51 protein-coding genes (2 of these 51 cut by a window edge) are annotated in these 56,353 nt (G+C 62.4%); 27 read left to right on the forward strand and 24 right to left on the reverse strand.

Features of this window, described 5'->3' with window-relative positions; all coding sequences use genetic code 11:
* Positions 1 to 396 carry the 3' portion of a helix-turn-helix transcriptional regulator gene (locus J4E63_RS19035; RefSeq protein WP_207282971.1) on the forward strand. The gene continues 360 nt to the left of window position 1, outside the view, so the window shows 396 of its 756 coding nt (coding positions 361-756); the start codon falls outside the window, past its left edge; the stop codon is at positions 394 to 396.
* 78 nt (positions 397 to 474) lie between these two features.
* On the opposite strand, the gene J4E63_RS19040 is transcribed toward J4E63_RS19035, so the two are convergent.
* On the reverse strand, positions 475 to 1,266 hold the full coding sequence (locus tag J4E63_RS19040) for a helix-turn-helix domain-containing protein (RefSeq protein ID WP_207282972.1): 792 nt from the start codon (positions 1,264 to 1,266) through the stop codon (positions 475 to 477).
* A gap of 109 nt (positions 1,267 to 1,375) precedes the next feature.
* Between J4E63_RS19040 and J4E63_RS19045 the strand changes: the two genes are divergently transcribed.
* Complete coding sequence (locus J4E63_RS19045) at positions 1,376 to 2,305, forward strand: DMT family transporter (protein WP_207282973.1); 930 nt, start codon at positions 1,376 to 1,378, stop codon at positions 2,303 to 2,305.
* A gap of 83 nt (positions 2,306 to 2,388) precedes the next feature.
* Here the strand turns inward: J4E63_RS19045 and J4E63_RS19050 are convergent, their stop codons facing one another.
* The 5 genes from J4E63_RS19050 to J4E63_RS19070 form a co-directional block, all read right to left on the reverse strand.
* Positions 2,389 to 3,408, reverse strand: a complete 1,020-nt coding sequence (locus tag J4E63_RS19050; protein ID WP_207282974.1) for a branched-chain amino acid aminotransferase — start codon at positions 3,406 to 3,408, stop codon at positions 2,389 to 2,391.
* 257 nt (positions 3,409 to 3,665) lie between these two features.
* A complete protein-coding gene (gene lpdA, locus J4E63_RS19055; RefSeq protein WP_207282975.1) occupies positions 3,666 to 5,051 on the reverse strand; it encodes a dihydrolipoyl dehydrogenase in 1,386 nt (461 codons plus the stop codon).
* Between the two features lie 3 nt (positions 5,052 to 5,054).
* Complete coding sequence (locus tag J4E63_RS19060; protein ID WP_207282976.1) at positions 5,055 to 6,323, reverse strand: dihydrolipoamide acetyltransferase family protein; 1,269 nt, start codon at positions 6,321 to 6,323, stop codon at positions 5,055 to 5,057.
* The gene (locus J4E63_RS19065; RefSeq protein ID WP_060741703.1) at positions 6,324 to 7,382 is read right to left on the reverse strand and encodes an alpha-ketoacid dehydrogenase subunit beta; all 1,059 of its coding nucleotides are present in this window, start codon (positions 7,380 to 7,382) and stop codon (positions 6,324 to 6,326) included.
* Position 7,383: 1 nt separating this feature from the next.
* Positions 7,384 to 8,619, reverse strand: a complete 1,236-nt coding sequence (locus J4E63_RS19070) for a 3-methyl-2-oxobutanoate dehydrogenase (2-methylpropanoyl-transferring) subunit alpha (RefSeq protein WP_207282977.1) — start codon at positions 8,617 to 8,619, stop codon at positions 7,384 to 7,386.
* A gap of 192 nt (positions 8,620 to 8,811) precedes the next feature.
* Here J4E63_RS19070 and bkdR point away from each other — a divergent pair, with 192 nt between their 5' ends.
* Positions 8,812 to 9,300: a Bkd operon transcriptional regulator BkdR gene (bkdR, locus tag J4E63_RS19075; protein WP_003202929.1), complete on the forward strand. Its 489-nt coding sequence runs from the start codon at positions 8,812 to 8,814 to the stop codon at positions 9,298 to 9,300.
* Between the two features lie 127 nt (positions 9,301 to 9,427).
* Here the strand turns inward: bkdR and J4E63_RS19080 are convergent, their stop codons facing one another.
* Positions 9,428 to 10,291: an MBL fold metallo-hydrolase gene (locus tag J4E63_RS19080; RefSeq protein ID WP_207282978.1), complete on the reverse strand. Its 864-nt coding sequence runs from the start codon at positions 10,289 to 10,291 to the stop codon at positions 9,428 to 9,430.
* A 207-nt stretch (positions 10,292 to 10,498) separates the two neighbouring features.
* Here J4E63_RS19080 and J4E63_RS19085 point away from each other — a divergent pair, with 207 nt between their 5' ends.
* On the forward strand, positions 10,499 to 11,299 hold the full coding sequence (locus J4E63_RS19085; RefSeq protein WP_207282979.1) for a sulfite exporter TauE/SafE family protein: 801 nt from the start codon (positions 10,499 to 10,501) through the stop codon (positions 11,297 to 11,299).
* Between the two features lie 128 nt (positions 11,300 to 11,427).
* Here J4E63_RS19085 and J4E63_RS19090 read toward each other — a convergent pair whose 3' ends face one another.
* The 7 genes from J4E63_RS19090 to J4E63_RS19120 form a co-directional block, all read right to left on the reverse strand.
* Positions 11,428 to 12,297: an aldose 1-epimerase gene (locus tag J4E63_RS19090; RefSeq protein WP_207282980.1), complete on the reverse strand. Its 870-nt coding sequence runs from the start codon at positions 12,295 to 12,297 to the stop codon at positions 11,428 to 11,430.
* Positions 12,298 to 12,495: 198 nt separating this feature from the next.
* Positions 12,496 to 13,776: a TRAP transporter large permease gene (locus J4E63_RS19095; protein WP_060741712.1), complete on the reverse strand. Its 1,281-nt coding sequence runs from the start codon at positions 13,774 to 13,776 to the stop codon at positions 12,496 to 12,498.
* Complete coding sequence (locus tag J4E63_RS19100) at positions 13,776 to 14,303, reverse strand: TRAP transporter small permease (RefSeq protein WP_060741713.1); 528 nt, start codon at positions 14,301 to 14,303, stop codon at positions 13,776 to 13,778. Before J4E63_RS19100 ends, J4E63_RS19095 begins: the two co-directional genes overlap by 1 nt.
* 75 nt (positions 14,304 to 14,378) lie before the next feature.
* On the reverse strand, positions 14,379 to 15,347 hold the full coding sequence (locus J4E63_RS19105; protein ID WP_060741714.1) for a TRAP transporter substrate-binding protein: 969 nt from the start codon (positions 15,345 to 15,347) through the stop codon (positions 14,379 to 14,381).
* 56 nt (positions 15,348 to 15,403) lie between these two features.
* The gene (locus J4E63_RS19110) at positions 15,404 to 16,309 is read right to left on the reverse strand and encodes an SMP-30/gluconolactonase/LRE family protein (protein WP_207282981.1); all 906 of its coding nucleotides are present in this window, start codon (positions 16,307 to 16,309) and stop codon (positions 15,404 to 15,406) included.
* Between the two features lie 42 nt (positions 16,310 to 16,351).
* Positions 16,352 to 17,173: an NAD(P)-dependent oxidoreductase gene (locus J4E63_RS19115; protein WP_207282982.1), complete on the reverse strand. Its 822-nt coding sequence runs from the start codon at positions 17,171 to 17,173 to the stop codon at positions 16,352 to 16,354.
* Between the two features lie 145 nt (positions 17,174 to 17,318).
* Complete coding sequence (locus J4E63_RS19120; protein ID WP_219738752.1) at positions 17,319 to 18,548, reverse strand: OprD family porin; 1,230 nt, start codon at positions 18,546 to 18,548, stop codon at positions 17,319 to 17,321.
* A 512-nt stretch (positions 18,549 to 19,060) separates the two neighbouring features.
* Here J4E63_RS19120 and J4E63_RS19125 point away from each other — a divergent pair.
* Positions 19,061 to 19,681: a TetR/AcrR family transcriptional regulator gene (locus J4E63_RS19125; protein WP_207282984.1), complete on the forward strand. Its 621-nt coding sequence runs from the start codon at positions 19,061 to 19,063 to the stop codon at positions 19,679 to 19,681.
* A gap of 143 nt (positions 19,682 to 19,824) precedes the next feature.
* Here the strand turns inward: J4E63_RS19125 and preA are convergent, their stop codons facing one another.
* The 3 genes from preA to hydA all read right to left on the reverse strand — a co-directional run bounded on the left by preA (position 19,825) and on the right by hydA (position 24,089).
* On the reverse strand, positions 19,825 to 21,099 hold the full coding sequence (preA, locus tag J4E63_RS19130; RefSeq protein WP_123415676.1) for an NAD-dependent dihydropyrimidine dehydrogenase subunit PreA: 1,275 nt from the start codon (positions 21,097 to 21,099) through the stop codon (positions 19,825 to 19,827).
* Positions 21,100 to 22,467 (reverse strand): NAD(P)-dependent oxidoreductase, encoded by a 1,368-nt coding sequence (locus J4E63_RS19135; protein WP_207282985.1) that lies wholly within the window; start codon positions 22,465 to 22,467, stop codon positions 21,100 to 21,102.
* Between the two features lie 182 nt (positions 22,468 to 22,649).
* Positions 22,650 to 24,089 (reverse strand): dihydropyrimidinase, encoded by a 1,440-nt coding sequence (hydA, locus tag J4E63_RS19140; RefSeq protein ID WP_207282986.1) that lies wholly within the window; start codon positions 24,087 to 24,089, stop codon positions 22,650 to 22,652.
* Between the two features lie 608 nt (positions 24,090 to 24,697).
* On the opposite strand from hydA, the gene J4E63_RS19145 reads away from it, so the two are divergent.
* The 4 genes from J4E63_RS19145 (at position 24,698) to J4E63_RS19160 (ending at position 29,699) form a co-directional block, all read left to right on the forward strand.
* Positions 24,698 to 26,176 (forward strand): NCS1 family nucleobase:cation symporter-1, encoded by a 1,479-nt coding sequence (locus J4E63_RS19145; RefSeq protein WP_060741722.1) that lies wholly within the window; start codon positions 24,698 to 24,700, stop codon positions 26,174 to 26,176.
* A 150-nt stretch (positions 26,177 to 26,326) separates the two neighbouring features.
* Entirely contained in the window at positions 26,327 to 27,610 is a 1,284-nt protein-coding gene (locus J4E63_RS19150; protein WP_207282987.1) for a Zn-dependent hydrolase, read from the forward strand.
* Positions 27,611 to 27,728: 118 nt separating this feature from the next.
* On the forward strand, positions 27,729 to 29,213 hold the full coding sequence (locus J4E63_RS19155) for a PAS domain S-box protein (RefSeq protein WP_207282988.1): 1,485 nt from the start codon (positions 27,729 to 27,731) through the stop codon (positions 29,211 to 29,213).
* A gap of 240 nt (positions 29,214 to 29,453) precedes the next feature.
* Positions 29,454 to 29,699, forward strand: coding sequence for a DUF1652 domain-containing protein (locus J4E63_RS19160; protein WP_092204834.1), 246 nt, complete (start codon positions 29,454 to 29,456; stop codon positions 29,697 to 29,699).
* A 29-nt stretch (positions 29,700 to 29,728) separates the two neighbouring features.
* On the opposite strand, the gene J4E63_RS19165 is transcribed toward J4E63_RS19160, so the two are convergent.
* Together J4E63_RS19165 and J4E63_RS19170 are read right to left on the reverse strand one after the other, a co-directional pair.
* On the reverse strand, positions 29,729 to 31,114 hold the full coding sequence (locus J4E63_RS19165; protein WP_192261078.1) for a HAMP domain-containing sensor histidine kinase: 1,386 nt from the start codon (positions 31,112 to 31,114) through the stop codon (positions 29,729 to 29,731).
* Positions 31,092 to 31,775, reverse strand: coding sequence for a response regulator transcription factor (locus J4E63_RS19170; RefSeq protein WP_053122824.1), 684 nt, complete (start codon positions 31,773 to 31,775; stop codon positions 31,092 to 31,094). Before J4E63_RS19170 ends, J4E63_RS19165 begins: the two co-directional genes overlap by 23 nt.
* 274 nt (positions 31,776 to 32,049) lie before the next feature.
* Here J4E63_RS19170 and hcnA point away from each other — a divergent pair, with 274 nt between their 5' ends.
* From hcnA to hcnC, 3 genes are read left to right on the forward strand one after another with little or no spacing between them, the layout of a single operon-like run.
* Positions 32,050 to 32,373 carry a cyanide-forming glycine dehydrogenase subunit HcnA gene (gene hcnA, locus J4E63_RS19175; protein WP_072404983.1) on the forward strand — a complete coding sequence of 108 codons (324 nt, stop codon included), beginning with the start codon at positions 32,050 to 32,052 and terminating at the stop codon, positions 32,371 to 32,373.
* A complete protein-coding gene (gene hcnB, locus J4E63_RS19180) occupies positions 32,370 to 33,779 on the forward strand; it encodes an NAD(P)/FAD-dependent oxidoreductase (protein ID WP_207282989.1) in 1,410 nt (469 codons plus the stop codon). Before hcnA ends, hcnB begins: the two co-directional genes overlap by 4 nt.
* Positions 33,772 to 35,031 (forward strand): FAD-binding oxidoreductase, encoded by a 1,260-nt coding sequence (gene hcnC, locus J4E63_RS19185; protein ID WP_207282990.1) that lies wholly within the window; start codon positions 33,772 to 33,774, stop codon positions 35,029 to 35,031. Before hcnB ends, hcnC begins: the two co-directional genes overlap by 8 nt.
* Before the next feature lie 177 nt (positions 35,032 to 35,208).
* Here hcnC and J4E63_RS19190 read toward each other — a convergent pair whose 3' ends face one another.
* Entirely contained in the window at positions 35,209 to 35,820 is a 612-nt protein-coding gene (locus J4E63_RS19190; RefSeq protein ID WP_207282991.1) for a glutathione S-transferase, read from the reverse strand.
* A gap of 29 nt (positions 35,821 to 35,849) precedes the next feature.
* A complete protein-coding gene (locus tag J4E63_RS19195) occupies positions 35,850 to 36,773 on the reverse strand; it encodes a MurR/RpiR family transcriptional regulator (RefSeq protein WP_003202885.1) in 924 nt (307 codons plus the stop codon).
* Between the two features lie 313 nt (positions 36,774 to 37,086).
* Here J4E63_RS19195 and iolC point away from each other — a divergent pair, with 313 nt between their 5' ends.
* The 14 genes from iolC to J4E63_RS19265 all read left to right on the forward strand — a co-directional run bounded on the left by iolC (position 37,087) and on the right by J4E63_RS19265 (position 54,316).
* Positions 37,087 to 39,024: a 5-dehydro-2-deoxygluconokinase gene (gene iolC, locus J4E63_RS19200; protein WP_207282992.1), complete on the forward strand. Its 1,938-nt coding sequence runs from the start codon at positions 37,087 to 37,089 to the stop codon at positions 39,022 to 39,024.
* 159 nt (positions 39,025 to 39,183) lie between these two features.
* Positions 39,184 to 40,074 carry a myo-inosose-2 dehydratase gene (gene iolE, locus J4E63_RS19205; RefSeq protein ID WP_207282993.1) on the forward strand — a complete coding sequence of 297 codons (891 nt, stop codon included), beginning with the start codon at positions 39,184 to 39,186 and terminating at the stop codon, positions 40,072 to 40,074.
* On the forward strand, positions 40,071 to 40,880 hold the full coding sequence (iolB, locus tag J4E63_RS19210; RefSeq protein WP_207282994.1) for a 5-deoxy-glucuronate isomerase: 810 nt from the start codon (positions 40,071 to 40,073) through the stop codon (positions 40,878 to 40,880). The genes iolE and iolB overlap by 4 nt, the downstream gene beginning before the upstream one ends.
* A gap of 30 nt (positions 40,881 to 40,910) precedes the next feature.
* On the forward strand, positions 40,911 to 42,413 hold the full coding sequence (locus tag J4E63_RS19215) for a CoA-acylating methylmalonate-semialdehyde dehydrogenase (protein ID WP_207282995.1): 1,503 nt from the start codon (positions 40,911 to 40,913) through the stop codon (positions 42,411 to 42,413).
* Positions 42,414 to 42,447: 34 nt separating this feature from the next.
* The gene (locus J4E63_RS19220; RefSeq protein ID WP_060741735.1) at positions 42,448 to 43,269 is read left to right on the forward strand and encodes a TIM barrel protein; all 822 of its coding nucleotides are present in this window, start codon (positions 42,448 to 42,450) and stop codon (positions 43,267 to 43,269) included.
* Between the two features lie 166 nt (positions 43,270 to 43,435).
* Positions 43,436 to 45,367, forward strand: coding sequence for a 3D-(3,5/4)-trihydroxycyclohexane-1,2-dione acylhydrolase (decyclizing) (iolD, locus tag J4E63_RS19225; protein WP_207282996.1), 1,932 nt, complete (start codon positions 43,436 to 43,438; stop codon positions 45,365 to 45,367).
* A 29-nt stretch (positions 45,368 to 45,396) separates the two neighbouring features.
* Positions 45,397 to 46,407 (forward strand): Gfo/Idh/MocA family protein, encoded by a 1,011-nt coding sequence (locus J4E63_RS19230; RefSeq protein WP_207282997.1) that lies wholly within the window; start codon positions 45,397 to 45,399, stop codon positions 46,405 to 46,407.
* A 266-nt stretch (positions 46,408 to 46,673) separates the two neighbouring features.
* On the forward strand, positions 46,674 to 47,726 hold the full coding sequence (locus J4E63_RS19235; protein ID WP_207282998.1) for a Gfo/Idh/MocA family oxidoreductase: 1,053 nt from the start codon (positions 46,674 to 46,676) through the stop codon (positions 47,724 to 47,726).
* 142 nt (positions 47,727 to 47,868) lie between these two features.
* Positions 47,869 to 48,021, forward strand: a complete 153-nt coding sequence (locus J4E63_RS19240; protein ID WP_207282999.1) for a hypothetical protein — start codon at positions 47,869 to 47,871, stop codon at positions 48,019 to 48,021.
* Positions 48,022 to 48,072: 51 nt separating this feature from the next.
* Complete coding sequence (locus tag J4E63_RS19245; protein WP_207283000.1) at positions 48,073 to 48,999, forward strand: sugar ABC transporter substrate-binding protein; 927 nt, start codon at positions 48,073 to 48,075, stop codon at positions 48,997 to 48,999.
* A gap of 74 nt (positions 49,000 to 49,073) precedes the next feature.
* Positions 49,074 to 50,627, forward strand: coding sequence for a sugar ABC transporter ATP-binding protein (locus tag J4E63_RS19250; RefSeq protein WP_092204849.1), 1,554 nt, complete (start codon positions 49,074 to 49,076; stop codon positions 50,625 to 50,627).
* A gap of 149 nt (positions 50,628 to 50,776) precedes the next feature.
* Positions 50,777 to 51,799, forward strand: coding sequence for an ABC transporter permease (locus J4E63_RS19255; RefSeq protein WP_207283001.1), 1,023 nt, complete (start codon positions 50,777 to 50,779; stop codon positions 51,797 to 51,799).
* A gap of 328 nt (positions 51,800 to 52,127) precedes the next feature.
* Positions 52,128 to 52,532, forward strand: coding sequence for a TraR/DksA C4-type zinc finger protein (locus J4E63_RS19260; protein ID WP_003202859.1), 405 nt, complete (start codon positions 52,128 to 52,130; stop codon positions 52,530 to 52,532).
* Positions 52,533 to 52,711: 179 nt separating this feature from the next.
* A complete protein-coding gene (locus tag J4E63_RS19265) occupies positions 52,712 to 54,316 on the forward strand; it encodes a methyl-accepting chemotaxis protein (RefSeq protein ID WP_207283002.1) in 1,605 nt (534 codons plus the stop codon).
* A gap of 245 nt (positions 54,317 to 54,561) precedes the next feature.
* On the opposite strand, the gene J4E63_RS19270 is transcribed toward J4E63_RS19265, so the two are convergent.
* From J4E63_RS19270 to J4E63_RS19280, 3 genes are all read right to left on the reverse strand, one after another.
* Entirely contained in the window at positions 54,562 to 54,798 is a 237-nt protein-coding gene (locus J4E63_RS19270; protein ID WP_060741743.1) for a DUF2789 family protein, read from the reverse strand.
* Between the two features lie 88 nt (positions 54,799 to 54,886).
* Positions 54,887 to 55,117 carry a hypothetical protein gene (locus J4E63_RS19275; protein WP_060741744.1) on the reverse strand — a complete coding sequence of 77 codons (231 nt, stop codon included), beginning with the start codon at positions 55,115 to 55,117 and terminating at the stop codon, positions 54,887 to 54,889.
* A 130-nt stretch (positions 55,118 to 55,247) separates the two neighbouring features.
* On the reverse strand, positions 55,248 to 55,484 hold the full coding sequence (locus J4E63_RS19280; RefSeq protein WP_207283003.1) for a hypothetical protein: 237 nt from the start codon (positions 55,482 to 55,484) through the stop codon (positions 55,248 to 55,250).
* Positions 55,485 to 55,912: 428 nt separating this feature from the next.
* On the opposite strand from J4E63_RS19280, the gene J4E63_RS19285 reads away from it, so the two are divergent.
* Positions 55,913 to 56,353 carry the 5' portion of a hypothetical protein gene (locus J4E63_RS19285; RefSeq protein ID WP_053122788.1) on the forward strand. 9 nt of this gene lie beyond the right edge of the window, so the window shows 441 of its 450 coding nt (coding positions 1-441); it begins with the start codon at positions 55,913 to 55,915; its stop codon lies off the right edge, out of view.

Raw genomic sequence — 56,353 nt, forward strand, 5'->3', positions numbered from 1 at the left:
ACCCTGGCGGTGCGGCTGCATGATCGCCTGATCGAGGCCGGATGGTTGGAGGCGGTGCAAGGCCAGGACTATCGCCTGAGTGAGTCCGGCGAGGCGCTGTTCGAGGGCTTTGGCATCGATGTCCAATCACTCGCCACGCGACGGCGCCGATTCGCCTGCCCTTGCCTGGACTGGAGCATGCGTCGCCCGCACCTGGGTGGCGCACTGGGGGCGGCGTTGCTGCAGTTGGCGATCAAGCGCAAATGGCTGATCCAGGACCTGGATAGCCGGGCCCTGGGGTTGACGGCCAGTGGGCGCCGGGAGCTGGCGCGGCGGTTTGGGGTCAGTGCCGAAATCGACGGCAGACCCACTGGCGCTATGGCGAGCAAGCTCGCTCCCACAGTGGGCCTGCGTTGAACACAAGGTTGATACCCACCGACAAACCCTGTGGGAGCGAGCTTGCTCGCGATAGCCATTCCAGCGCCACCCTCATCCTCAAGCCATATGCCTGCGTCGATACTCATCCGGCGTGGTGCCCATCATTTTGCGAAACATGCTGATGAACGCCGAGGCGCTGCTGTAGCCCAGGTCCAGGCCAATGGTTTCCACGCTCTGGCCACGTTCGAGCAGGGCCAGGGCCTCGATGACTTTCAGGCGCTGGCGCCATTCCACCAGGGACATGCCCAGGTCCCGTTGGGCCCGGCGCATCAGCGTGCGTTCGGTGGTGTTGGCGGCACGGGCCAGTTGCGGCAAGGAGCGCGGGTCGCTGGGGTTCGCCTCCAGGGCCCGCAATACGGGGCCCAGCAGTGGATCATCCGAGGAGGGCAGGTAGCTACCGGCATGGGGCGCCTGAGCCAGCTTGTCCACCAGCACCTGCAACAAGCGCTGCTGCTCGGGTGTCTGCGGTTGGCTCGGCGGTTCGTTGTGCAGCTCTTCCAGCAACGCGCGGATCAGTGGGCTCAAGGTCAGCGCGCAGGGGACGGCCGGCAGCGCAGCGCACAGTTCGGCCGCCAAGTACAACGAACAATGACAGGCCTCATGCCGATTGAACCCAACGTGTTCCATGTCCGGCGGCAGCCAGATGCCGTACTGCGGTGGCGCCAGGTAATGGTGCTGGGCGATCTCGATTTCCATCACTCCACTGTAGGAGTAGACGAACTCACCCCAGGCATGTCGATGCCGGGGGTAAGTGGCGTGGGCCGGCATGCAGGCGCTGCGAAAGAAAATCGGCGAGGGCAGGGCCGCGTCGAACGGAGGCATTTTCAGATGTTGGGCTGGAGGCTGCATATCGACCGCAATGGCGGATTACCGGGATGGCTTGTCGGGTAATCACTATATCCAGCAAAGGTGTCAGGCAGACAATCCTTTCATCCATTTCTGCCCAAGGACCTTTTCCATGACCACCCGCCGCACCCTGGATGGCCAGGTCAGTGCCCTGATGACTGGACTCTGTGCCATCTGGGGTTTCCAGCAAGTCGCGATCAAGGCCAGCGCCGCCGACATGGCGCCAATGCTGCAACTGGGCGTGCGCTCGGCCATTGCCGCGGTACTGGTCTGGTTGTTGGTGCTGGCGCGGGGTGAACGCCTGTCCCTGGCCGATGGCAGTTGGCGTCCGGGCCTGTTGGTGGGGTTGTTGTTTGCCCTGGAGTTCGTGATGGTGGGCGAAGGCCTGCGTCATACGACGGCTTCGCACATGGTGATTTTCCTGTACACCGCCCCGATGTTCGCCGCCCTCGGTTTGCACTGGAAACTGCCGAGCGAACGCCTCAAGCCGGCGCAATGGCTGGGCATCGCGGTTGCCTTCGGCGGGATCGTGGTGGCCTTCAGTGGCGGCTCGGAGGCGGCGAACGGCAGCTCGTTGCTCGGTGACGGCATGGGTTTGCTGGCCGGCGCGCTGTGGGGCGCAACCACGGTGACGGTACGCTGTTCGCGGCTGACCGACGTGCCGGCCAGCCAGACACTGCTGTATCAACTGGTGGGCGCCGGGGTGCTGCTGATCGCAATGTCCGTGGCGTTGGCGCAAACGACGATCAACCCCACGCCGCAACTCATTGCCAGCCTGGCGTTCCAGGTGTTGCTGGTGTCCTTCGCCAGTTTCCTGATCTGGTTCTCGCTGCTGCGCCACTACCTGGCTTCGCAGTTGGGCGTGCTGTCGTTCATGACGCCGCTGTTTGGCATCGGTTTTGGTGTCTGGTTGCTGGACGAGCCGCTGGAGCCGAACTTTATCGTTGGCGCGGTCCTGGTGCTGGGCGGGATCTTGCTGGTCAGCGGTTACGGATGGTTTTGCCAGCGTTGGGGGCGGTGGTTGGTATTGCGTCGGGGGTAGCCGAAGCAGCCAGTAAAAAGCCCACCCTTGCCGAGGCAGGGGTGGGCTTTTTTATGCATGCACTGAGCAGGCGGTTGCCTAGGTCAAACCTTGACGATCCAACCCGCCGGCGCTTCCACGTCGCCGGTCTGCACGCCGGTCAGCTCCTTGTAGAGCTTCTGGGTGATCGGGCCGACTTCGGTTTCGCTGTGGAACACGTGCAGCTTGTCCTTGTAGCTGATGCCGCCAATCGGGGTGATCACCGCAGCGGTACCGCAAGCACCGGCTTCCTTGAAGTCCGACAGCTTGTCGATGAACACGTCGCCTTCGATCACTTCCAGGCCCAGGCGCGATTTGGCCAGTTCGATCAACGACAGGCGAGTGATGCCCGGCAGGACCGAAGGGGATCTTGGGGTGACGAATTTGTTGTCGTGGGTGATGCCGAAGAAGTTGGCCGAGCCGACTTCCTCGATTTTCGAATGGGTCATCGGGTCCAGGTAGATGCAGTCGGCGAAACTGGCCTTCTTGGCCTGGGAGCCGGGCATCAGGCTGGCGGCGTAGTTGCCACCGACCTTGGCCGCACCGGTGCCTTGCGGCGCGGCGCGGTCGAAGCTGGAGATCAGGAAGTTGTGCGGGGTCAGGCCGCCCTTGAAGTAGGCGCCGACCGGGATGCAGAAAATCGAGAAGATGAACTCGGGTGCGGTGCGCACGCCGATGTTGTCACCCACGCCGATCACGAACGGACGCAGGTACAGCGCGCCGCCAGTGCCGTACGGCGGGATGAAGCGCTCGTTGGCGCGGACCACTTGCTTGCAGGCTTCGACGAACTGCTCGGTCTCGACCTGCGGCATCAGCAGGCGGGCACAGCTGCGCTGCATGCGGGCGGCGTTCTGGTCCGGGCGGAACAGGTTGATCGAACCGTCCTTGCAACGATAGGCCTTCAGGCCTTCGAAGCACTGCTGACCATAGTGCAGGGCCGTGGAGCCCTCGCTGATGTGCAGCACGTTGTCGTCGGTCAGGGTGCCCGCGTCCCAGGCGCCATCGCGCCAGTGCGACAGGTAGCGCTTGTCGGTCTTGATGTAGTCAAAGCCCAGTTTGTCCCAATTGATGCTCTCGTTACCCATGACACCCTCTATTTCTTAACAACCGTCGAAACGGTTCAAGGCTTCTGACGTTTTTTGGATGGGGACAACAATACTTCATTCCAGGGCTGTTTCGCAGCCCGCACGACAAGGTGCAGACAGATAAATGATGGTGTTCTTGAAAATCGCGAGCAAGCTCGCTCCCACAGGTGATAACGGTCGTTCATGGGAACGTAATCCCATGTGGGAGCGAGCTTGCTCGCGATAGGGCCCTTACTCACACCATCAATTCCCCTGAATCACAGATGCAACGCATGCCCCAACGCCCGCAACGCCGCTTCCTGCACGGCCTCGCCCAGCGTTGGATGGGCGTGGATGGTGCCGGCGATATCCTCCAGGCGCGCGCCCATTTCCAGGGACTGACCAAACGCCGTGGACAGCTCCGACACGCCGACGCCGACCGCTTGCCAGCCCACGATCAAGTGATTGTCCCGGCGCGCCACGACCCGGACGAAACCGCTTTTCGATTCCAGGGTCATGGCCCGGCCGTTGGCGGCGAACGGGAAGCTCGAAACCAGGCAGTCCAGCCCGGCAGCCTTGGCCTCGTCCGGCGTCTTGCCGACCACCACCAGTTCCGGGTCGGTGAAGCACACCGCGGCGATGGCGGTCGGGTTGAATTCCCGATGCTGGCCGGCGATCAGCTCGGCGACCATTTCGCCTTGGGCCATGGCCCGGTGGGCGAGCATCGGTTCGCCGCTCAGGTCGCCGATGGCCCAGACGTTGCGCATGCTGGTCTGGCAACGACTGTCGATGTTCACCGCCGAACCGTTCATCGCCAGGTCCAGCGCTTCAAGGTTCCAGCCCTGGGTGTTGGGTTTGCGCCCGACTGCCACCAGCACCCGGTCGGTGTCCAGGTTCAGCGTGTCGCCATTGGGATCGCGCACTTGCAAGGTGCTGGCCTGGGCATTGAACCCTTCGACGCTGTGCTTGAGGTACAGCTTCACGCCCAGTTGCTTGAGCGCCTCGTGCACCGGTTGCGTCAGCTCGCCGTCGTAAGCTGGCAGGATCCGCTCCTGGGCCTCGACCACGCTGACCTCGGCGCCGAGCTTGCGATAGGCGATGCCCAGCTCCAGGCCGATGTAGCCACCACCGACCACCACCAGGTGCTTGGGCACCGAGGTGGGGGCGAGGGCTTCGGTGGAAGAAATGATTGGCCCGCCCAGTGGCAGCATCGGCAGGTTGACGCTTTTCGAACCGGTGGCCAGCAGCAGGTGTTCGCATTGGATGCGGGTATCGCCGACCTCGACCGTCTTGCCATCGATCACCTTGGCCCAGCCATGAATGACCTGGACCTTGTGCTTTTTCAGCAATGCCGCGACGCCGGTGGTCAGGCGATCGACGATGCCGTCCTTCCATTCCACGCTCTTGCCGATGTCCAGCGTTGGCGCCGCCACCGTGATGCCCAGGGCCGAGCCCTGGCTGTGATGTCGGGTCTGGTGGAACTGCTCGGCCACATGGATCAACGCCTTGGACGGGATGCAACCGATGTTCAGGCAGGTGCCGCCCAACGCTTGGCCTTCCACCAGGATGGTCGAGATGCCCAATTGCCCGGCGCGGATCGCCGCCACATAGCCGCCGGGGCCGCCGCCGATGATCAGCAGCGTGGTGTTCAAAGTCTGTTGCATACCTTACTCCACGAACAGGGTGGCGGGTTGTTCGAGCAAGCCGCGCAGGGCCTGGATGAATTGCGCCGCGTCCATGCCGTCGACCACCCGGTGATCGAAGGAGCTGGAGAGGTTCATCATCTTGCGGATCACGATCTGACCCTTGATCACCATGGGCCGCTCGACGATTTTGTTCACGCCGACAATCGCCACTTCCGGCAGGTTCAGCACCGGCGTGCTGACGATGCCGCCGAGGGTACCGAGGCTGGTCAGGGTGATGGTCGAGCCGGACAGTTCATCGCGACTGGCCTTGCCCGTGCGGGCCGCCGTGGCCAGGCGGGCGATTTCCGCCGCGCTGTCCCACAGGGTACGGGCTTCGGCGTGACGGACCACCGGCACCATCAGGCCAACGTCGCTCTGGGTGGCGACGCCCACATGCACCGCGCCTGAGCGATTGATGACCTGGGCTTCGTCGTCGTAGCGCGCATTCATCTGCGGAAAGTCCCGCAGGGCCACGACCAGGGCGCGGACCAGGAACGGCAGCAAGGTCAGCTTGCCGCGACTGGCGCCGTGTTTTTCATTCAAGTGAACCCGCAGCTCTTCCAGGGCCGTGACGTCGATTTCCTCGACGTAGCTGAAATGAGCCGCGCGTTGGGTCGCTTCCTGCATGCGCTGGGCGATCTTGCGGCGCATGCCGATCACCGGGATCTGCTGCTCGTCGTGGCGTTCGGCATAACCCGAACCGCCCTTGGCCTGGGACGACGGACCCTGGGCCAGGTAGGCTTCGAGGTCTTCGTGCAGGACCCGTCCGGCCGGGCCGCTGCCCTGGACCAGGCGCAATTGAATGCCCAGGTCCAGCGCGTGTTTGCGCACGGCCGGCGAGGCCAGAGGACGCTCGTCGGGATCGCGGGCCACCGGGGCTTGCGCCGCCGGGCGAGGGGCGGCGGTCTTTTCCAGCACCGGTTCAGGCGTTGCCACTGGCGCCGGCTTCGGCGCCTGCGCAGCCGCCGCGGCGGGAGCCGGTTGTGCCGATTCTTTCAAGTTACCCGCACCTTCGACTTCAATGCGGATCAGTTCGCTGCCCACCGCCATGACTTCACCCGGCTCGCCGCCCAGGGCGATGACCCGGCCATGCACCGGCGAAGGGATATCCACCATCGCCTTGTCGGTCATGACATCGGCGAGTACCTGGTCTTCGACCACCATGTCGCCGACCTTGACGTGCCACACCGACAATTCAACTTCGGCGATGCCTTCGCCAATGTCCGGCATCTTGATAACGTGCGTGCCCATTCAGACCTCCATGACCCGTTTCAACGCCGCGCCCACTCGGGACGGCCCAGGGAAATACGCCCACTCCTGCGCATGCGGGTAGGGGGTGTCCCAACCGGTGACACGCTCGATGGGCGCTTCCAGGTGGTGGAAGCAGTGTTCTTGCACCAACGACACCAGTTCGGCGCCGAAACCGCAGGTGCGGGTGGCTTCGTGGACGACCACGCAACGGCCGGTCTTCTTCACGGATTTGACGATGGTCTCAAGGTCCAGCGGCCAGAGGCTGCGCAGGTCGATGACTTCGGCGTCGATGCCGGTTTCTTCAGCCGCCACTTGGGAAACGTAGACCGTGGTGCCGTAGGTGAGAATTGTCACGTCCTTGCCCGGACGGGTGATGGCGGCGACGTCCAGCGGCACGGTGTAGTAACCGTCCGGCACCTGGGCCGAGGGGTGTTTCGACCACGGGGTTACCGGTCGGTCGTGGTGGCCGTCGAACGGGCCGTTATACAGGCGCTTGGGTTCGAGGAAGATCACCGGGTCATCGTTTTCGATGGAGGCGATCAGCAAGCCCTTGGCGTCGTAGGGGTTGGATGGCATCACGGTGCGCAGGCCGCAGACCTGGGTGAACATCGCCTCGATGCTCTGGCTGTGGGTCTGGCCGCCGTAGATGCCGCCGCCGCAGGGCATGCGCAGGGTCATCGGCGCGGTGAACTCGCCGGCCGAGCGATAGCGCAGGCGCGCCGCCTCGGAAATGATCTGGTCCGACGCCGGGTAGACGTAGTCGGCGAACTGGATCTCGGCCACCGGCCGCAGCCCGTAGGCGCCCATGCCCACCGCCACGCCGACGATGCCGCTTTCGGAAATCGGTGCGTCGAACACCCGCGAGGTGCCGTATTTGTTCTGCAGGCCTTCGGTGCAGCGGAACACGCCGCCGAAGTAGCCCACGTCCTGGCCGAACACCACGACGTTGTCGTCGCGCTCGAGCATCACGTCCATGGCCGAGCGCAGGGCCTGGATCATGGTCATGGTGGTAGTGGTCATGGCGGTGTCCAACGCAATATTGTTGTTGTGATCGTTCATGTCAGATCCCCAACTGCTGACGCTGGCGCTTCAAGTGCTCCGGCATCTCTTTGTAGACGTCTTCGAACATGGTCGCGGCGCTGGGAGTCTGCCCGCCGGCGAGGGTGCCGTACTGTTCGGCTTCCTTCTGCGCGGCGATCACCTCGGCTTCGAGTTCGGCGCTGACCGCCGCATGTTCCTCTTCGGACCACTGGCCGATCTTGACCATGTGCTGTTTGAGGCGGGCAATTGGATCGCCCAGCGGGAAGTGGCTCCAGTCGTCGGCGGGGCGGTATTTGGAGGGATCGTCCGAGGTGGAGTGCGGGCCGGCGCGGTAGGTGACCCATTCGATCAGCGCCGGGCCGAGGTTGCGGCGGGCACGTTCGGCGGCCCAGCGCGAGGCGGCGTAGACCGCCATGAAATCGTTGCCATCGACACGCAGGGAGGCGATGCCGCAACCGACGCCGCGTCCGGCGAACGTCGTGGCTTCACCGCCGGCAATGGCCTGGAAGGTGGAGATCGCCCACTGGTTGTTGACCACGTTGAGGATCACCGGCGCCCGGTAGACGTGAGCGAAGGTGAGGGCGGTGTGGAAGTCCGATTCGGCGGTGGCGCCGTCACCGATCCAGGCCGAGGCGATCTTGGTGTCGCCCTTGATCGCCGAGGCCATGCCCCAGCCCACGCCCTGGATGAATTGCGTGGCGAGGTTGCCGGAAATGGTGAAGAAACCGGCGTCCTTGACCGAGTACATGATCGGCAATTGCCGGCCCTTGAGCGGATCGCGCTCGTTGGACAGCAGTTGGCAGATCAGGTCCACCAGCGGCACCTCGCGGGCCATCAGAATGCTTTGCTGGCGGTAGGTGGGGAAGCACATGTCGTCGATGTTCAACGCCAGGGCCTGGGCGCTGCCGATGGCTTCTTCGCCAAGGCTTTGCATGTAGAACGACATCTTTTTCTGGCGCTGGGCGACCACCATGCGGTTGTCGTAGATGCGCGTCTTGAGCATGGCGCGCATGCCTTTGCGCAGGATATCGACGGGAATGTCCGCCGCCCAGTCGCCCAAGGCATTGCCCTGGTCATCGAGCACGCGGATCAGGCTGCGGGCCAGGTCGGCGGTGTCGGCGGGTTCGACGTCGATGGGAGGTTTGCGCACCGTGCCGGCATCGGACAGATGCAGGTAGGAAAAGTCGGTCTTGCAGCCGGGACGGCCCGAGGGTTCGGGGACGTGCAGGCGTAGCGGTTCGTACGCTGGGTTCATGGCTTTCTACGCTCGATCTTGTGAATTTCTTGTAGTGGGCGCGCTAGCTGACGAATGTCCCCGGGTAGGGGAAATTGTCCTACAACAATCATAGGCTCGACGAAGAAGAATATTTTTCTCTGTTAGCTTGCTGTTCAGATCATTTGCAGATAAAAAATCTGCACAACGATAAAAAGCAGGATTATTTGTCTCATGCGTAAATTGGATCGCACCGACATCGGCATTCTGAACAGCCTTCAGGAAAACGCCCGCATCACCAACGCCGATCTCGCCCGTTCGGTGAATCTGTCGCCGACGCCGTGCTTCAACCGGGTACGGGCGATGGAGGAGTTGGGGGTGATCCGCGAGCAGGTCACGCTGCTGGATGCCGACCTGCTGGGGTTGCACGTCAACGTGTTCATTCATGTGAGCCTGGAGAAGCAGGTGGAGGAGGCGTTGCAGCACTTCGAGGAGGCGATTTCCGACCGGCCGGAGGTGATGGAGTGCTACCTGATGGCCGGCGATCCGGACTACCTGATCCGCGTGCTGGTGCCGACCATCCAGTCGCTGGAGCGGTTCATGATGGACTTCCTGACCAAGGTCCCGGGCGTGGCGAACATCCGTTCGAGCTTTGCCCTCAAGCAGGTGCGCTACAAGACCGCGCTGCCGTTGCCGGCCAATGGGCTGACCTTGGGAACCTGAGGCTCATTGTTGCCTGACCCACTGCCATCGCGAGCAAGCTCGCTCCCACACTGGATTGGTGGTGTTAATCAATCTCCTGTGGGAGCGAGCTTGCTCGCGATGAGGCCATTACATTCAGTACAAGCTTCTAAAGCTGATTGATCGGAATCTTCAGGTACGTCACGCCATTGTCCTCGGCCGGCGGCAGATGGCCGGCCCGCACATTCACCTGGATCGCCGGCAACAGCAGCGTCGGCATGCCCAGCGTCTTGTCGCGCTGGGTACGCATGGCCACGAACGAAGCTTCATCGATGCCATCGCGGACATGAATGTTGTGCTGGCGCTGCTCGCCCACGGTGCTCATGCAGTGGGGCTCGCGTTCCTCCGGTGGATAGTCGTGGCACACATACAGCCGTACCCCGGCGGGGAAGGCCAGCAGCTTGCGGATCGAGGCGTAGAGCTGATGGGCATTGCCGCCAGGGAAGTCGCAACGGGCGGTGCCTACGTCGGGCATGAACAGCGTGTCGCCCACCAGGATCACGTCGCCATCGATCAGGTAGGCCATGTCCGCCGGGGTGTGGCCGGGCACGTGCAGGGCGGTGGCCTTGAGGTTGCCAATGAAGAAGGACTCGTCGGCGGCGAACAGGTGATCGAACTGCGAGCCATCCGCCGCGAATTGCGGTTCGAGGTTGAACAGCGCCTTGAAGACGCTCTGGACCTGGTTGATGGACTGGCCGATGGCAATCTTGCCGCCCAGTTTCTGGCGCAGGTAGGGCGCGGCCGACAAGTGGTCGGCGTGGGCATGGGTTTCCAGTAGCCATTGCACGTTCAATCGGTGTTCGCCCACGAAGGCGATCACCCGGTCGGCCTGTTCGGTGGCGGTGCGTCCCGAAGTCGGGTCGTAGTCGAGCACTGGATCGACCACCGCGCATTGCCCACCGTCGTGCTCGAAAATGACGTGGGTATAGGTCTTTGAGGCGGGGTCGAGAAAGCTTTGGATCTGCGCGGGCATGACAGCGAACCTGTGCGGGAAGAGCTCATGAAAGGGGGCTGCTCCGCAGCCCAGCGGGAGCAAGCTCCCTCGCCACATACCAATCTAAAATAGCTTGTTGCAACGCTTGGGACTTACAACATATGGTCCGCAGCTTAGTGAGGGCCAAGGCGTCCTGCAAATGCGATCGCACCTGCCAACAGGTGTGCGCGGCTTGAGAGAACCTGAATGTTACTGGCAAGTTTTTTTGGTGTGGTCATGGGCTTGCTCCTTGGCCTGACGGGGGCGGGCGGCGGCATCCTGGCGGTGCCGGCGTTGGTGTTGGGCCTGGGCTGGAGCATGATCCAGGCCGCGCCGGTGGCGTTGTTCGCGGTGGGTAGCGCGGCGGCGGTGGGGGCCATCGACGGGTTGCGCCATGGCCTGGTGCGCTACCGTGCGGCCCTGCTGATCGCACTGCTGGGCGCGGTGTTTTCGCCGCTGGGCATCTACCTCGCCCACCAGCTCTCGGAAAAAATCCTGATGATGCTGTTCAGCCTGCTGATGGTGCTGGTGGCGGCGCGCATGTTGCGTCGCGAAACGCCGCAAGTGGGGCCCAGCGATCATGGCGCCGCCAGTTGGGGCCAGAAAAACTGCATGCTCGACCGCCAGACCGGCCGCCTGGCCTGGACGCCTCGTTGCACCGCCACGCTGTCGGCATTGGGCGCGGTGACTGGCCTGGTCTCGGGGTTGCTCGGCGTGGGGGGCGGCTTCCTGATCGTGCCGGCGTTCAAGCAACTGACCGATGTGCAGATGCGCGGGATCGTCGCGACTTCCTTGATGGTCATCAGCCTGATTTCGTTGATTGGCGTGGTGGGCGCGTTTCATGCCGGGGTGAGCATCGACCGGGTAGGGATGGCGTTCATTGCGGCGAGCATCGTCGGGATGGTGCTCGGGCGGCGAGTGGCGGCCAAGGTTCCGGCCCGGGCGCTGCAAGTGGGGTTCGCCGGGGTGTGCCTGGGGGTGGCAGTGTTCATGTGGGTGCGGGCGTAGTCCCGGCTGGACACAATCTGTGGTGAGGGAGCTTGCTCCCGCTGGACTGCGCAGCAGGCCCCTACGGTTCCCCAGGGCGTCTGCTTCGCAGCCGAGCGGGAGCAAGCTCCCTCGCCACGGGTGTGTGTCTACAGCAACCGGCACTGCATCGAAAACCCCAGCGCCACCGATTGCCCTTGCTCCAGCAGGCGCAACCCCGGTCGTCCCGGCAGGTGGTGGGCGTTGACCGGGTGGCTGACCGGTTCGATGCAAAAGAAATCCAGGCCCACGGGGCAGTAGAGCAGGAAGTAATCGCAGCCGCTGGCCTGGCACGCCAGCTCGTAGCCCAGGTCCAGCTGTTGGATCAGGCAATGTCCGTCCCAGCCACCGAAGCCGTTGTCCACGAGAGTGTCCGGCAATAAGCGGGACTCCTGGAAGTTCCAGTGTTCGGGGAGGTCGATCCGTTCCGTCGGCAGTTTCGTGGCGTCGCACAGCCAGGTTTCGCTCGCTCGGGTTCGCAGGCGCGTGCCGGCGGTGCGCGGGAAGTATGGGTGCAGGCCGAGCCCATGCCACGCCGGCTGTTTCGCCGTGTGGGTGACGAGCATCGCGATTTGCAACTGGCCGCCGCGCAAGCGGACACGCAAACTGGCGCAATAACCGAACGGGTGCTGACTGTCGAGTTGCAGCAGCGCTTCCTGGGCATTCTGTTCGGTCACTTGCCACGGTTGCTGCCAGGCGCTGCCATGGATGGGGAACGGGTCGTTGGGGCTGTTGGCGTCCAGGGCCAGCCAGCCGCCGGGACAGTCGAAGCCGCCGTGGGCGATCCGGTTCGACCAGGGGATCAATGGGAAGCCACCGAGCTTGCCGGGCAGGCCGTTTTCCAGGGCTTGCGGCGCGGGCGGGCGTAGCAGCGGGGCGCCGCTGCTGCGCAAGGTCCAGTCGACCAGGCTGGCACCCAGATGCGGGGCCAGCGTGAGGCGGGTCAGTTCGTCTTCGAGATGGAGAAGGGGTGGGGTCATGGTGGTTGTCTGCTGGATTGAAAAGCAGTGAGGAAATGCAGATTTTGTGTGGACGCTGTTGTGGCGAGGGAGCTTGCTCCCGCTGGGTGGCGAAGCCGCCCCAAAAATTTGTGCTGAAACAAATAACTTGGGCCTGCTTCGCAGTCCAGCGGGAGCAAGCTCCCTCGCCACAAGGGGGCTTGCTTGCTGATGGAATGGTTACAACACCAGGTGCGGCAACCACAGCGACAGGGCTGGCACGTAGGTCACCAGCATCAGCACCAGGAACAGCACGGCGTAGAACGGCAGCAGTGCCTTGACCGTGCTTTCGATACTGACCTTGCCGATGGCGGAGCCGACGAACAGCACCGCCCCCACGGGTGGCGTTATCAGCCCGATGCCCAGGTTCACCAGCATGATCATGCCGAACTGCACCGGGTCCACGCCGATGCCGACGATAACCGGCATCAGGATCGGCGTGAGGATCAGGATCAGCGGCGCCATGTCCATCACGGTGCCCAACAGCAGCAACATCACGTTGATGCACATCAGGATCACGTAGCGGTTGTCCGACAGGGTCAGGAACATCGTGGTGATCTTCGCCGGGATCTGCATCAGCGTCATGATGTAGCCGAAACTGGCGGCGAAGCCGATCAGGATCATCACGATGGAGATGGTGCGCACGGTGCGGTGCATCAGCTTCGGCAGTTCACGCCACTTGTAGTCGCGATAGATGAACATGGTCACGAAGAACGACCACAGCACCGCGATGGCCGCCGATTCGGTGGCGGTGAAGATGCCCGACAGGATGCCGCCGAGGATGATCACCATCGCCATCAGGCCCCACAGGGCTTCGCCGACGATTTTCAACGCCTGGCGCATCGGGATCACTTCGCCCTTGGGGTAGTTGCGCTTTTTCGCGAAGATCAGGCACAACACCATCAGGCACGCGCTCATCAGCAAGCCTGGCACGATGCCCGCCATGAACAGCGAGGCAATCGAGACCGTACCGCCGGCGGCCAGGGAGTAGAGCACCGAGTTATGGCTTGGCGGGGTGAGCAGGGCTTGCACCGAACCGCTGACGGTCACGGCGGTGGAAAAGTCCCGTGGATAGCCCTTGCGTTCCATTTCCGGAATCAGCACCGAGCCCACCGACGCGGTGTCGGCCACTGACGAACCGGAGATCGCGCCGAAGAAGGTCGAGGCGACGATGTTGACCAGTGACAGGCCACCACGCACAAAACCCACCAGCACCCCGGCACATGCCACCAAGCGGCGGGACATGCCGCCCTCGGCCATGATCGCACCGGCCAGCACGAAGAACGGAATGGCCAACAGGGAGAACTTGTTCACCCCACCCGCCACCTGGATCATCACGGCCTGGAACGGGATGTCGATCCACCACGCACCGATCAGGGCGGCGGCGCCCAAGGCGTAGGCGACCGGCATGCCGATCAGGATCAACACGATAAAACTGCCCAGCAGAATCAGAGCGTCCATTAAGCGGCACCTTCACTTTCTTCAACCAGGTCGAACTGCACGACCCGCCGTTTGCTCTGGTCACCGAGCAAGAGTTTTTCCAGGACAAAAACCAGCGTCAGCAAGCCGCCCAGGGGAATCGGCAAATAGGTCACGCCAACTCGCAGGCCGGGCAGGGAAGCCATGAACTGGTTCCAGGTGGACATGCACAGCTTGAAGCCCCAGACCGTCATGAAGATGCAGATCAGGGCCATGAGCAATTGGGAAAAGATCGACGCGGCGGATTTCAGGTGCGGTGGCATGCGGTCGGTGAGCATGGCCACGGCCATGTGCGCACCGGCGCGGTAACTGGCGGCGGCACCAATGAAGGTGAACACCATCATCAGCAGGATCGCCGTGGGCTCGGGCCAGCTCGAGCCGGAGCCCAGCACGTAGCGGGCGAACACGCCCCAGGGAATCATCAGGGAAATCGCCAGGACGGAAAGGCCGGCAACCCAGATGCACGTCATGTAGATCTTATCGTTGATACGCAGCAGCAAATTCTTCATCGGGTTCCACCGTAACCGGGCACGCCTTGGGCATCAGGCGTGCCGGGCCTTTTCATGAGTACAGAACGGGAGGCGTTACTGAACGGCTTCGATACGCTTGATCAGGTCGGCATAGGGCGCGCCGTACTTGGCCCGTACCGGTGCGGTGGCGTCGTAGAAGGGTTTTTTGTCGACCGTGATGAACTCGACACCCGCAGCCTTGAGTTTTTCTTCGCTGGCGGTGGACTTCTGGTCCCACAGCGCACGCTCTTCGGCCTGGGCAGCCTTGGCGGCTTTCCTGACCATCGTCTGTTGATCCGGGGTCAGTTTTTCCCAAGTGATTTTCGACATCACGATCGGCTCTGGCAGGATCAGGTGTCCGGTGAGGCTGTAGTACTTGGCGTTTTGGTAGTGGTTGTGTTCGAGCAGGGTCGGCGGGTTGTTTTCCGCGCCGTCGATCACGCCGGTCTGCAGGGCGCTGAAGATTTCACCGGTGTCCATCGCAATACCGTTGGCGCCCATGGCGTTCATCATCTCGATGAACATCGGGTTGCCTTGCACGCGGATCTTCATGCCCTTGAGGTCTTCGAGCTTGCGCACCGGCTTCTTGGTGTAGATGTTGCGCGTGCCGCCGTCCATCCAGGCCAGGGCCACCAGGCCGAACTCGGAGTTGGTGATCCGGTCGAGGATCGCATCGCCCACATCACCGTCGATGACGGCGCGCATGTGGGCCTGGTCGCGGAAGATGAACGGCATGTTGAACACGTTCACATCCGGCACCACAGGACCGACGATACCCAGGCTGACCCGGGACATCTGTATCGCGCCGACTTGCATCTGCTCGATGACTTCCTTCTCGGAACCCAATACACCGCCTGGGAAGTATTTGAAGGTCAGCTCGCCGTTGGTCTCTTTGGTCAGGGTCTTGCCCATGCTTTCTTCGGCCATCACGGTGGGGTAGCCCTTGGGATGGATGTCGGCGATCTTGAGTTCAAGGGCATGGGCCGCCTGGGCCAGGAAGGCCAGGGGCAGGGCTGCGATCAAAAGCGTGCGTTTGAAATTCATGGTCCATCTCCAGTTTTGTTGTTTTTATGGCTCATCCAATGAAGCGGCACAGCAGGTCAGTTCGCGGAGTGCTTCGACCCTCCAAAAGCGGGTTCGGCCAGGCCCTTGACGCCGGGCTTGAGGGCGAACACGCCACCGGCCAGGGACTGTGGGTCGTTGTCGTCGCCGGGGCGGATCGAGGTGACGAAGAGGGTGTCCAGGCGGCTGCCGCCAAAGGCGCACATGGTGGGTTTTTTCACCGGCACCTCCAGCGAACGGTCGAGACGTCCATCGGGGGTGAAACGGTGAATCAGCCCGGCGTCGTTGGCGCAGATCCAGTAGCAACCATCGGCGTCGACTGCCGCGCCGTCCGGGCGACCGGCCAGGGGCAGCATGTCGACGAACAGCCGCCGGTTGGATGGGGTGCCGCTGTCGATGTCGTAATCGAAAGCCCAGATCTGCTGGCTCAACGGGTGCGAGTCGGAGAGGTACATCGTCCGCCCGTCCGGGCTGAAGCCCAGGCCATTGGGCACGATGAAACCGCTCAGTTGCGCCTCGACCGGGCTGCGTTGCCCGGCTTCATACCGGTACATCCGGCCTTCGTCGACGTTGGCGGCCATGTTCAGCACCATGCTGCCGGCCCAGAAGCGACCCTGGCGGTCGCAACGGCCATCGTTGAGGCGCATGTCGATGCGGCTGTGCTCGACGCTCCCACAGAGTTCGCTGTCGAGGCTGCCGTCGTCATGGGGGTGCAGGCGGAAGAAACCGCTTTCCATGCCCGCGACCCAGCCGCCGTCCTGGTGACGGGCAATGCAGGCAAGCATTTCGGGGGCTTCCCAGCCCTGGATTTTTCCGCTGCTGGCATTCCAGCGTTGCAGGCCACCGTTGGGGATGTTCACCCAATACAGGGCGTTTTCCTCGGGGACCCACACCGGGCTCTCCCCGACGGCGTTGCGTGCATCGACAATCAATTCGGCTTGCATGGTGATTCCTTTGTACGTTCGTATCCCATGGAAACAGGCCAATCAGTCGTCGAACGGGCCGGCTGCGACGAAGGCACCGCCCTGGTAGATCCTGGCCGGGTCGTCGGCGGCCGGCATTGGCTGGGCCTCGATCTTGTCGCGGAAAATCTCGGAAGTGTCCTTGGGTTGGTAACCCAGGTGCGCGGCGTGGCTGTTGTCCCACCAGACGTCGCGGTTGGCGGACACGCCGTAGACCACGGTGTGGCCGACCTTGGGCGTGTAGAGCGAGCATTCGAGCAGTTGGGTGAGGTCGTCGAAGCTCAGCCAGGTGCTCATCATCCGGCGGTTCTGTGGCTCGGCGAACGACGAGCCAATGCGGATGCTCACGGTCTCGATGCCGTAGCGATCGAAGTAGAAACTGGCGACGTCTTCGCCGTAGGACTTGGACAGGCCGTAGTAGCCATCCGGGCGGCGCGGGGAGAGGGCATCGAGGGCTTCGTCCTGCTTGTAGAAGCCGATGACGTGGTTGGAACTGGCGAAGATCACGCGCTTGACGCCATGCTTGCGGGCGGCTTCGTAGATGTGGAACACGCCACTGATGTTGGCGCCGAGGATCTCTTCGAACGGGCGCTCCACCGAAACACCCCCGAAATGCAGGATGGCGTCGACGCCTTCCACCAATCGGTGCACGGCCTGTTTATCGGACAGGTCGCACGGCACCACTTCTTCGCTTTCATCGATGGCCGGGGCCATGTTGGCGATATCCGACAGCCGGATGTGGCGGGCGAAAGGCTTGAGGCGCTCGCGCAGGACTTTGCCCAGGCCGCCGGCGGCGCCGGTCAGCAGCAGGCGATTGAGGGGTTGGCGAATCGGTGTCGTCGTCATGGCATTACCTGAGCAAACAGTGAGTGATATCCGTTGTATAGGCCATATGACCGCGGGCAAAGGGTGACCTTTCCTTGTGGGAGCGAGCCTGCTCGCGAAGGCACCAGCCCAGCCGCCCCCTCACTAGCAGACCCACCCAACCGCCTTACAACAAACTGATCGGATAGCTGATGAAAATACGGTTCTCATCGAATTCGTTGGTGCTGTAATCCCGGCGCATCGTCGAGTTACGCCATTTCACGTTGAGGCTCTTCAACGCGCCGCTCTGCACGGTGTAGGCCAGTTCGGTTTCGCGGCCCCATTCCTTGCCGTCGTCGACCGTGGCGGTGTGCACGTTGTCACCGCTGATGTAGCGGTTCATCAAGGTCAGGCCCGGCACGCCGACGGCGGCGAAGTTGAAGTCGTGGCGCAGTTGCCAGGATTTTTCCTTGGCGTTGTCATAGCTGGAGTTGTAGCTGTCGTTGGCCAGGGTGCCGCCGCTGGTGCCGTTGACGCGCATCCAGGCGTCATCGCCGCCGACTTTCTGCAGGCCGACGTAGAAGGTGTTGCCGCCGTATTTGGCCGAGAGCATGGCGAATGCGGTTTTGTTGTCCAGGTCGCCGGCCAGGGCGCTGCCGTCTTCCTTGCCGATGAAGTAGCCAAGGTTGGCGCCCAGGGTCCAGTCGCCGATGGGCTGGCTGTGGGTCAGGTTGAAATATTGCTGCTGGTAGATGTCGGACAGTTCCGCGTACCACACGCCGACCTGGGTGCGTTTTTCGTTGAAGGTGTATTCGCCACCGCCGAAGTTGAAACGATCGGAGGTGAACGCACCGCGGCCGTTCATGGACATGTCTTCCATGCTCGCGTCGTTGCGCGGGCTGTTGCCACGGAACTGGCCGCCGTAGAGGCTCAGGCCGTTGATTTCGGTGGAGGTCACCTGGCCGCCACGGAAGGTTTGCGGCAGGGAGCGGCCGTCGTCGGAACGCAGGATCGGCAGCACTGGCATCCACTCGCCGACCTTCAGCTCGGTCTTCGACACCTTGGCCTTCAGGGCCACGCCCAAACGGCCGAAGTCGTCGGCCGGGCGACCGTCGTCATGCACCGGCAGCAATTGCGTACCCGCCGTGCCACGGCCGCCGTCGAGCTTGACCGAGTACAGGCCCAGCACGTCCACGCCGAAACCGACCGTGCCCTGGGTGAAGCCGGACTTCGCGTCGAGGATGAAGTTCTGGGTCCATTCCTCGGCCTTGCCCTGGGCGTTGTTCGGGTTGGTGAAGTTGCGGTTGAAGTAGGCGTTGCGCAGGGTCAGCGTGGCCTTGGCGTCATCGACGAAGCCTTCGGCGCTGGCGGTCGTTGGTAGAAATGCGGCAAGACCGCTACAACCGAGCAGGATCAGGGCGGGGCTGGTGTTGAGAAGGGTACGGCGGTCTGGACGTTGGTCGGGCGAAAAACGGACACGTGTGCTCACTATGACGCTCCCTACTTTTTTGTTGTTTTTATTTTTGTCATACGTCGTCGTACAACATTAGAGGGATTATTTGGAAGCGGTTGCTCGTTGTCAACTGGCCATTATCGGAATTATCCAACTCGGCCTTGCTTCAAAATGAGGTGTTTCAATGGCTGTTGCTGGACGAGGTCAAGATCGCAGGCCGTGGCGCCGGGCAGATCTGTGGTTTGAGGATAGCGGGGAGGGTGCTTGGTTGTGCGATGACTGGTCTAAGACATTAGTCGAATGCCCACGCGCTCATGGACGGTGAGGTCTCTTGTGGCGAGGGAGCAAGCTCCCTCGCCACAAGAGCATTGTGTACATCCGCCTGAACATGCACGGTCAAATGGGGAGCGAGCCCCCAGTGTTTTCGAAAGTGGGCGGATGCTAGTCTTGAGCAACGCTGTTGCCAGGGAGCCCTCATGGGCAATCACAAGATCGAGATTCGTCGCAGTAACGTCGAGAAAATCCTGTTGGCCGCGGAGAAGGTCTTTGCCGAGAAAGGCTTCGGCAGCACCGCCATGGCCGACATCGCCGCTGAAGTGCAATTGCCTCGTTCCAACCTGCATTACTACTTCAGCACCAAGAGCGAACTGTACAGCGCCGTGCTGTTCGATCTGCTGGAGGTATGGAAACAGGATGCCTTGTGCTTCGAAATGTTCGACGACCCGCGTGTGGTGCTCAGCAGCTATATCCGCGCCAAGATGAACCACTCCCGCAGCCGGCCCTACGGCTCCAAGGTCTGGGCCAACGAAATCATCCACGGTGCCCCGACCCTGGGCCAGGCGCTGGATGCTAGCCTCTATGACTGGGCCAAGATGAAGGAAGCGAAAATCCGCCAGTGGGTCGAGGACAAACGCATCCTCCCGGTGGAGCCCTCAAGCCTGCTCTACATGATCTGGGCCTCGACCCAGCACTACGCCGACTTCGACCACCAGATCAATATTCTCAACGACCACCAGTCGCTGTCCGACATGCAATTCGAACGGGCGGTGCAGACGGTGACCGGGGTGATTTTGCGGGGGATCGGGTTGGAGCCTTGAGGTTTTGTGGTGAAGCTGATGGCCTCATCGCGAGCAAGCTCGCTCCCACACTGGATCTCTGCTGTACACAACATCTGTGAACGACACGATCCACTGTGGGAGCGAGCTTGCTCGCGATGGCGCCAGTCCAGACACGCCTACCTTCAAGCTGTTACATGATAGGGATTGCGCGGGTCATGGTTCCAATCCAGAAACGGCTTGCCGGTATCCACCGTCACCATCTCGATGCAGTCCTGCACCGGGCAGGTGATCTGGCACAGGTTGCAGCCCACGCACTCTTCATCGATCACTTCATATTTACGCGTGCCGTCCGCCTGCTTGAGACTGGCGATGGCCTGGTGTGAAGTGTCTTCACAGGCGATGTGGCAGCGCCCGCAACCGATGCACGCCTCCTGGTCGATCTTGGCGATGACCTGGTAGTTGATGTCCAGGTACTTCCAGTCAGTGGTGTTGCCCACCGCGCGACCGGAGAACGCCTGGAGGTTGGCGTGGCCGTGCTCATCCATCCACCGCGACAAGCCATCCTTCATCTCGTCGACGATGCGAAACCCATGCAGCATCGCCGCCGTGCAGACCTGCACCGCGCCGCTGCCCAGGGCGATGAATTCCGCTGCGTCGCGCCAACTGCCGATGCCGCCGATGCCGCAGATCGGCAAGCCTTGGGTCTGCGGGTCGCGGGCGATTTCGGCGACCATGTTCAAGGCGATGGGCTTGACCGCCGAACCGCAGTAACCGCCATGGGTGCTCTGGCTGCCGACGCTGGGCAGGGCGACCATGCGGTCCAGGTCGACGCTGGTGATGGAGTTGATGGTGTTGATCAACGACACCGCGTCCGCGCCACCCCGATGGGCCGCCCGGGCGGCGACGCGGATGTCGGTGATGTTCGGCGTGAGCTTGACGATCACCGGCAGCGAGCAATAGGTCTTGCACCAGCGGGTCACTTGTTCGACGTACTCCGGCACCTGGCCGACCGCCGCGCCCATGCCCCGTTCCGGCATGCCGTGGGGGCAGCCGAAGTTCAACTCGATGCCGTCGGCGCCGGTGGCTTCCACCAGGGGCAGGATGCGTTTCCAGGATTCTTCGACGCAGGGCACCATCAGCGACACGATCAACGCCCGGTCCGGCCAGTCCTTTTTCACCTGGGTGATTTCCCTCAGGTTGATCTCCAGGGAACGGTCGGTGATCAGCTCGATGTTGTTGATGCCCAAGACCTCGCGATTGGCACCGTAGTGGGCCGAATAACGCGAGGACACATTCACGGCCGCTGGATCCTCACCGAGGGTTTTCCAGACCACGCCACCCCAGCCGGCCTCGAAGGCGCGGACCACGTTGTAGGCCTTGTCGGTGGGTGGTGCGGAGGCCAGCCAGAACGGGTTGGGGGCTTTGATGCCGGCGAAGACAATCGACAGATCGGCCATTTACGCAGCCTCCACGTTAAGCATCAGTTGAGCGTTGATCGCCTCGGCGGCGAGCTTGCCGTGCTGCACCGCCTGCACGGTGAGGTCCTGGTCCAGGCTGGTGCAATCGCCGCCGGCGTAGACACCGGGAACGCTGGTGCGCAGGTGTTCGTCCACCAGAATTCGCCCGTCCTGGCGCTTGAGCTCCCGGGCCAGCGGGTCCACCAGTGCGTGGTCATCGAAGGCTTGGCCGATGGCTTTGAAAACGGCGTCGGCGGCCAGGTCGAAGGTCTCGGCACCGATGACCAGTCGACCGTTTTCCAGATGGGTACGGGAAAAGCGCATGCCGCGCACATGCCCGGCGTCATCGAGCAACACCTGTTGCGGTTGGGCCCAGGTCAGCAGACGCACCTGATTAGCCTTGGCGATGTCTTGCTCATGCAAGGTGGCACCCATGTCTTCAAGGCCACGACGGTAGACCAGGTTGACGTCCCGGGCGCCGAGGCGAGCCATCTGCACGGCCATGTCGATGGCGGTGTTGCCGGCACCGAGCACGATGCAACGGTCGGCCAGCGGCAACTGGCTGAGGTCGTCGGCCTGGCGCAGTTCGCGGATGTACTCGGTGGCGGCCAGCAGCCCCGGGGCCTGTTCGTCGCTCAGGCCCAGTTGCTTGCTGGCGGCCAGGCCGAGGCCGAGGAACACTGCGTCGAACTGCTGGTGCAGGTCGCTCAGGCTGAGGTTCTCGCCGAGTTTCTGGCCGTGACGGATTTCGATGCCGCCGATGTCCAGCAGGAAGTCCAGCTCGCGTTGGGCGTAATCGTCCACCAGTTTGTACTTGGCGATCCCGTATTCGTTGAGGCCGCCGGCCTTGTCCCGGGCTTCGAAAATCACCACGTCATGGCCATGCATCGCACTGCGGTGCGCACACGCCAACCCCGCCGGCCCGGCCCCGACCACGGCGATGCGCTTGCCGGTGGTGGCGGCACGCTTGAACGGGTGTTCGCTGAAGTGCGCATTGTCCACCGCGTAGCGTTGCAACGAGCCGATCAACACCGGCGCGCACTCATGGGCGTTGTTGCGCACGCAGGCTTGCTGGCACAGGACCTCCGTGGGGCAGACCCGGGCGCAACTGCCGCCGAGGATGTTGGCCGAGAGGATTTTCTGCGCCGCGCCTTGGACGTTGTCCTGGTGGATGTTGCGAATGAACGACGGAATATCGATCTCGCTCGGACAGGCGTTCACGCAGGGCGCGTCGTAGCAGTACAGGCAGCGGGACGCTTCCAGGTGGGCCTGGCGCACGTTGAGCGGCGGCGCCAGGTCGCTGAAGCGGGCGGCGAGGGTGGCCGGGTCTTCCTGGGAATGGGGGAGGTGACTCAAGGGCTGGATCATGGAGTGGGCCTCACGGTGTTTGAGGTGCTGCCTCTGGTGGGCAGTGGTTTTTTCGGTGTCTGGACTGGCCTCATCGCGAGCAAGCTCGCTCCCACAAGGGATCTGCTGTGCACACAGATTTCACGCCCACCCGAGATCCAGTGTGGGAGCGAGCTTGCTCGCGATAGGCCGAAGGCCTGGGTTCAGCGCTTCACGGCAACCGGCCTGTGCAACTCCGCCCGCTTGCTCAGCAAATCGAACACCGCCGGGTACGCCGGTCGTTCGATGTAGCGCCCGGCGCCGCGCTCGGCCCGCAGGTCGCCGTCGGCCCACACCAGCCGACCCTGGCTGATGGTGTGGCTGGGCACGCCGCGCACGGTCTTGCCTTCGAAGATGTTGAAGTCCACTTGCTGGTGATGGGTCTTGGCTGAGATCGTGCGGCTGCCCTGGGGATCCCAGAGCACCAGGTCCGCATCGGCGCCGACGCGGATCGCCCCCTTGCGTGGGTAGAGATTGAAAATCTTCGCGGTGTTGGTGGAGGTGAGAGCGACGAAGTCCTGCATCGACAATTTGCCGCTATTGACCCCCTCGTCCCAAAGCACCGCCATGCGGTCTTCGATTCCGGCGGTGCCGTTGGGGATCTTGCTGAAGTCGTCACGCCCGGCAGCCTTCTGTTCGGCGCAGAAGCAGCAGTGGTCGGTGGCGGTGGTGTGCAGGTTGCCGGACTGCAAGCCGTGCCAGAGTGCCTCTTGATGTCCGCGTGGGCGGAAGGGCGGGCTCATCACGTAGCCGGCGGCAGTCTGCCAGTCGGGATCGCGATAGACACTGTCGTCCAGCAACAGATGCCCGGCCAGTACTTCACCGTAGACCGGTTGGCCCTTGCTGCGGGCGTAGGTGATTTCGTCCAGGGCTTCCTTGGTGGACACGTGCACCAGGTACAGCGGCGTGCCCAGGGTTTCGGCGATGCGGATGGCGCGGCTCGCGGCTTCGCCTTCCACTTGCGAAGGGCGTGACAACGGATGGGCTTCGGGGCCGGTGATGCCCTGGGCCAGCAGCTTGCGTTGCAGGTGGTAGACCAGTTCGCCATTCTCGGCGTGCACGGTGGGCACCGCGCCCAATTCAAGGCAGCGCTCGAAGCTTGCGACCAAGGTGTCGTCGGCGGCCATGATTGCATTCTTGTAGGCCATGAAATGCTTGAAGCTGTTCACCCCGTGATGGCTGACCAGCTCGGCCATTTCTTCGCGCACCTGCTCGCTCCACCAGGTGATCGCCACGTGGAAACCGTAGTCACTGGCGCTTTTCTCGGCCCAGCCCCGCCATTGATGAAAGGCTTCCATCAGCGACTGTTGGGGGTTGGGAATCACGAAGTCGATGATCGACGTGGTGCCACCGGCGAGACCCGCCGCCGTGCCGCTGAAGAAGTCTTCACTGGCGACCGTGCCCATGAACGGCAACTGCATATGCGTATGGGGATCGATGCCGCCGGGCATCAGGTATTGACCATTGCCATCGAGCACTTCGACGGCGGCCGGAACATCCAGGTTGTCACCGATGGCCTTGATCACGCCGTCGGCGCAAAACACATCGGCGCGATAACTTTCATCATGGGTAATAACGGTGGCGCCACGGATCAACAGAGACATTCCGAGTTCCTCGCAGGCATGACCGACTGTTGCCGGTTCTTTATGTTTTATCGATCACGGTAGGTAAAGTCGTGCCGGTTTATGTTCTTGTCACAGCTGTCAGGATTAGACGCTAGCTGGAGTTTTTGAAATGAGCAAGATTATTTTTTATAAGCTTATGCGTTAACTAACTTATTGAAATTAAAGTATTAATTTATTGATTCACCAAAATGGTGAGCCTGCTCACCATTTTGACGCACTTGACAGGATCGTTATTTGAGCGAGATTTGTCATGGTAAATCAGCGGCTTGAAAGCGTTGCAAGTGCGGTCTAGACACCTCGCGTCGATCCGGGGTGCACCACTTTGAATCCCCCACTCGACAGGGCGTGAAGGTCATCTAGCCTCAAGGGCGGTAAGCAGGGAGTGACACAAGGCAATAATGTGGCGTTAAAACGTTAAACATCAAAAGGTTGAAAGGGTTATATCGATCATCCGGTCAGCTCGGCGCATTATCCGGCACGGTTATTGAGTGCCGTCGTGGGTCTGGCGGGGTGGTCGGTAGCATGCGTGCAAGTACTCCGGCCATCGCCCGTCGATGAGCAAAAATAATGAAAACAGTGGAGCGGACATGACCAGATCAACAGTGACCGAGCGCGACGGATTGTTCGAGCTTGAAGCCGGCAGCGACGTCCTCGACAGCCCCCGTTATAACCACGACATCGCGCCGACCAAGGTGCACGAGCGAACCTGGAACAAATGGCACATCACCGCACTGTGGGTGGGCATGGCGATCTGCGTGCCGACCTACACCCTCGGCGGCGTGCTCACCGCCTATTTCGGCCTGACGGTGGGCGAGGCGCTGCTGGCGATCCTGTTTGCCAACATCATCGTGCTGATCCCCCTGACCCTGAACGCCTTCGCCGGGACCAAGTACGGCATTCCGTTTCCGGTGCTGTTGCGCTCGTCCTTTGGTGTCATCGGTTCCAACGTGCCGTGCCTGATCCGCGCCCTGGTGGCGTGCGGCTGGTTCGGCATCCAGACGATGTTCGGCGGGCTGGCGATCCACCTGTTTCTTGGCTCGGTGTTCGACGGCTGGAAGAGCCTGGGCGGCACCGGCGAAGTGATCGGCTTCATGGTGTTCTGGGTCATCAACCTGTGGGTGGTGTTGCGCGGCGCCGAGTCGATCAAGTGGCTGGAAACCTTGTCTGCGCCGCTGCTGGTACTGGTGGGCGTCGGTCTGTTGGTGTGGGCATTGCCCAACGTTTCATTGACTGAACTGATGGCGGTCCCGGCCAAGCGGCCCGAAGGCGCCGGGGTGACCGGCTATTTCCTTGCCGGGCTGACGGCCATGGTCGGTTTCTGGGCCACCCTGTCGCTGAACATCCCGGACTTCAGTCGGTATGCCAAGAGCCAGAAAGACCAAGTCGTGGGGCAGATCATCGGCCTGCCGCTGACCATGTTCCTGTTCGCCTCCCTCGGTGTGGTCATGACTGCCGCCTCGGAAAAACTGGTGGGCGTCACCGTTTCCGACCCGGTGACCTTGATCGGGCACATCCAGAGCCCGGTGTGGGTGGCGCTGGCCATGGTGCTGATCATCGTCGCGACGCTGTCGACCAACACCGCCGCCAACATCGTTTCGCCCACCAACGACTTCCAGAACCTGGCGCCGAAACTGATCGGCCGCACCAAGGCCGTGATGCTCACCGGGCTGGTGGGGTTGGCGCTGATGGCCCACGAACTGTTGAAGAAACTGGGCCTGATCGTCTCCGAGGTCAGCCTCGAATCGGTCTATTCCAATTGGCTGCTGGGTTATTCAAGCCTGCTGGGGCCGATTGCCGGGATCATGGTGGTGGATTATTTCCTGATCAAGAAACAGCAACTGGACCTGGCCGGGTTGTACCGCGACGACATTTACCCGGCGTGGAACTGGAATGGCTTCATCGCCTTTGGCGTGCCGGTGGTGCTGACCTTGTTGTCCCTGGGCAGCGACGCGTTCAGCTGGTTCTACAGCTACGGCTGGTTCACCGGCTCGGCGCTGGGTGGGGTGATTTATTACGGGTTGTGCAGCATGCGAGCGAGCCCGTCCGTCGCTAAAACCGCGGTGTGAGGGAGGGCCTCATCGCGAGCGAGCTCGCTCCCACACTGGATTTGGGTGGATGCAAAGTCTGTGTGCACAGCAGATCCCCTGTGGGAGCGAGCTTGCTCGCGATAGCGGCCTCAAGTACACCAAAAAATGCCTGAAAAAAGGAGAACCTCCATGAACGCAGCCATCGACGTCCTGCAATCCACCCAGCCGCACATCAACCGCGACCGCCTGTGGCAATCGCTCATGGACCTGGCCCGGCTCGGTGCCACGGTCAAGGGCGGTGTGTGCCGGCTGGCGCTGACCGACCTCGACCGCCAGGCCCGCGACCTGTTCGTGCAATGGACCCAGGCGGCGGGCTGCACCGTCAGCATCGATGGGGTGGGCAATATCTTCGCCCGTCGCCCGGGGCGCAATCCGAACCTGCCACCGGTCATGACCGGCAGCCACATCGACACCCAACCCACCGGCGGCAAGTTCGACGGCTGCTTTGGCGTACTGTCCGGGCTGGAGGTGCTGCGCACCCTCAATGACCTGAACATCGAGACCGAAGCGCCGTTGGAGGTGGTGGTCTGGACCAACGAAGAAGGCTCGCGCTTCGCCCCCTGCATGATGGGCTCCGGGGTGTTCGCCGAGAAATTCACCCTCGAAGAAACCCTCGCCAAGACCGATGCCGAGGGCATCAGCGTGGGCCAGGCGCTCAACGCCATCGGCTATGCCGGCCCGCGCCCGGTCAGTGGGCATCCGGTGGGGGCGTACTTCGAGGCGCACATCGAACAGGGGCCGATCCTCGAGGACGAGGGCAAGACCATCGGCGTGGTGATGGGCGCCCTGGGGCAGAAGTGGTTCGACCTGACCTTGCGGGGTGTCGAGGCTCACGCTGGTCCGACCCCGATGCACCTGCGCAAGGACGCCCTGGTGGGCGCGTCGATCATCGTCGGCGCCGTCAACCGCGCTGCCCTCGGTCATCAGCCCCATGCCTGCGGCACGGTTGGTTGCCTGCAGGCCTATCCGGGTTCTCGCAACGTGATTCCCGGCGAGGTGCGCATGACCCTGGATTTCCGTCATCTGGAACCGGCGCGCCTGGATTCGATGATCGCCGAGGTCAAGCAGGTGATCGAAGACACCTGCCGGCAGCACGGCCTGACCTTCGATTTGAAACCCACCGCCGACTTCCCGCCGCTGTATTTCGACCAGGGCTGCGTCGATGCCGTGCGCGGCGCCGCACAAGGGCTGGGCCTGTCCCACCTGGACATCGTCAGCGGTGCCGGCCATGACGCGATCTTCCTCGCCGAACTGGGCCCGGCCGGGATGATCTTCGTGCCCTGCGAAGGTGGCATCAGCCACAACGAAATCGAAAATGCCGCCCCGGATGACCTCGCCGCCGGTTGCGCGGTGTTGCTGCGAGCAATGCTGGCGGCCTCCCAGGCGATTGCCGAGGGGCGCATGGCGGCGTGAAGGGTAGAAGATCGCAGCCTCGTTGCATTCGACAGCTCCTACGCCGCTGCTACGGGGAACGTGTCATCACTGGGGGTGGTCGTAACTTCCATGCGCGCCTGAATCACATGGAGACCCAATGAATCAGCAAGTCCCGACCACCGATACCAACCGTCGTCAATTGCTGCAGATCATTGCCGGACTGTCCGACGGGGTGATGTTGATCGAGGTTGACCAGACCATTGCCTGGGCCAACGCAGCGGCCTTGACCATGCACGGGGTCCAGGACCTCTCTGAACTGGGCACCACGGCCCGGCAATACGCCCAGCGGTTCAATTTGCGTTACCGCAACAATCATCCGCTGACAGAAGACAACTACCCCATCGCCCGGGTTGCCCGTGGCGATGAGTTCAGCGATGTGTTGGTGGAAGTCACGCCCCAGGCCGACCCGGATCGCACCTGGGTGCATCGGATCCGCAGCATGGTCCTGGCCGACCGCAACGGCGAGCCGGAACTGCTCGTGTTGATCCTCAGCGATGCCACCGAATGGGCCAGCGCCGAGCAGCGCTTCGAGAAAACCTTTGGGGCCAACCCGGCGCCGGCGGTGATCTGTCGCCTCAGCGACCTGCGCTACATCAAGGTCAATCCGGGGTTCCTGGAGATGACCGGCTACAGCCGCGAGCAGGTGATCGGGCGTTCGGTGTACGAACTGGATGTGCTCGAAGCCGCCGAAAAACGCGACCTGGCCGTCGAGCGCCTGGGGCAGGGCGCGACGATTCCGCAAATGCAGGCCGAGTTGAAATTGCCCGATGGCACCATCAAGCAGGTGATCGTCGCCGGCCAGCCCCTGGACCTGCATGACGAAGACTGCATGCTGTTTTCCTTCATGGACATGGAGCCGCGCCGCAAGGCGGAAACGGCGCTGCGCCAGAGCGAGGAGCGTTTTGCCAAGTCGTTCCGCCTGTCGCCCGTGCCCACCCTGGTGTGCAGCGCCGAACAACAATTGCTGGAAATCAACGAAGCGTTTCTCCAGACCACCGGTTACGCCAGCGAAGAGTTGCTGGGTAAGACCGTGGAGGAGATCGGTTTTCTCGACCAGGACGCCGGCGCCGAGCTGTTTGCCCGGTTGGAAAAGGCCGCCGCGGTCTCCAGTATCGACGTCAAGGTGCATAAGAAAGGCGGTGAGCTCATCGATTGCGAGGTCGCCGCCGACACGGTGCTCATCCAGGACAAGCCCTGTTACCTGCTGGTGCTGATGAACATCACCGAACGCAAGCGCTCGGAGCTGGAGCTGGTGGCGGCCATCGAGGAGGTGATGAAAGACGCGTCCTGGTTCAGCCGGACCCTGATTGAAAAACTGGCCAACGTGAAGAGCATCAACGCCCAGGTGCCGAGCGTGTCATTCACCGAGCTGACGGCCCGGGAACGGGACGTGCTGGGGCTGATCTGCGAGGGGCTGGCAGACAAGGAAATCGCCGCGCGGCTGAAGCTGGCGCCCAACACCGTGCGCAATCACGTGGCGACACTGTATTCGAAGCTGGATGTCCACAGCCGCAGCGAGGCGATTGTCTGGGCGCGAGAGCGGGGTTTGTTCGCCGGCGAATGGCGAATGAAGGCACCATGATAGCCAGTGCAAATGCACCGGGTGTACTGGTGCAAATTCGGGTTTTGCACGGGGGGGCGGTTCCTTAGGCTATGGGTGTGCGACATCGTTTGTGATGTCGCGTCCCCCACGAAACACACAAGGAATACGCCACGATGTGCAGTGAACGAACCCGATACGAGCGCGACAGGATATCTATTCGGACCAGGAGGTCGGCGCTGTCCACCGTTCATTTGTCCCCTCAGGGCTGAGGTGCATCCCATGACCCATTTGGCCCCCTTGCGTGCCCGCCTCGAAGAAAGCTTTACGCCGCTGGCCTGCGAATGCAGCCTCAATGGCGACGGCACCCTCACCGTGCGTCTGTATCACCGTGAAAGCGGCGAGGTGGACTTGGTAGTGAGCGGCATGAGTGTCGACAGCGTCCGCTCGGAAGAAAGTATCGCGAAGCTGATCGATGAGCTGCGCTATGAACTGCAAAACACTCCGCTGCATCGCAGTGAACTCTGATAGGTAAAGATCAAGCCCCCCTCCCTTGGCTACAACAATGACCCCCGGCAATCGAGCACCAACCGTGCGCCGCCATGTTCGCTGCTGCCCACCTCCAACGTAAACCCGTGCAGGTTGACAATCGCTGCGACGATCGACAGGCCCAGGCCGAATCCGCCGTGCTGGCTGCTGCCCTCTGCACGGTAGAAACGGCGGAACACCGCCTTGCGCTCCGCCTCGGGGATGCCCGGGCCGGAGTCGAGCACTTCGATACGCGTGCTGTCGCCCTGGTCGACCCCGCGCAGGATCACGGTGCCCCCCGGCGGGGTGAACTTGATGGAGTTGCTCAGCAGGTTCGACACGGCCTCGAACAGCAAGGCCCGGTCGCCGTTGAGCAGGGGCAGGGCGTCGGGCGCCTCCAGGATGAAGGTCAGTTCGCCTTCCTCGGCCAGGGGCAGGTAAAAATCATGCAGCTCCTGCAATAACTGCAACGGATCGAGGCGTACGAAGCCCGAGCGCCGTTGCTGGTCTTCCAGTTCGGAAATCCGCAACAAACCACGAAACCGCGCCATCAGGGTGTCGGTCTCGGCGATCACCTGGTCCATCTGCAAGGCCTCGGGGGAACCGTCCGGCGCTTGCTGCTGGATGCGATAAAGTTGAGCACGCAGGCGCGTCAACGGGGTGCGCAGGTCGTGGGCAATGTTGTCGCACACGCCCTTGACCTCGTTCATCAAGCGCTCGATGCGCTCAAGCATGGCATTGACGATCGCCGCCAGCATGTCCAGTTCATCGCGCCGACTCGACAGCGGCAGGCGATGGGTCAGGTCGCCGGCGACGATGGCTTCGGCGCTGGCCTGCAACTGGCGAATCCGGCGTAGCGGTCGACGGCGCAGCAGGTGCCAGCCAGCGATGCCCGGCAGGATGGTCAGCGATACGCCCCAGAACAGCGCGTGCAAGATGATCCGTGTCACCGCGAACAGCGAGCCGTTGTCCCGGGCCAGGACCAGCCAGCGGCCGTCCTGGGTACGGGTCGCCACCGCGTCGCAGCTGTCGGAAGGCACGCCCGGGTCATCGGAGTCGACGCAGCCGCCGAGCATGTGGATCTTGCCGTCAAGGGGCAGGTCGGCGGGCACGCGCAGGATCGGCCCGCTCAAATGGCGCAGTTGCGGATCGAACAGCCCGTAGGCGTCGACGCCGCGCTCGTCCAGCGTCAGGCTGGCCATGAGCGCATCTTCCAGTTGGTCGCCGTGGATCCGGGCGAACAGGTGCTGGCGCTGCATCAGGGAGTGTTTGGCCAGGCTGTCGAGGTAGCCAAACACTTCGTAATACATCACCCCCATCAGGATCGCGCTCCAGATCACGAACAGCGAACTGTACAGCGCCAGCAGGCGGCTGCTGGAGGAGCGCCAGCCCTTAGCGGGGTTCAGCAATGACATAGCCGGAACCCCGTACCGTGCGAATCAGCGGTTCCAGGCCCGGCGGGTCGATTTTCTTGCGCAGGCGGCCGATGTGGACATCGATCAGATTGGTGCCGGGGTCGAAGTGATAGCCCCAGACTTCCTCGAAAATCATCATGCGCGAGAGGATTTGCCCGCTGTTGCGCATCAGGAATTCCAGCAGCTTGTATTCGGTGGGCAACAGGCTCAGCAGTTGCCCGTTGCGGCTGGCTTCGCGGCTGATCAGGTTCAGTTCCAGGTCGGCCACCCGCAGCGCGGTTTCCGGCTCGCGGGTGCCATTGTTGCGCCGCAGCAGCACTTCGACCCGGGCGGCCATTTCGTCGGTGGCGAACGGCTTGGTCAGGTAATCGTCGCCGCCGGCCCGCAGGCCACGCACGCGCTCATCCACATCGGAAAGGGCGCTGATCATCAGGATCGGCGTGGCCACGCCCATGGTGCGCAACGTGGTGACGATCACCAGCCCGTCGAGCTCAGGCAGCATGCGGTCCAGCGTGATCAAGTCATAGTCGCCGCTGACCGCCCGTTCCAGGCCTTCGCGGCCGTTGTCGACCCAATCGACGTCCAGGCCGTTGCGGGTCAGCTCGGCAACGATTTCACGGGCGGTCACGGCGTCGTCTTCGATGGTCAGGATGCGGTTCATGGGCGGTACCGTGTGGGGAAGTTGGAGCGATTGCACAGCATTCTGCCAAAAATCAGCTGTCGGCTTTCTGAAAAAAAGTTCATGGACCGGCACGCCGATTCGCTGGCCTGGATCAACACTTGGTCACAAATTATCCCTAACATGAATTTTGCGCGCACTATCATGTTGCGTCTGTTGCCCCGCTTCGGTGCGCTGTTGCCGGGTACCGACGCGAGCCGGTGGATGTGCCGCAAGGAGCCGAAACCTCACTGAACCTTCAAGGAAGAGCAGCATGATGCAACCTCAAGACGTTCTACGCCGAACATTCGATATCCAGCCGTTGACCCGCGCCGACATGACGGTGCGCCTGGACGGGCAAGCCGTCAACGCCGCCCACGGGGAAACCGTCCTCACCGTCATCCAGTCCCTGGGGCAACGCCAGGTCGCCCGCAACGACCACGACCAGATCAGCGGCGCCTACTGCGGCATGGGCGTGTGCCAGTGCTGCCTGGTCAAGATCGACGGCCGCCACAAGCGCCGCGCCTGCCAGACCCTGGTGCGCCCTGGCATGCAGATCGAAACCCGAGCCAACCGCATGACCGAAACGGAGGCGCCATGAGCCTCGATCCGGTGATTGTCGGCGGTGGGCCGGCGGGCATGGCTGCGGCCATCGAGCTGGCCTCCCACGGGGTGCGTTGCACCTTGCTCGAAGAGGCTCCGCGCCTCGGCGGCGTCGTGTACCGCGGGCCGCTGCGCGATGGCGTCAGCCTGGATTACCTGGGGCCGCGCTACAGCGAAGCCCTGGAAAAACTCCACGGAGAATACCAGCGCCATGCCGGGTTGATCGATGTGCGATTGGGCAACCGGGTCATCGGTGCCGAAGGCTTCCGGGCGTTGATGCTGCTGGATGCCGACGAGCGCCTGGGCGAGGTCGCCTATTCCCATCTGGTCCTGGCGGCCGGTTGTCACGAACGCAGCGTGCCGTTTCCTGGCTGGACGCTACCGGGGGTGATGATGCTTGGGGGCCTGCAATTGCAGATCAAGAGCGGCGTGGTCCGGCCACCGAGCCCGGTGGTGATCGCCGGCACGGGGCCGTTGCTGCCGCTGGTGGCCTGCCAACTGCACGCGTCGGGCGTGGCGGTGGCGGGTGTCTTCGAAGCCTGTGGGTTCGGCCGGATCGCCAAGGAAAGCCTGGCGTTGCTGAACAAGCCGCAGTTGTTCCTCGACGGCCTGAGCATGCTGGCCTACCTCAAGCTCAATCGCATTCCCGTGCGCTATGGCTGGGGCGTGGTGCAGGCTGACGGCGAGGGTGAGCTGAGCCACGTCACCGTCGCGCCGTATTCCACGACCTGGGAGCCGGACCTCAAACGCGCCGAACAGGTGCCGGCCCAGACCCTGGCGGTGGGCTACGGGTTTATCCCGCGGACTCAATTGAGCCAGCAGATGGGCCTGGAGCACGGTTTCAGCGACGACGGCTATTTGCGGGCCGTGTCCGATGCCTGGCAACAAAGCAGCGAAGCGCACATTCACCTGGCCGGCGACATGGGCGGGATCCGTGGCGGTGAAGCGGCCATGCTCAGTGGGCGCATCGCGGCGTTGTCGATCCTCATGCAACGCAACGTGCTGGATCCGTCCACGGCCCTGGCCCACCGGGAGCGCTACCAGGCGCAACTGGCGCGGATCATTCGCTTTCGCGCCGCCGTGGATCGCTACACCCAGCGTGGTGCCGGGCAAACCGCGTTGCCTGCCGCCGACACGGTGATCTGCCGCTGCGAGCACGCCACCCGCGCCGACATCGACCGGGCGCTGGAGCAAGGCGTGCAAGACATGGCCAGCCTGAAGATGCGCACCCGCGTGAGCATGGGCGATTGCCAGGGGCGGATGTGCGTCGGCTACTGCAGCGACCGCTTGCGCGAAGCCACCGGGCGCGCCGACGTGGGTTGGCTGCGGCCGCGTTTCCCCATCGATCCGATTCCCTTTTCAGCGTTCCAGAATGCCGGGACGGAGGCCGTTTCCCATGATTAAGGACTACGACGTGGTCATCGCCGGTGGCGGTGTGATCGGGGCCTCTTGTGCCTATCAACTGTCCAAGCGCAAGCACCTGAAGATCGCCCTGATCGACGCCAAGCGCCCCGGCAACGCGACCCGCGCCTCGGCGGGTGGGCTGTGGGCCATCGGTGAGTCGGTGGGCCTGGGTTGCGGGGTGATCTTCTTTCGCATGATGTCGGCCAACCGCAAGCGTCAGACCCAGGGCGCCGCCGTGGCGGTGGATGCCAGCACGCCGCACATCCTGCCGCAGTCGTTCTTCGAGTTCGCCTTGCAGTCCAATGCGATGTACCCGCAGTTGCACCGCGAATTGATCGACCGCCATGGTATGGATTTCAAGTTCGAGGAGACCGGGCTCAAGTTCGTGATCTACGACGACGAAGACCGTTTGTACGCCGAGCACATCGTCGCCTGCATTCCCCACCTGGCAGACCAGGTACGCTGGCTCGACCAGGCGGCCTTGCGTGCAGCGGAGCCGAATGTGAGCCATGAGGCCCAGGGCGCCCTGGAGTTTCTCTGCGATCACCAGCTCAGCCCGTTCCGCCTGGCCGACGCCTACACTGAAGGCGCCCGGCAGAACGGCGTCGACCTGTTCTTCAACACCAACGTGACCGAGGTGTTGCGCAGCGGCACGCGGGTGACCGGGGTGCAAACCGCCGAGGCGGGGACCTTCCACTGCCGGACCCTGATCAACGCGGCCGGCGCCTGGGCGGCGGACCTGAGCGAGCAGGCCACCGGCGTGCGGATTCCGGTCAAGCCGGTCAAGGGCCAGATCCTGCTGACCGAGCGCATGCCGAAAATCCTCAACGGCTGCCTGACCACCAGCGACTGCTATGTGGCGCAGAAAGACAACGGTGAAATCCTCATCGGCAGCACCACCGAAGACAAAGGTTTCGACGTGACCACGACTTATCCGGAGATCGAAGGGCTGGTGCAAGGTGCGGTGCGCTGTATTCCGCAGTTGGTCGACATCAACCTGAAACGAACCTGGGCCGGCCTGCGCCCGGGTTCGCCTGATGAACTGCCGATCCTGGGACCGATGCGCGGGGTGGAAGGCTATCTCAACGCGTGCGGGCATTTCCGCACCGGCATCCTGACCTCGGCTATCACCGGCGTGTTGCTGGACAAACTGGTGAACAACGAGCCCTTGCCGTTGGACATCACGCCGTTCCTGGCGGACCGCTTCGAGGTGGCGCCGGTGGTAGAGCCCAAGGAAATGGAGCTGGCTTGAGCAAATCCTGTGTGGGGTCTGTGGTGAATGCATATCCCGCAGACATCCGGGGACAAACTGTGGGAGCGAGCTTGCTCGCGATGGCGTCAGGTCAGGCAGTATCCATGTTGACTGGTACACCGCTATCGCGAGCAAGCTCGCTCCCACAGGGATCCAGGGTGAATCGGAATCCTGCGCTTATTCCATCGGCGTACTGACAAACGCCTCCAACCCTTCGGCATAGGCGGTGAACGCGCTGATCGATGGGAGTGACTTGCCCTGCACCTGGTCCGGCACCACCAGGTGGGTGAAGCTCCAGGCCACTGCCACGGTGATGCCCGCCTGATCGAGTGTGCCATCGGTGGCCAGGGGTTGTTTCACCAGTTCCTGTTCGAGCATGCCATAGGCCTCCGCCAGTTGGCCTTCCACGCGTTCGACCCAAGGGGCGTGTTGGATTTCTGTCGGCCGCAGGTTGCGTTCGTAGTAGATCTGCACCGACTTCTCGCACGCCGCCAAAGCCAGGCCAATCAGGCGCAGTGCGCGCAGCCGTTGCCCACTGTCCACCGGCATCAGGCTTTTGCCCGGCGCGGCCAAGGCCTCGAGGTAGTCGATGATCAACGTGGAATCCATCAGCACGTTACCATCGTCCAGCACCAGGGTCGGGGCCTTGACCACCGGGTTGATGCGCTGGAATTGTTCGAAATGCCTGAACACCGAAACGGACTCGTGTTCCAGGGCAACCCCCAGGCACTTGGCGGAAATGGCGACGCGTCGCACGTAGGGCGAGTCCAGCATGCCGATCAGTTTCATGACATCTCCTTCAGAAAATCCTGCGGGCGTTAGTCCTCGAACCCGACCTGTTCATGGATTTCATCGACCTTGAGTTCCAGCCGGTAAGCCACGGCGATGAACAACGCCTGGCACAGGCACAACGTGGCGCTCAACGAACGAAAGGCGAACGAACTCCCTTCGTTCACCAGCAACACGGCGTTGGCCCGCTTGGCCAGGGGCGAGAGGTTGCTGTCGGTGATGATCAGGGTCTTGGCCTGGTGATGCTGGGCAATGCGCAGGCAGTGCTGGGTTTCCTTGCCGTAGGGCGTAAAGCTGATGGCGATGACCAGGTCGTTGGCCCGCACACTGCGCATCTGCTCGCGGTAGCTGCCCCCCAGGCCGGACACCAGGTGAATGCGTTTGTTGGTGTGTTGCAGGTTGTAGACCAGGTAATCGGCGACCGCGAACGAGCGGCGTACGCCCACCACATAGATGTTGTCGGCGTTGACCACCAGGTCCACGGCCTTTTCGAACGCCTGGTCGTCCAGCTCCAACCCCAGGCGCTCGATGCCCGACAGGGTCGCGTTGACGCACTCGCGGGCCAGGTCGCCGCCGCTGGCTTTCTGCGACTTGTTGGCGATCATGCTGCGAATGCGCTGCTGGTAGTTCTGTACCGGCGTGGTCTTGTGGGTGTAGGCCTCGCGGAACAACGCCTGCATTTCGCTGAACCCGCTGAAGCCGAAGCGCTGGGAAAACCTGACGATGGCCGAGGGGTGCACTTCGCATTCCCGGGCGATGTCACTGATGCGGTCGACCATGATCCGGTCGCTCTGCTGGCTCATGTAGCTGGCGATGCGTTTGAGCTGGCGCGGCAGGCTTTCGTATTCGTCGGTGATCAGTTGCAGCAGGCGCTCGGCATTGATCGGAGGGCTCGGGAGGGCGGGTTCGGACGCGCTCTCGGACGGCGCCGGCAGATCATCGGGGCGGGTCATAGAAAATCCTTCTGGCTTGTTCTTATAGGGCGGCCCGAAAAAAGGCCGGCCCTCGACAATAGGTTGGCTGGTCGCAGTCTACAGCGTAGGCGCAGGGAAAATCATGGGCGGACAAATGTTGCAGCAGGTGCTGAAACGATGCACTGCGTCTGGTTCGCTTTGGTCATAGCGTATTGGAAAAAATATTCCACGTAAAAAATTTATAGAATAATTATTGATTATTGCGCGCTGCTCGTTTTAGTCTGCACTCACCAACAGCGTTGGCGCCGGTGTCGGCGACAAGCGCAGGCTGATAAAAATAACAGGAGCCAGCATGGGCCAGACTCGTTTTGCCAGTGGGCGTCAATTGGATGTGATCTGCCTGGGACGCCTGGGCGTCGACCTCTACGCGCAGCAAGTCGGCGCGCGCCTGGAAGATGTTTCGAGCTTCGCCAAGTACCTTGGCGGTTCGTCGGCCAACATCGCGTTCGGCACGGCGCGCCTGGGCCTCAGGTCGGCGATGTTGAGCCGGGTAGGCGATGACCATATGGGTCGCTTCCTGGTGGAGTCCCTGGCCCGCGAAGGCTGCGATGTCAGGGGCATCAAGGTCGATCCCGAACGTCTGACGGCCATGGTCCTGCTGGGGATCAAGGACCGGGAAACCTTTCCCCTGGTGTTCTATCGGGAGAACTGCGCCGACATGGCGCTGCGCGCCGAAGACATCGACGAAACCTTCATTGCTTCCAGCAAGGCTTTGCTGATCACCGGCACGCATTTCTCCACCGACGGCGTCTACAAGGCCAGTATCCAGGCGCTGGACTATGCGCAAAAACATCAGGTCAAGCGGGTCCTCGACATCGATTACCGGCCAGTGCTTTGGGGCCTGGCGGGCAAGGCCGATGGCGAAACGCGGTTTGTGGCCGACCAGAAAGTCAGCCAGCACGTGCAGAGCATCCTGCCGCGTTTCGATCTGATCGTCGGCACCGAAGAAGAATATCTCATCGCCGGCGGCAGCGAAGACCTGCTGACCGCGTTGCGTACTGTGCGCTCGCTGACGGCGGCGACCCTGGTGGTCAAGCTCGGCCCCCAGGGTTGTACGGTGATCCATGGTGCCATTCCGGCCCGGCTCGAAGACGGCGCCATTTACCCTGGCGTGCGGGTCGAAGTCTTGAATGTACTGGGCGCCGGCGATGCGTTCATGTCCGGATTTCTCGCCGGCTGGTTGGAGGACGCCAGCGATGAACGCTGCTGCCAGTTGGCCAATGCTTGCGGTGGGCTGGTGGTGTCGCGCCATGCCTGCGCCCCGGCAATGCCGACCCGGGCCGAACTCGACTATTTGTTCGACAGCCCGGTGCCCATCACCCGGCCGGACCAGGATGTCGTGCTGCAACGCCTGCATCAGGTCAGCGTGCCCCGCAAGACCTGGAAACAGCTGTTCATCTTCGCCTTCGACCATCGTGGACAACTGGTGGAACTGGCCCAGAAGGGCGGCCGAGAGTTGAGCAGCATCGGCGAACTCAAGCAATTGTTCATCCAGGCGGTGGCGCGGGTCGAAGCCGACCTGCGGCATCAGGGCATCGAGGCCGACGTCGGTCTGCTGGCCGACCAGCGCTTCGGCCAGGATTCGCTGAACGCTGCCACCGGCCGCGGCTGGTGGGTGGCGCGGCCGGTGGAAGTGCAGGGTTCGCGGCCACTGGCCTTCGAGCATGGGCGCTCCATTGGCAGCAACCTGATCGCCTGGCCACAGGAGCAGATCATCAAGTGCCTGGTGCAATTTCACCCTGACGACGAACCGCTGCTGCGCCTGGAGCAAGAGGCGCAATTGATGGGGCTGTACAAGGCCTCCCAGGCCAGCGGCCATGAATTGCTGCTGGAAGTCATTCCGCCCAAGGATCATCCATCCCCGCACCCGGACGTGCTCTATCGCGCCCTCAAGCGCCTCTACAACCTGGGCATCTTCCCGGCGTGGTGGAAGATCGAAGCCCAGGGCGCGGATGAATGGCAGCAGCTCGATGAGCTGATCCAACAGCGCGACCCGTATTGCCGTGGCGTGGTCCTGCTGGGCCTCAACGCCCCGGCCGCCGCGTTGGCCGAAGGGTTTCGCCAGGCCAGCCAGAGCAGCACCTGCCGCGGTTTCGCCGTGGGCCGCACGATCTTCCAGGAACCGAGCCGGGCCTGGTTGGCCGGGGAAATCGACGATGAAACGCTGATCCGACAGGTGCAGGGCCGGTTTGTGGAGTTGATCGAGGCCTGGCGTGCTGCGCGAAGTTAGACATTGTGAATACTGAACCTGTGGGAGCGAGCTTGCTCGCGATAGCGGACTGACAGTTGACAATCAGTCGCCTGACCCACTGCTATCGCGAGCGAGCTCGCTCCCACAGGGTTCATTGCCGCCTTCAATGGTTATGAAAAAACAATAAAAGGTGCAGCCATGCCCGCTATTCGAATTGGCATCAACCCGATTTCCTGGAGCAACGACGACTTGCCATCGTTGGGCGGCGAGACGCCGTTGAGTACCGCGCTGAGTGAAGGCAAAGCCATCGGCTACGAAGGCTTCGAGCTCAACGGCAAGTTCCCCAAGGACGCCAAGGGCGTCGGCGATGTGCTACGGCCGTACGACCTGGCGCTGGTCTCCGGCTGGTATTCCAGTCGCCTGGCCCGGCGCTCGGCGGCCGAGGAAATCGACGCCATCGCCAGTCACGTCGAGCTGCTGGCGCAGAACGGCGCCAACGTGTTGGTGTACGGCGAAGTCGCCGATTCCATTCAAGGCCAACGCATTCCATTGGTCGAGCGGCCGCGTTTTCACACCGACGAAGCCTGGCAAGCCTACGCCGACAAACTCACCGAACTGGCGCGCTTCACCTTGTCCCAAGGCGTGCGCCTGGCCTACCACCATCACATGGGCGCCTATGTCGAGTCGCCCGCGGACATCGACAAATTGATGGCCCTGACCGGCAGCGAAGTAGGCCTGTTGTTCGATTCGGGTCACTGCTACATGGGCGGGGGTGAACCGCTGCAGGTCTTGCGCAAGCACATCGAACGGGTCTGCCATGTGCACTTCAAGGACGTGCGCAAACCGGTGGTGCAACTGGCGCGCAACAACCTCTGGAGCTTCCCCGACTGCATCATCAACGGCACCTTCACCGTGCCGGGGGATGGCGATATCGATTTCGCCGCGTTGCTCGATGTGCTGCTGGCCGCCGACTACCAAGGTTGGCTGGTGGTGGAAGCCGAGCAGGATCCTGCCGTAGCGCCGAGTTATGCCTACGCCAAGAAGGGTTACGACACCCTGCGTGCCTTGCTGGAAAGGAGTGCGTCATGAGCCTGTTGATCAAAAGCCATCCAGAGGGCCAGACCATGGTCCAGTTGCCCCGTGGAGAACTGGAGTACGTCGGCTTCGCCGCCTATCGCTTGAGCCTCGGTGAAACCCTACCGGTGGCCGCCGGAGACAAGGAATTGTGCCTGGTGCTGCTCAGCGGGCGCATCAGCCTCAAGGGCGAAGCGCCAGGGCAGGGCGCGTTCGATTGGGACAACCTCGGGGATCGCCAGTCGGTGTTCGAGGACAAATCACCCTATGCCGCCTACCTGCCGCCCGGCAGTCAGGCCCAGGTAACCGCCCTCAGCGATGTACAGATCGCCGTGTGTGCCGCGCCGGGTTCGGCCCAAAACGAGTACGGCCCGCGCTTGATCCGGCCAGACAGCATGAAACGCAGCGTGCGCGGCAAGGGCGCCAACACCCGTTATGTCTGCGACATTCTGCCGGACAGCGAACCGGCCCACTCGCTGCTGGTGGTGGAAGTGCGCACGCCGTCGGGTCACTCGTCGAGCTACCCACCGCACAAACACGACACCGATGACCTGCCGCACCAGAGCTTCCTGGAGGAAACCTATTACCACCAGGTCAACCCGTCCCAAGGCTTCGTGTTCCAGCGGGTCTACACCGACGACCGCAGCATCGACCAGGCCATGGCCGTGGAGAACAGCGACCTGGTGGTGGTACCCAAGGGCTATCACCCGGTCAGTGTGCCCTACGGGTACGAGTCGTATTACCTGAACGTCATGGCCGGCCCGAAGCGGGTCTGGCAATTCCATAACGATCCGCAGCACAGCTGGCTGCTCGACCTCTGAATGCCACACTTTCCACGGAGAACAAGAACAATGAGTGACGCCCCGGTAGTAGGCCATTACATCAACGGTCGAGTGCAGGCCAGCGACAGCGCGCGCCTGAGCAATGTCTTCAACCCGGCCACTGGCGCGGTGCAGGCCCAGGTGGCCCTGGCCGAACCGAGTACCGTCGACGCAGCGGTGGCTTCGGCGCTGGCGGCGTTCCCGGCCTGGTCCGAGCAGTCGTCCCTGCGCCGTTCGCGGGTGATGTTCAAGTTCAAGGAATTGCTCGATCGGCATCACGACGAACTGGCGCAGATCATCAGCCGTGAACACGGCAAGGTGCTGTCCGACGCCCACGGTGAAGTCACCCGGGGCATCGAGATCGTCGAGTACGCCTGCGGTGCGCCGAACCTGCTCAAGACCGATTTCAGCGACAACATCGGCGGTGGCATCGACAACTGGAACCTGCGCCAGCCCCTGGGTGTTTGCGCCGGGGTCACGCCGTTCAACTTCCCGGTGATGGTGCCTTTGTGGATGATTCCTCTGGCGCTGGTCGCCGGCAACTGCTTCATCCTCAAGCCTTCGGAGCGCGACCCGTCCGCCAGTTTGCTGATGGCCCGCTTGCTGACGGAAGCCGGCCTGCCGGATGGCGTGTTCAACGTCGTCCAAGGCGACAAGGTGGCGGTGGATGCGCTGTTGCAGCACCCGGACATCGAAGCGATTTCCTTTGTCGGCTCCACACCGATCGCTGAGTACATCCACCAGCAAGGTACGGCGCAGGGCAAGCGCGTCCAGGCCCTGGGCGGGGCGAAGAACCACATGATCGTCATGCCCGATGCCGACCTCGACCAAGCCGCGGATGCGTTGATCGGGGCGGCCTACGGCTCGGCCGGCGAGCGTTGCATGGCGATTTCCATCGCCGTGGCGGTGGGGGATGTGGGGGATGAATTGATTGCCAAACTGTTACCCCGCATTGATCAATTGAAGATCGGCAACGGCCAGCAGCCCGGCACCGACATGGGGCCGTTGGTCACCGCCGAGCACAAGGCCAAGGTGGAAGGTTTCATCGACGCCGGCGTGGCCGAGGGCGCGCGCCTGATCGTCGATGGCCGTGGTTTCAAGGTGCCGGGGGCCGAGCAGGGGTTCTTTGTCGGCGCGACGCTGTTCGACCAGGTCACCGCCGAGATGAGCATCTACCAGCAAGAGATTTTCGGACCGGTGCTGGGGATTGTCCGTGTGCCGGACTTCGCCACGGCAGTGGCGCTGATCAATGCCCATGAATTCGGCAACGGCGTGTCGTGCTTCACCCGTGACGGCGGCATCGCCCGGGCGTTCGCCCGTAACATCAAGGTCGGCATGGTGGGCATCAACGTGCCGATCCCGGTGCCCATGGCCTGGCATTCCTTTGGCGGCTGGAAGCGTTCGCTGTTCGGCGATCACCATGCCTACGGTGAAGAAGGCCTGCGCTTCTACAGCCGCTACAAAAGCGTGATGCAGCGCTGGCCCGACAGCATCGCCAAGGGGCCCGAGTTCAGCATGCCGACTGCTCAATAACCCGTTTTTTACAAGTGCCGGAGCGAGAATAACAATGAACAAGCCCCTGCGTTTTGCCTTGAACCGAATGGTTGCACCGCGCCTGTCACTGCCCGAGTTCATCGACCTGGCGCTGGCGTTGAGAACCGATGCCATCGAGATCCGCAACGATCTGAAGGGTGTCGAGATCGAAGACGGCATGCCGCCCGGTCGGGTGCGCGAGTTATGTGAGGAAAGGGGCATCAAGGTGTTGTCGATCAATGCCCTTTACCCCTTCGACGTGTGGAACGAGGAGCGTCGGACCCAAGCGGTGAGGTTGGCCGACTACGCCCGCGAATGCGGCGCCGAAGGGCTGGTGATGTGCCCGCTCAATGACCGCGCCGACCCGCGCAGCGAAGCCGAGCGCGCCGCAGGGCTGCGTACGGCCCTTAGCGAACTGGCGCCGATCCTGCGCGCCTTTGGCATCTACGGTTTCATCGAGCCTCTGGGTTTCGAAGAGTGCTCGCTGCGGCGCAAGCGCACGGCAGTGGACGCGATCCAGGCCATCGGCGGGCTGGATGTGTTCCGCCTGGTGCACGACACCTTTCACCATCATCTGGCGGGGGAGCAGGCGTTCTTTCCCGAACTGACCGGGCTGGTGCACATCTCCGGCGTCGAAGATGCCCAGGCCCCCTTGGCGACGATTCGTGACGGCCACCGGGTGCTGGTGGGCGCGGCTGACATTCTCGGCAATGCCGCGCAGATCGAGGCGCTGCGGGCCGGTGGGTACGAGGGTTACCTGTCCTTCGAGCCGTTTGCCGAGAGCGTCCATGAACTGGCCGACATTCGCCAGGCGTTGGGGGCGAGCATGAATCACCTGCAAAGCTCACAGGCCTGACCCGATTGTTGGTCTGGCGCAGACCCCATGTGGGAGCGGGCTTGCTCGCGAAGGCGGTGGCACACTCAACATCGATTTCGCCTGGCACACCGCTTTCGCGAGCAAGCCCGCTCCCACAGGAGATTTGGACCAGCCGCAAGATGTGCATTCCAAAAAAGGTGCAAGCATGACCACAACACGACTGACCATGGCCCAGGCCCTGGTGAAATTCCTCGATAACCAGTACATCGAGGTCGATGGCGTCCAGAGCAAGTTCGTCGCCGGGGTCTTTACCATTTTCGGCCACGGCAACGTGCTGGGCCTGGGCCAGGCGCTGGAGCAGGACAGCGGCGACCTGGTGGTCCATCAGGGCCGCAACGAGCAGGGCATGGCCCATGCCGCCATCGGGTTTGCCAAGCAGCACCTGCGGCGCAAGATCTACGCCTGCAGCTCGTCGGTGGGCCCCGGTGCGGCGAACATGCTGACCGCCGCGGCCACCGCCACGGCCAATCGCATTCCGCTGCTGCTATTGCCCGGCGATGTCTACGCCAGTCGCCAGCCGGACCCGGTGCTGCAGCAGATCGAACAGTTTCACGACCTGAGCATCAGCACCAACGATGCGTTCAAGGCCGTGAGCAAATATTGGGATCGGATCAATCGCCCCGAACAGCTGATGACTGCCGCGATTCATGCGATGCGCGTGCTGACCGATCCGGCCGAAACCGGCGCGGTGACCCTGGCGCTGCCCCAGGACGTGCAGGCCGAAGCCTACGATTATCCGGATTATTTCCTGCAAAAACGCGTGCACCGCATCGAACGCCGCCCGGCTACCGAAGCGATGCTCGGCGATGCCCTGGCGCTGCTCAAGGGCAAGCGCCGGCCGCTGATTATCTGCGGCGGTGGGGTGCGCTACTCCGGTGCCAACGCGGCGTTGCTGGCCTTTGCCGAGCGCTTCGCGATTCCCTTCGCCGAGACCCAGGCCGGCAAGAGTGCGGTGGTGTCCAGCCACCCGCTGAACGTCGGCGGCGTCGGTGAAACCGGTTGCCTGGCGGCGAACCTGCTGGCCAAGAAGGCCGACCTGATCATCGGCATCGGCACGCGCTACAGCGATTTCACCACCGGCTCCAAATGGTTGTTCCAGCACCCGGATGTGCAGTTCCTCAATCTCAATATCAGCCCCTGCGACGCCTTGAAGCTCGACGGCGTGCAACTGCTGGCCGACGCCCGCTCGGGCCTGGAGTCGCTGTCCGCCGCGCTGGGCGACTATCGCGCTGAATGGGGTGGGCAGATCGCCGACGCCAAGGCCCAGTTGGACGCCGAGGTCGATCGGATCTACCAGGCCGATTATCAAACCGAGGATTTCCTCCCGGAAATCGACGACCACATGGACCCGGCGGTGTTTCGCGAATTCATCGAACTCACCGGTTCCTGCCTGACCCAGAGCCGCGTGCTGGGCACCCTCAACGAAACCCTGGCCGACGATGCGATTATCGTCGCCGCCGCCGGCAGCTTGCCCGGCGACTTGCAGCGCGCCTGGCGCAGCAAGGGCGTGAACACCTATCACGTCGAGTACGGCTATTCGTGCATGGGTTATGAGGTGAACGCAGCCTTGGGCGTGAAACTCGCCGAGCCCGATAAAGAGGTGTACGCCCTGGTGGGCGATGGCTCCTACATGATGCTGCACTCGGAACTGGCGACCTCGATCCAGGAGCGCCGCAAAATCAACGTGGTGCTGCTGGACAACATGGCCTTCGGCTGCATCAACAATTTGCAGATGGGAAATGGCATGGACAGCTTCGGCACCGAGTTCCGTTTCCGCAACCCGGACACCGGCAAGCTCGACGGCGCCTTCGTGCCGGTGGACTTCGCCATGAGTGCCGCGGCCTACGGCTGCAAGACCTACAAGGCGACGACCCTGGAGGAGCTGCGCGCGGCCCTGGCGGATGCGCGGCGCCAGACGGTCTCCACCTTGATCGACATCAAGGTCCTGCCCAAGACCATGATTCACAGCTACCTGTCGTGGTGGCGGGTGGGCGTGGCGCAGGTCTCCACCAGTGCTCGCACCGATGCGGTTGCCAAGACCCTCAATGAACGACTGGCCCAGGCTCGTCAGTATTAATTGCCCCAATCCTATGAAAGGAGTTCTACATGTCTTTGAAGCTGGGCGTCATCGGCACCGGGGCCATCGGCCAGGACCATATCCGTCGTTGCAGCCAGACCTTGCTCAACAGCCAGGTGGTGGCGGTGACCGACATCAACCTGCAACAAGCGGCCAAGGTCGTGGCCGATCTCAAGCTGACCGCCGAGGTCTACCCTGACGGCCATGCGTTGATCAAGGCGCCGGACGTGGAGGCGATCCTTGTCACCTCCTGGGGACCGAGCCATGAAGAGTTCGTGCTGGCGGCGATTGCGGCGGGCAAACCGGTGTTCTGTGAAAAGCCACTGGCGGTCACGGCCGAAGGTTGCCGCAAGATCGTCGAGGCCGAAGTGGCCCATGGCAAGCGCCTGGTGCAAGTCGGTTTCATGCGCCCCTACGATGAAGGCTATCGGGCGCTCAAGGCGGTGATCGACAGCGGCCAGATCGGTGAGCCGCTGATGCTGCACTGCGCCCACCGCAACCCGAGCGTGGGCGAGAACTACAAGACCGACATGGCGATCACCGACACCTTGATCCACGAGCTGGATGTGTTGCGCTGGTTGTTGGCCGATGACTACGTGTCGGTGCAGGTGGTGTTCCCACGCAAGACCAGCAAGGCCCTGGCTCATTTGCGGGACCCGCAGATCGTCCTGTTGGAAACCGCCCGGGGCACGCGCATCGACGTCGAGGTGTTCGTCAATTGCCAGTACGGCTATGACATCCAGTGCGAAGTGGTGGGGGAGACCGGCATCGCCAAGCTGCCGGAGCCGTCCCAGGTGCAACTGCGCAGCGGCGCCAAGTTGTCCAATGCGATCCTGATGGATTGGAAGGACCGTTTCATCGCCGCTTATGACGTCGAGTTGCAGGCCTTCATCGACGGTGTGCGCGCCGGGCAAGTGGGTGGGCCATCGGCCTGGGATGGGTTTGCCGCGGCGGTGGCGGCGGATGCCTGTGTCGAAGCGCAGCAGAGCGGGCAGATCGTCAAGGTCGAGCTGCCCGAGCGCCCACCCTTCTATGGCTAACCCGCAATCCCTTGTGGGAGCGGGCTTGCTCGCGAAGGCGTAGTGTCAGTCGACATCAATGTTGAATGTACCGCCGTCTTCGCGAGCAAGCTCGCTCTCACAGTCGACTGCGTTCCCTCAAAGGTACTCGGTCAAATGGTGGGAGCTGAGCTTGCTCGCGATGGCGTAGTGTCAGTCGACATCAATGTTGAATGTATCGCCGTCTTCGCGAGCAAGCTCAGCTCCCACAGGGATTGCATTCATTCAGTGATTAACAAGGAGCTTTCATGCGAATCGGGCTAGTCGGCTACGGCAAGGGTGGGCGGTTCTTTCACGCGCCGCTGATCAGCAGTCTGCCGGGGGCTACGTTCGTCGGTGTGGTGACCCGGTCTGCCGAGCGCCGCCAACAATTGGCCAGCGATCACCCGCAGGCCCAGGCCTTCGACACCCTCGAACAATTGGTGGCGGCCGGCGTCGATGCGGTGGTGGTGTCCACGCCTTTGGACGGTCGCCCGGCCATAGTGATGCACGCCATCGAACTCGGCGTGGCGGTGGTCAGCGACAAACCGTTCGCCCCTGACGCCGCGCAGGCCGAGGCGATGGTGTTGGCCGCCGAACGTCGCAATGTGCCCTTGAGCGTGTACCAGAACCGCCGCTGGGATTCGGATTTCCTGACCCTGCGCAAACTGTTGGCCTCCGGGGCACTCGGGCAAGTCATTCGTTTCGAGTCGAGTGTCGAACGTTATTCGCCAGCCTCGGTAGGCAAAGGCAGCGGTGGTGGGTTCCTGCGCGATTTGGGCAGCCACTTGGTGGACCAGGCGCTGCAACTGTTCGGGCCGGTGGTGCGGGTCTACGCCGAGTTGGACTACCGGCAGCCGGACCAGGTGTTCGACAACGGTTTCTTCATGTCCTTGACCCATGCCAGCGGCGTAATCTCCCACTTGAGCGGCAATTGCGTGCAAAACGCACCGCGCCCGCGCTTTCGGGTCAACGGCACCCAGGGCTGCTACACCGTCGACGGCTTGGACGGGCAGGAGGCCCAGGCGTTGGCCGGGTTGAGCCCAGCGACCGAGGGCGAGCGCTGGGGGGCTGAGGAACATCGGCGCTGGGGCTGGTTCGAACATGGCACCGAGCGCGAGCGGGTGACCTCGGAGCGTGGCTGCTGGCTGGCGTTCTACCAACACCTGCAAACCGCGTTGCAGGGCACTGGCCCGCTGCCGGTGGAGGCCCGTGATGCGCTGGCGACCACGCGCATCCTCGACGCTGCCAGGCAGAGTGCCGGGCAGGGCGAAGTGGTGCGGTTGTCCACGCCGGTGGGTCATGGAATAAAAAACGAATAAAATTCTAAAATCAGTTGATATGGAAAATATTTTCCAATAAAGTCGATTCCAGGTTACCGACAACCCTGTTTGTCTTCCGCCAAGCCAGCCTTGAATGGACGACAGACGAAACAAAAACAAGAAACACAGCTAGGTACCGTCGATGAAAACCTTCAGCCGTTCTGCGTTTCACCTGCCACGTCTACTGCGCTTGTCCGCAGTCTTTCCCCTGTTCGAATTCCTGTGTATCCAGCGCAACGGCGCCGTGGTCTGTTGCATGCCCGGCGCGCCCATCGTGCGCTTGCCCCGTTCCTGATCCGCTACGCCTTATCCATAAAACCAACAAAAAAGTGGAGAAAGACCGTTCATGAAGACCAAGACCCGTATCGCCTCGCTGGCCCTGTCGTTGATGCTCACCAGCGGCGCTGCCCTGGCGGACCTGAAGATCGGCGTCAGCATGTCCCAGTTCGATGACACCTGGTTGACCTACCTGCGCGAATCCATGGACAAGAAAGCCAAGTCCCTGCCGGACGGCGTCACCCTGCAGTTCGAAGATGCTCGCAGCGACGTGGTCAAGCAGCTGAGCCAGGTGGAAAGCTTCATCAGCCAGAAGGTCGATGCGCTCATCGTCAACCCGGTGGACACCGCCGCGACCCAGCGCATCACCAAGGCCGCCGTGGCGGCCGGCATCCCGCTGGTGTACGTCAACCGCCGCCCGGACGATCCGAAGTTACCGGAAGGCGTGGTCACCGTGGCCTCCGACGACCTGGAAGCCGGTCGCATGCAGATGCAATACCTGGCTGAAAAAATGGGCGGCAAGGGCAACATCGTGATCCTCTTGGGTGACCTGGCCAACAACTCCACCGCCAACCGCACCAAGGGCGTCAAGGAAGTGCTGGCCAAGTACCCGGGCATCAAGATCGAACAGGAACAGACCGGCACCTGGTTGCGCGACAAGGGCATGACCCTGGTCAACGACTGGCTGACCCAGGGACGCGAGTTCCAGGCGGTGGTGGCCAACAACGACGAGATGGCCATTGGCGCCGCGATGGCCCTCAAGCAAGCGGGCACCGAGAAAGGAAGCGTGTTGATTGCCGGGGTCGATGGCACGCCGGACGGTTTGAACGCGATCAAGAAAGGCGAAATGGCGGTCTCGGTGTTCCAGGACGCCAAGGGCCAGGCCGATGGTTCGATCGACACGGCGGTGAAAATGGTCAAGAAGCAGCCGGTCGAGCAGGCTGTCTGGGTGCCGTACCGCCTGATCACGCCGGAAAACGTCGATCAGTTCAAGTGACGTTCAACCCGGTCCCACCACAACAATAAGCAGGCAAGGTTGCAACGCCGACCTTGCCGAGGGAGTACCTGATCATGTTCGCTTCAGCGACTGCTTCGAGCGCCCCGGCGATGACTTTCCAGCCGGATGTATCACTTGATGAGCCGTACCTGCTGGAAGTCGTCAATGTCAGCAAGGGCTTTCCCGGTGTGGTGGCCCTGTCCGATGTTCAATTGCGGGTACGCCCCGGTTCCGTGCTGGCCCTGATGGGCGAGAACGGTGCGGGCAAATCGACCTTGATGAAGATCATCGCCGGCATCTACCAGCCCGACGCCGGTGAACTGCGCCTGCGCGGCAAGCCGGTGACGTTCGACACGCCGCTGGCGGCGTTGCAGGCCGGCATCGCGATGATCCATCAGGAACTGAACCTGATGCCCCACATGAGCATCGCCGAAAACATCTGGATCGGCCGCGAGCAGCTCAACGGCCTGCACATGGTCGACCATGGCGAGATGCACCGTTGCACGGCCCGGCTGCTGGAACGCCTGCGCATCAAGCTCGATCCCGAGGAGCAGGTGGGCAACCTGAGCATCGCCGAGCGGCAGATGGTGGAGATTGCCAAGGCCGTCTCGTATGACTCCGACATCCTGATCATGGACGAGCCGACCTCGGCCATCACCGAGACCGAAGTCGCCCACCTGTTCTCGATCATTGCCGACCTCAAGTCCCAGGGTAAGGGCATCATCTACATCACCCACAAGATGAACGAAGTGTTCGCCATCGCCGATGAAGTGGCGGTGTTTCGCGACGGCGCCTACATCGGCCTGCAACGGGCCGACAGCATGGATGGCGACAGCCTGATTTCGATGATGGTCGGGCGCGAACTGAGCCAGTTGTTCCCGGTACGAGAGCAACCCATCGGTGAGTTGGTGCTGTCGGTGCGCGACCTGAGCCTGGACGGCATTTTCAAAGGCGTGTCCTTCGACCTGCATGCCGGGGAAATCCTGGGCATCGCCGGGTTGATGGGCTCGGGCCGGACCAACGTGGCCGAGGCGATTTTCGGCGTGACCCCGAGCACTGGCGGCGAGATCCGGCTGGACGGCCAACCCGTGCGCATCAGCGACCCACACATGGCCATCGAGAAGGGCTTCGCGCTGTTGACCGAGGACCGCAAGCTCAGCGGCCTGTTCCCGTGCCTGTCGGTGCTGGAGAACATGGAGATGGCGGTGCTGCCCCATTACGTCGGCAACGGTTTCATCCAGCAGAAAGCCCTGCGTACCTTGTGCGAGGACATGTGCAAGAAGCTGCGGGTCAAGACCCCGTCGCTGGAACAGTGCATCGACACCTTGTCCGGCGGCAACCAGCAGAAAGCGCTGTTGGCGCGCTGGCTGATGACCAACCCGCGCATCCTGATTCTCGACGAGCCGACCCGCGGCATCGATGTGGGCGCCAAGGCCGAGATCTATCGGCTGATTTCCTACCTCGCCAGCGAAGGCATGGCGGTGATCATGATTTCCTCGGAACTGCCGGAAGTATTGGGCATGAGCGACCGGGTCATGGTGATGCACGAAGGTGACCTGATGGGCACCCTCGACCGCAGCGAAGCGACCCAGGAACGAGTGATGCAACTGGCTTCGGGGCTGTCCTGATTGCCTGCTGGTAGAGAAGTGACATCGAGCAATATTCCCGTGGCGAGGGAGCTTGCTCCCGCTGGGGCGCGAAGCGGCCCGGTTCAAGAGCAACGGCGGCGCCCAGCGGCGACGAGCACCCTGGACAAAGAATAAAAAGGTGAATGGCTATGAACGCAATACTGGAAAACAAACCCGCGGCCGCACCGGCCAGGTCCCGGCGGCGCCTGCCGACGGAGCTGAGCATCTTCCTGGTGCTGATCGGCATCGGCCTGGTGTTCGAAATGTTCGGCTGGATCATGCGTGACCAGAGTTTCCTGATGAACTCCCAGCGCCTGGTGTTGATGATCCTGCAAGTGTCGATCATCGGCCTGCTGGCCATCGGCGTGACCCAGGTGATCATCACCACCGGTATCGACTTGTCGTCCGGCTCGGTGCTGGCGCTGTCGGCGATGATCGCCGCCAGCCTGGCCCAGACCTCGGACTTCGCCCGGGCGGTGTTTCCCTCGCTGACGGATTTGCCGGTGTGGATACCGGTGGTGGCGGGGCTCGGGGTGGGGCTGCTGGCCGGGGCAATCAACGGCAGCATCATTGCCATTACCGGCATCCCGCCATTCATCGCCACCCTCGGCATGATGGTCTCGGCCCGTGGCCTGGCGCGCTACTACACCGAAGGCCAGCCGGTGAGCATGTTGTCCGATTCCTACACCGCCATTGGCCATGGCGCCATGCCGGTGATCATTTTCCTGGTGGTGGCGGTGATCTTCCACATCGCCCTGCGCTACACCAAGTACGGCAAGTACACCTACGCCATTGGCGGCAACATGCAGGCGGCGCGGACCTCGGGCATCAACGTCAAGCGCCACCTGGTGATCGTCTACAGCATTGCCGGGTTGCTGGCGGGCTTGGCCGGCGTGGTGGCTTCGGCGCGAGCGGCGACCGGGCAGGCGGGCATGGGCATGTCCTACGAACTGGACGCGATTGCGGCGGCGGTGATCGGCGGCACCAGCCTGGCGGGCGGGGTGGGGCGCATCACCGGGACCGTGATCGGGGCGTTGATCCTGGGGGTGATGGCCAGCGGCTTTACCTTCGTCGGTGTCGATGCCTATATCCAGGACATCATCAAGGGCTTGATCATCGTCGTGGCAGTGGTCATCGACCAATACCGCAACAAGCGCAAACTCAAGCGCTGAACCCCCTGAGGTTGCGACAAAGCGCCACGCCTGACCCGCGTGGCGTTGCCATTTGTCTTCTTAATACAGCTATTGCACCGAATTTCTTGTTATAAACGCACTCCGATGACTGCCAAAAGCCTGTCAGAGAACATTTGAGGGGGTTGTCGGACATTTTCCCTATGTTTTCAGTTGCTGAGGCCTCGACTCGGCCTTAGACTGCCGCCCCTCGTAAATTGAGTGCCGGGTGGCGCTTGGAATAGACGGCGCCTTTCCCGATGAGCGTGGCAGCTGCGCTGCGGGACGCTCCATAATTCGCCTTAATGCACGTTTTTTTATAGAGAAATCAATGACAAAGGAAAAGTTGCTGGCCATGCCGGCGGATGACTACATGAATGCCGAGCAGCTGGCTTTCTTCACCAAGCTGTTGCAGAACATGAAGGTCGAAACCCACGAGCGCATCGAACAGAACCGAATCGCCATTGAAAGCCTGGACACCCCGGCCGACCCGGCGGACGCTGCTTCCGTAGAAGAAGAGCGTACCTGGCTGGTCAACGCCATCGATCGCGACCAGCGCATGCTGCCTCAACTGGAGCAGGCCCTGGACCGCATCAACGACGACAGCTTCGGCTGGTGCGACGACAGCGGCGAGCCGATCGGCCTCAAGCGCCTGCTGATCAGCCCGACCACCAAGTACTGCATCGAAGCCCAGGAACGTCACGAACAGATCGACAAGCACCAGCGTCAGGCCTGATTCGCGTTTTCCGAAAAAAGATCGCGACCTTTTGACGAAGGCCGCGATCTTTTGCTTTCGCCCGTGGCTGTTCGTCTACTTCCGTTGACCTGCTGCAAGAACACGACTAATGGACCATGGATAATGGCTCGGTAGTGGCGTTTAATGCGGTCATAACAACGAGAGTGTGGGTGACGAACATGGCGACAGACGGAACGCTGGCGGGTGCGGTACCGGCCTCGGAACCTGTGACAAAAGGCGCGGCGCGCTGGCTGACGCCGACCTTGCAGAGCCTCGCCCTGGCCTTGCTGCTGTGCGGCATGGCCCTGGGCGGCTGGTCGCTGTACCTGGGCCTGCCGCTGGTCATGCTCATCGTCTGGTTGCCGCGCCTGCGTTCGCGGGTGGCCGCGGCACCCGCAGCCACGACCGACGCATTGGCCGAGCTGACCCGCGACCTGTCCTACACCACCAGCCATAACGCGCTGTCGGCGGCCGGCGTCGCCTATTCGGTCAAGCAACTGGCCGGCAAGGTCCAGTCCCAACTCGATGCGGCGGCGCAGATCGTCAGCAATGCCGAATCGATGATCGCCACCGAACAGGCCACTTCGCAACTCAGCCAGCAGGCCTTGGGCGCTGCCAGCGAGGCCCATCGCAGCAGCGTGGCCGGGCGCAGCGAACTGGTGGAGTCCATCAGCCGCATGCACCAGCTCAGCCAGCGCGCGAATGACAGCCGTGAGTTGATCGAAGCCTTGAGCGTACGCAGCGATGAAATCCAGCGAGTCAGCCTGGTGATCCAATCGATTGCCAGCCAGACCAACCTGCTGGCGCTGAACGCGGCCATCGAGGCGGCCCGGGCCGGTGAGCATGGCCGTGGGTTCGCGGTGGTGGCCGATGAGGTCCGCGGCCTGGCCGGGCGCACCGCCGCGGCGACCGGCGAAGTCGGGGTGATGGTGGCCGACATCCAGCAGCGCACGACCCAGGTGGTGGAGCAGATCCGTCAATTGGCCGCTGACCTGGACAGCGGCGTGCAGCAGGTGGAGCACACCGGCCAGCATCTGGAAAACATTGCCAGGCTTGCAGAAGGGGTCGAAACCCAGGTCAGCGCCATCGCCCAAGGCACCGACACCAACCGCGAACAACTCGACAGCCTGTTCCACGCCATCGAGCAGATGCGTAGCGACCTGTCCATCAGCGACCAGCAGACCCAGCGTCTGGCCGAGGCGGCGGTGCAGATGGAAGGCCAGGCCGAAACCATCAGCGAACGCCTGGCCGAGGTGGGGCTCGACGATTATCACCAACGGGTCTACGACCTGGCGCGGGAAGGGGCGAGCCAGATCGCCGCGCAGTTCGAGGCCGACATCGACCAGGGCCGTGTCAGCCTGGAGGACTTGTTCGACCGTAACTACCAGCCGATCCCCAATACCCAACCGGCCAAATTCCAGACCCGTTTCGACCGCTACACCGACCAGGTCCTGCCGGCGATCCAGGAACCGTTGCTGGCCCGCCACGAGGGGCTGGTGTTTGCGATTGCCTGCACCCAGCAGGGCTACGTGCCGACCCACAACAAGGTGTTCAGCCAGCCACTGACCGGCGATCCCCAGGTGGACACGCTGAATAATCGCACCAAGCGCAAATTCTCCGATCGCACCGGGATTCGTTGCGGCAGCCACCAGCAACCCGTATTGCTCCAGACCTACACCCGCGATACGGGAGAACTGATGCACGATCTCTCCGTGCCGATCATGCTCAAGGGCCGTCATTGGGGTGGCTTGCGGTTGGGCTACAAACCCGAGAAGCCGCGTTAGGCCTCAGCGCAAGGCACCTGGCCTGCACTGCAACCCTGTGGCGAGGGAGCTTGCTCCCGCTGGGCTGCGCAGCAGCCCCAAAGAGCTGGATGCAACCAATAGGGTGAAATACCGAGCCGGCAGTACTCAGGGCGACTGCTGCGCAGTCGAGCGGGAGCAAGCTCCCTCGCCACAAGAGCGGCCTTGCACTCAGTCAAAGGTCCTGGCTGCTATAGCTGTCTTGTCCCTGGCCAAAGGTCTGGCTGCTACTTACCGTCGTGCAGCCGCACATTCAGTTGATCCACCAGCACCGCCTCTTCGCCGTCGGCCAGCAGCCATTCGCGCAGCAGGTCTTTTTGCTGGTCCGACCAGAAGTCGGCCTCCACCAGCTTGATCTCCGGAGCCAATGGGTGTGCGACGATGAAATCGTCGATGGCGTTGCCGTCCGAGGGCAGGCCGAGTTGGTCGAACAAGGTGCTGAGTTCGTGAGAAGGTTGTTCCATGGAAGTCTCCTTTGGGTGGGGGCGCCGTCGTGGCGCCTCGGGGCTTACCTTTATCTGAGGCAAGCGGTCATCAGGAGTTCGATTGGAATCAGGCTTTCAAGGCCCCTTCATCCACGGCGGCCTTCAACGCCCTGGCTGCTTCCCTGGCAGCCTCGGCCGCGAGCTGCGAAGTCTTGAACCAGCGATCCTTTTCCACCTGGTGGCAACTGACGGTGGTCAACGGTGGCTTGGCACGCATCACGATGACGGCCTGGAACTCGCCTTCGACTTCTCTGGCTTCGCCCCGGATAAAAAACTCGCCAATATCAAATTCCGTCACGTCGCGCCTTCTCCTCGAACCATTATGGGTGCGCTATCCGCCGATGTACGACGGTCTTCGCTGGGCGGGCAGTATGGCAGCAGTTGCCCGTCGGCGGCTGAGTTAAGTCATGGACGGGCACGTAAGCGTTTCAGGCGCTGTTTTCGAGGCGTCTGGCCAGGTAGCAGGCCTCGTTATGGTCGGTGCGGAATCCTCTTACACGTCCAGTCGATGTTTCTTCAATGTGAAAAAAACACTTGCCGGCCAAGACGACCCGATAACGCGGTTGAATCAACGAAATTGGCAGGCAATCGGCGCCGTCAGGGTTGTTGGCAGGTTCAACGATGCACGGGGCGGTGGGGAGGGCTTGGGTGGTGAAAGTGGCCATTGTGAATTCCTTTTCATGGTTTACCGACGAATTGCCGGGTACTTCGAGTAGTCTCCACGCCTTCGGCTACTCTAGAATCGGCAGCGTCGTGTGGACGGTTGCGCCTATCTAAAGCAATTTTTTTTGGGCTCGATGTCAGAAAAATGCTTTTTTAAGTGAGAAATTTCCCTAAAGTTAGTAGTCCCATCTTTTCCGATGCTCAGAGTGGTGTTTTCCTTCAGCCTCTGGCGACCCCCCGGGAAAGACGGCAAGAGCGGCAACCTTTAGTCTGCTCTCGGCCCGGGACAGGGGCGCGCCGTTCATTTCGAATTTCAGTGACAGGTCCATTACGACACTACAGTCGGTACGGGTTCTCGTGGTCCGTCCTTTGCGCAGGGCGGGTCTTTTTCAAAAATGGGGATGTTTCCTTGGCAGTAAGTAATCTCGACATGCATGCGTTATTTGTACTTGGTGACCTGCGGGCAAAACTGGTCAAACAATTCCAGTCACGTTTCGTCTACATCACCGAGCAGACCGCCGAAGGTATTTATGTCGCCGAAATCGACACCGAGTCGGCCCTGGTGGTCGATGACAAGCCCAGGCTCGAGCTCAAGGTCGGTGATCATTTTCGTGCAGCGGTATTGCCCAGCCGCGAAGGTGGCAAGTTTGAAATCCGCTTTCGCGAAATCAAGCTGACGGTCTATGGCCTGGGCGATTACGCCTTCGTCACGACCCCAGGTGGTCAGGCCATCCTGTTCAAGGAAGGCCACAGTGTGGTGACCGTGTTTGCGGCCAACGAACAGTTGCAGGAAGGCTTGACCAAGACCTTGAAGGCGGTGACCGCCAAGGCCGCCAAGTGGCGCAAGGGCGAGCTGGTGACTTTCAAGGCC

Source organism: Pseudomonas sp. FW300-N2F2 (assembly GCF_017351655.1).
GTDB classification, from domain to species: Bacteria; Pseudomonadota; Gammaproteobacteria; order Pseudomonadales; family Pseudomonadaceae; genus Aquipseudomonas; species Aquipseudomonas fluorescens_AA.

Excerpts from the sequence above, each read along its gene's own strand:
- J4E63_RS19040 (WP_207282972.1), bottom strand. The coding sequence starts at position 1,266 with ATGCAGCCTCCAGCCCAACATCTGAAAATGCCTCCGTTCGACGCGGCC.
- J4E63_RS19045 (WP_207282973.1), top strand. The coding sequence starts at position 1,376 with ATGACCACCCGCCGCACCCTGGATGGCCAGGTCAGTGCCCTGATGACT.
- J4E63_RS19050 (WP_207282974.1), bottom strand. The coding sequence starts at position 3,408 with ATGGGTAACGAGAGCATCAATTGGGACAAACTGGGCTTTGACTACATC.
- lpdA (WP_207282975.1), bottom strand. The coding sequence starts at position 5,051 with ATGCAACAGACTTTGAACACCACGCTGCTGATCATCGGCGGCGGCCCC.
- J4E63_RS19060 (WP_207282976.1), bottom strand. The coding sequence starts at position 6,323 with ATGGGCACGCACGTTATCAAGATGCCGGACATTGGCGAAGGCATCGCC.
- J4E63_RS19065 (WP_060741703.1), bottom strand. The coding sequence starts at position 7,382 with ATGAACGATCACAACAACAATATTGCGTTGGACACCGCCATGACCACT.
- J4E63_RS19070 (WP_207282977.1), bottom strand. The coding sequence starts at position 8,619 with ATGAACCCAGCGTACGAACCGCTACGCCTGCACGTCCCCGAACCCTCG.
- bkdR (WP_003202929.1), top strand. The coding sequence starts at position 8,812 with ATGCGTAAATTGGATCGCACCGACATCGGCATTCTGAACAGCCTTCAG.
- J4E63_RS19080 (WP_207282978.1), bottom strand. The coding sequence starts at position 10,291 with ATGCCCGCGCAGATCCAAAGCTTTCTCGACCCCGCCTCAAAGACCTAT.
- J4E63_RS19085 (WP_207282979.1), top strand. The coding sequence starts at position 10,499 with ATGTTACTGGCAAGTTTTTTTGGTGTGGTCATGGGCTTGCTCCTTGGC.
- J4E63_RS19090 (WP_207282980.1), bottom strand. The coding sequence starts at position 12,297 with ATGACCCCACCCCTTCTCCATCTCGAAGACGAACTGACCCGCCTCACG.
- J4E63_RS19095 (WP_060741712.1), bottom strand. The coding sequence starts at position 13,776 with ATGGACGCTCTGATTCTGCTGGGCAGTTTTATCGTGTTGATCCTGATC.
- J4E63_RS19100 (WP_060741713.1), bottom strand. The coding sequence starts at position 14,303 with ATGAAGAATTTGCTGCTGCGTATCAACGATAAGATCTACATGACGTGC.
- J4E63_RS19105 (WP_060741714.1), bottom strand. The coding sequence starts at position 15,347 with ATGAATTTCAAACGCACGCTTTTGATCGCAGCCCTGCCCCTGGCCTTC.
- J4E63_RS19110 (WP_207282981.1), bottom strand. The coding sequence starts at position 16,309 with ATGCAAGCCGAATTGATTGTCGATGCACGCAACGCCGTCGGGGAGAGC.
- J4E63_RS19115 (WP_207282982.1), bottom strand. The coding sequence starts at position 17,173 with ATGACGACGACACCGATTCGCCAACCCCTCAATCGCCTGCTGCTGACC.
- J4E63_RS19125 (WP_207282984.1), top strand. The coding sequence starts at position 19,061 with ATGGGCAATCACAAGATCGAGATTCGTCGCAGTAACGTCGAGAAAATC.
- preA (WP_123415676.1), bottom strand. The coding sequence starts at position 21,099 with ATGGCCGATCTGTCGATTGTCTTCGCCGGCATCAAAGCCCCCAACCCG.
- J4E63_RS19135 (WP_207282985.1), bottom strand. The coding sequence starts at position 22,467 with ATGATCCAGCCCTTGAGTCACCTCCCCCATTCCCAGGAAGACCCGGCC.
- hydA (WP_207282986.1), bottom strand. The coding sequence starts at position 24,089 with ATGTCTCTGTTGATCCGTGGCGCCACCGTTATTACCCATGATGAAAGT.
- J4E63_RS19145 (WP_060741722.1), top strand. The coding sequence starts at position 24,698 with ATGACCAGATCAACAGTGACCGAGCGCGACGGATTGTTCGAGCTTGAA.
- J4E63_RS19150 (WP_207282987.1), top strand. The coding sequence starts at position 26,327 with ATGAACGCAGCCATCGACGTCCTGCAATCCACCCAGCCGCACATCAAC.
- J4E63_RS19155 (WP_207282988.1), top strand. The coding sequence starts at position 27,729 with ATGAATCAGCAAGTCCCGACCACCGATACCAACCGTCGTCAATTGCTG.
- J4E63_RS19160 (WP_092204834.1), top strand. The coding sequence starts at position 29,454 with ATGACCCATTTGGCCCCCTTGCGTGCCCGCCTCGAAGAAAGCTTTACG.
- J4E63_RS19165 (WP_192261078.1), bottom strand. The coding sequence starts at position 31,114 with ATGTCATTGCTGAACCCCGCTAAGGGCTGGCGCTCCTCCAGCAGCCGC.
- J4E63_RS19170 (WP_053122824.1), bottom strand. The coding sequence starts at position 31,775 with ATGAACCGCATCCTGACCATCGAAGACGACGCCGTGACCGCCCGTGAA.
- hcnA (WP_072404983.1), top strand. The coding sequence starts at position 32,050 with ATGCAACCTCAAGACGTTCTACGCCGAACATTCGATATCCAGCCGTTG.
- hcnB (WP_207282989.1), top strand. The coding sequence starts at position 32,370 with ATGAGCCTCGATCCGGTGATTGTCGGCGGTGGGCCGGCGGGCATGGCT.
- hcnC (WP_207282990.1), top strand. The coding sequence starts at position 33,772 with ATGATTAAGGACTACGACGTGGTCATCGCCGGTGGCGGTGTGATCGGG.
- J4E63_RS19190 (WP_207282991.1), bottom strand. The coding sequence starts at position 35,820 with ATGAAACTGATCGGCATGCTGGACTCGCCCTACGTGCGACGCGTCGCC.
- J4E63_RS19195 (WP_003202885.1), bottom strand. The coding sequence starts at position 36,773 with ATGACCCGCCCCGATGATCTGCCGGCGCCGTCCGAGAGCGCGTCCGAA.
- iolC (WP_207282992.1), top strand. The coding sequence starts at position 37,087 with ATGGGCCAGACTCGTTTTGCCAGTGGGCGTCAATTGGATGTGATCTGC.
- iolE (WP_207282993.1), top strand. The coding sequence starts at position 39,184 with ATGCCCGCTATTCGAATTGGCATCAACCCGATTTCCTGGAGCAACGAC.
- iolB (WP_207282994.1), top strand. The coding sequence starts at position 40,071 with ATGAGCCTGTTGATCAAAAGCCATCCAGAGGGCCAGACCATGGTCCAG.
- J4E63_RS19215 (WP_207282995.1), top strand. The coding sequence starts at position 40,911 with ATGAGTGACGCCCCGGTAGTAGGCCATTACATCAACGGTCGAGTGCAG.
- J4E63_RS19220 (WP_060741735.1), top strand. The coding sequence starts at position 42,448 with ATGAACAAGCCCCTGCGTTTTGCCTTGAACCGAATGGTTGCACCGCGC.
- iolD (WP_207282996.1), top strand. The coding sequence starts at position 43,436 with ATGACCACAACACGACTGACCATGGCCCAGGCCCTGGTGAAATTCCTC.
- J4E63_RS19230 (WP_207282997.1), top strand. The coding sequence starts at position 45,397 with ATGTCTTTGAAGCTGGGCGTCATCGGCACCGGGGCCATCGGCCAGGAC.
- J4E63_RS19235 (WP_207282998.1), top strand. The coding sequence starts at position 46,674 with ATGCGAATCGGGCTAGTCGGCTACGGCAAGGGTGGGCGGTTCTTTCAC.
- J4E63_RS19240 (WP_207282999.1), top strand. The coding sequence starts at position 47,869 with ATGAAAACCTTCAGCCGTTCTGCGTTTCACCTGCCACGTCTACTGCGC.
- J4E63_RS19245 (WP_207283000.1), top strand. The coding sequence starts at position 48,073 with ATGAAGACCAAGACCCGTATCGCCTCGCTGGCCCTGTCGTTGATGCTC.
- J4E63_RS19250 (WP_092204849.1), top strand. The coding sequence starts at position 49,074 with ATGTTCGCTTCAGCGACTGCTTCGAGCGCCCCGGCGATGACTTTCCAG.
- J4E63_RS19255 (WP_207283001.1), top strand. The coding sequence starts at position 50,777 with ATGAACGCAATACTGGAAAACAAACCCGCGGCCGCACCGGCCAGGTCC.
- J4E63_RS19260 (WP_003202859.1), top strand. The coding sequence starts at position 52,128 with ATGACAAAGGAAAAGTTGCTGGCCATGCCGGCGGATGACTACATGAAT.
- J4E63_RS19265 (WP_207283002.1), top strand. The coding sequence starts at position 52,712 with ATGGCGACAGACGGAACGCTGGCGGGTGCGGTACCGGCCTCGGAACCT.
- J4E63_RS19270 (WP_060741743.1), bottom strand. The coding sequence starts at position 54,798 with ATGGAACAACCTTCTCACGAACTCAGCACCTTGTTCGACCAACTCGGC.
- J4E63_RS19280 (WP_207283003.1), bottom strand. The coding sequence starts at position 55,484 with ATGGCCACTTTCACCACCCAAGCCCTCCCCACCGCCCCGTGCATCGTT.